This window comes from Pseudarthrobacter sp. CC12, assembly GCF_039907755.1.
Lineage (GTDB): Bacteria > Actinomycetota > Actinomycetes > Actinomycetales > Micrococcaceae > Arthrobacter > Arthrobacter niigatensis.
In genome coordinates this window covers 110,577-166,297 of sequence record NZ_JARDJH010000003.1, presented here as the reverse complement: position 1 = coordinate 166,297, position 55,721 = coordinate 110,577, and the positions used below count along the sequence as shown (strand labels likewise).

Annotated in this window: 57 protein-coding genes and 2 tRNA genes (2 of these 59 cut by a window edge); 25 read left to right on the top strand and 34 right to left on the bottom strand. The window is 66.9% G+C overall.

Features of this window, described 5'->3' with window-relative positions; all coding sequences use genetic code 11:
- From PV772_RS03840 to asd, 3 genes are all read left to right on the top strand, one after another.
- A protein-coding gene (locus PV772_RS03840) for a hypothetical protein (RefSeq protein WP_347885411.1) crosses the window boundary here: on the top strand, positions 1-226 show its end. Its footprint begins 419 nt before the window's first position; the window shows 226 of its 645 coding nt (coding positions 420-645); its start codon lies beyond the left edge, outside the window; its stop codon occupies positions 224-226.
- A 2-nt stretch (positions 227-228) separates the two neighbouring features.
- Positions 229-645 (top strand): hypothetical protein, encoded by a 417-nt coding sequence (locus PV772_RS03835; RefSeq protein WP_141159732.1) that lies wholly within the window; start codon positions 229-231, stop codon positions 643-645.
- A 104-nt stretch (positions 646-749) separates the two neighbouring features.
- A complete protein-coding gene (asd, locus tag PV772_RS03830) occupies positions 750-1,880 on the top strand; it encodes an aspartate-semialdehyde dehydrogenase (RefSeq protein WP_141159731.1) in 1,131 nt (376 codons plus the stop codon).
- Between the two features lie 243 nt (positions 1,881-2,123).
- Here the strand turns inward: asd and PV772_RS03825 are convergent, their stop codons facing one another.
- Genes PV772_RS03825 through PV772_RS03805 form a run of 5 tightly spaced genes read right to left on the bottom strand, consistent with a single transcriptional unit; the run spans position 2,124 to position 6,539 of the window.
- Entirely contained in the window at positions 2,124-3,227 is a 1,104-nt protein-coding gene (locus PV772_RS03825; protein ID WP_347885410.1) for a winged helix DNA-binding domain-containing protein, read from the bottom strand.
- Positions 3,228-3,262: 35 nt separating this feature from the next.
- The gene (locus tag PV772_RS03820) at positions 3,263-4,330 is read right to left on the bottom strand and encodes a UDP-N-acetylmuramate dehydrogenase (protein WP_141182145.1); all 1,068 of its coding nucleotides are present in this window, start codon (positions 4,328-4,330) and stop codon (positions 3,263-3,265) included.
- Positions 4,331-4,352: 22 nt separating this feature from the next.
- Entirely contained in the window at positions 4,353-5,627 is a 1,275-nt protein-coding gene (locus tag PV772_RS03815) for an MFS transporter (protein WP_347885409.1), read from the bottom strand.
- A gap of 10 nt (positions 5,628-5,637) precedes the next feature.
- Complete coding sequence (locus PV772_RS03810; protein WP_141182147.1) at positions 5,638-6,075, bottom strand: MaoC family dehydratase; 438 nt, start codon at positions 6,073-6,075, stop codon at positions 5,638-5,640.
- Between the two features lie 2 nt (positions 6,076-6,077).
- Positions 6,078-6,539 carry a MaoC family dehydratase N-terminal domain-containing protein gene (locus PV772_RS03805; protein ID WP_141159726.1) on the bottom strand — a complete coding sequence of 154 codons (462 nt, stop codon included), beginning with the start codon at positions 6,537-6,539 and terminating at the stop codon, positions 6,078-6,080.
- 130 nt (positions 6,540-6,669) lie between these two features.
- Between PV772_RS03805 and PV772_RS03800 the strand changes: the two genes are divergently transcribed.
- Both PV772_RS03800 and PV772_RS03795 read left to right on the top strand, forming a co-directional pair.
- Entirely contained in the window at positions 6,670-7,050 is a 381-nt protein-coding gene (locus tag PV772_RS03800) for a metalloregulator ArsR/SmtB family transcription factor (protein ID WP_141159725.1), read from the top strand.
- Entirely contained in the window at positions 7,047-8,723 is a 1,677-nt protein-coding gene (locus tag PV772_RS03795) for a SulP family inorganic anion transporter (protein WP_347885408.1), read from the top strand. The genes PV772_RS03800 and PV772_RS03795 overlap by 4 nt, the downstream gene beginning before the upstream one ends.
- Here PV772_RS03795 and PV772_RS03790 read toward each other — a convergent pair.
- The 4 genes from PV772_RS03790 to PV772_RS03775 all read right to left on the bottom strand — a co-directional run bounded on the left by PV772_RS03790 (position 8,713) and on the right by PV772_RS03775 (position 12,763).
- A complete protein-coding gene (locus PV772_RS03790) occupies positions 8,713-8,937 on the bottom strand; it encodes a DUF3188 domain-containing protein (RefSeq protein ID WP_141159723.1) in 225 nt (74 codons plus the stop codon). The two genes, PV772_RS03795 and PV772_RS03790, sit on opposite strands and share 11 nt — an antisense overlap.
- Positions 8,938-9,086: 149 nt before the next feature.
- On the bottom strand, positions 9,087-9,950 hold the full coding sequence (locus PV772_RS03785; RefSeq protein ID WP_141159722.1) for a CoA ester lyase: 864 nt from the start codon (positions 9,948-9,950) through the stop codon (positions 9,087-9,089).
- 156 nt (positions 9,951-10,106) lie between these two features.
- Positions 10,107-11,048, bottom strand: a complete 942-nt coding sequence (locus PV772_RS03780) for an aldo/keto reductase (RefSeq protein ID WP_347885467.1) — start codon at positions 11,046-11,048, stop codon at positions 10,107-10,109.
- Complete coding sequence (locus PV772_RS03775) at positions 11,048-12,763, bottom strand: glycoside hydrolase family 13 protein (RefSeq protein ID WP_347885407.1); 1,716 nt, start codon at positions 12,761-12,763, stop codon at positions 11,048-11,050. The genes PV772_RS03780 and PV772_RS03775 overlap by 1 nt, the downstream gene beginning before the upstream one ends.
- 96 nt (positions 12,764-12,859) lie before the next feature.
- On the opposite strand from PV772_RS03775, the gene PV772_RS03770 reads away from it, so the two are divergent.
- A complete protein-coding gene (locus PV772_RS03770) occupies positions 12,860-14,071 on the top strand; it encodes an ROK family protein (protein WP_347885406.1) in 1,212 nt (403 codons plus the stop codon).
- Positions 14,072-14,078: 7 nt separating this feature from the next.
- Here PV772_RS03770 and PV772_RS03765 read toward each other — a convergent pair whose 3' ends face one another.
- Entirely contained in the window at positions 14,079-15,650 is a 1,572-nt protein-coding gene (locus PV772_RS03765; protein WP_347885405.1) for a Na+/H+ antiporter, read from the bottom strand.
- Between the two features lie 21 nt (positions 15,651-15,671).
- The gene (locus PV772_RS03760; RefSeq protein ID WP_141159718.1) at positions 15,672-16,328 is read right to left on the bottom strand and encodes an SDR family oxidoreductase; all 657 of its coding nucleotides are present in this window, start codon (positions 16,326-16,328) and stop codon (positions 15,672-15,674) included.
- 104 nt (positions 16,329-16,432) lie between these two features.
- Between PV772_RS03760 and PV772_RS03755 the strand changes: the two genes are divergently transcribed.
- From PV772_RS03755 to PV772_RS03735, 5 genes are read left to right on the top strand one after another with little or no spacing between them, the layout of a single operon-like run.
- On the top strand, positions 16,433-20,143 hold the full coding sequence (locus PV772_RS03755) for a nitrate reductase subunit alpha (protein WP_347885404.1): 3,711 nt from the start codon (positions 16,433-16,435) through the stop codon (positions 20,141-20,143).
- Complete coding sequence (gene narH, locus PV772_RS03750; protein WP_347885403.1) at positions 20,143-21,852, top strand: nitrate reductase subunit beta; 1,710 nt, start codon at positions 20,143-20,145, stop codon at positions 21,850-21,852. The genes PV772_RS03755 and narH overlap by 1 nt, the downstream gene beginning before the upstream one ends.
- Complete coding sequence (gene narJ, locus PV772_RS03745; protein ID WP_246839640.1) at positions 21,849-22,499, top strand: nitrate reductase molybdenum cofactor assembly chaperone; 651 nt, start codon at positions 21,849-21,851, stop codon at positions 22,497-22,499. The genes narH and narJ overlap by 4 nt, the downstream gene beginning before the upstream one ends.
- 2 nt (positions 22,500-22,501) lie before the next feature.
- The gene (narI, locus tag PV772_RS03740; protein WP_307361370.1) at positions 22,502-23,299 is read left to right on the top strand and encodes a respiratory nitrate reductase subunit gamma; all 798 of its coding nucleotides are present in this window, start codon (positions 22,502-22,504) and stop codon (positions 23,297-23,299) included.
- A gap of 38 nt (positions 23,300-23,337) precedes the next feature.
- Entirely contained in the window at positions 23,338-24,558 is a 1,221-nt protein-coding gene (locus tag PV772_RS03735) for an MFS transporter (protein WP_307361372.1), read from the top strand.
- Here PV772_RS03735 and PV772_RS03730 read toward each other — a convergent pair.
- Positions 24,543-25,097 carry a dihydrofolate reductase family protein gene (locus tag PV772_RS03730; protein WP_347885402.1) on the bottom strand — a complete coding sequence of 185 codons (555 nt, stop codon included), beginning with the start codon at positions 25,095-25,097 and terminating at the stop codon, positions 24,543-24,545. The genes PV772_RS03735 and PV772_RS03730 overlap by 16 nt on opposite strands.
- A gap of 67 nt (positions 25,098-25,164) precedes the next feature.
- Positions 25,165-25,824: a TetR/AcrR family transcriptional regulator gene (locus PV772_RS03725; protein WP_141182155.1), complete on the bottom strand. Its 660-nt coding sequence runs from the start codon at positions 25,822-25,824 to the stop codon at positions 25,165-25,167.
- 92 nt (positions 25,825-25,916) lie between these two features.
- Here PV772_RS03725 and PV772_RS03720 point away from each other — a divergent pair, with 92 nt between their 5' ends.
- Together PV772_RS03720 and PV772_RS03715 are read left to right on the top strand one after the other, a co-directional pair.
- Positions 25,917-26,369: a nuclear transport factor 2 family protein gene (locus tag PV772_RS03720; RefSeq protein ID WP_141159711.1), complete on the top strand. Its 453-nt coding sequence runs from the start codon at positions 25,917-25,919 to the stop codon at positions 26,367-26,369.
- On the top strand, positions 26,366-27,265 hold the full coding sequence (locus PV772_RS03715; RefSeq protein WP_347885401.1) for an NAD(P)H-binding protein: 900 nt from the start codon (positions 26,366-26,368) through the stop codon (positions 27,263-27,265). The genes PV772_RS03720 and PV772_RS03715 overlap by 4 nt, the downstream gene beginning before the upstream one ends.
- Positions 27,266-27,273: 8 nt before the next feature.
- Here the strand turns inward: PV772_RS03715 and yidC are convergent, their stop codons facing one another.
- The 6 genes from yidC to PV772_RS03685 all read right to left on the bottom strand — a co-directional run bounded on the left by yidC (position 27,274) and on the right by PV772_RS03685 (position 32,721).
- Positions 27,274-28,062: a membrane protein insertase YidC gene (yidC, locus tag PV772_RS03710; protein ID WP_347885400.1), complete on the bottom strand. Its 789-nt coding sequence runs from the start codon at positions 28,060-28,062 to the stop codon at positions 27,274-27,276.
- A 180-nt stretch (positions 28,063-28,242) separates the two neighbouring features.
- Positions 28,243-28,791 (bottom strand): ABC transporter substrate-binding protein, encoded by a 549-nt coding sequence (locus tag PV772_RS03705; RefSeq protein WP_347885399.1) that lies wholly within the window; start codon positions 28,789-28,791, stop codon positions 28,243-28,245.
- Positions 28,792-29,081: 290 nt separating this feature from the next.
- Positions 29,082-29,155, bottom strand: a tRNA-Met gene (locus tag PV772_RS03700).
- 61 nt (positions 29,156-29,216) lie between these two features.
- A tRNA-Thr gene (locus PV772_RS03695) sits at positions 29,217-29,288 on the bottom strand.
- A 301-nt stretch (positions 29,289-29,589) separates the two neighbouring features.
- Positions 29,590-31,659 carry a DEAD/DEAH box helicase gene (locus PV772_RS03690; RefSeq protein WP_347885398.1) on the bottom strand — a complete coding sequence of 690 codons (2,070 nt, stop codon included), beginning with the start codon at positions 31,657-31,659 and terminating at the stop codon, positions 29,590-29,592.
- 408 nt (positions 31,660-32,067) lie between these two features.
- Entirely contained in the window at positions 32,068-32,721 is a 654-nt protein-coding gene (locus PV772_RS03685) for an MOSC domain-containing protein (RefSeq protein ID WP_141182156.1), read from the bottom strand.
- A 179-nt stretch (positions 32,722-32,900) separates the two neighbouring features.
- On the opposite strand from PV772_RS03685, the gene PV772_RS03680 reads away from it, so the two are divergent.
- From PV772_RS03680 to PV772_RS03665, 4 genes are read left to right on the top strand one after another with little or no spacing between them, the layout of a single operon-like run.
- Entirely contained in the window at positions 32,901-33,506 is a 606-nt protein-coding gene (locus PV772_RS03680) for a Tat pathway signal protein (protein ID WP_307361389.1), read from the top strand.
- A 1-nt stretch (position 33,507) separates the two neighbouring features.
- Entirely contained in the window at positions 33,508-34,719 is a 1,212-nt protein-coding gene (locus PV772_RS03675; protein ID WP_141159705.1) for a glutathionylspermidine synthase family protein, read from the top strand.
- On the top strand, positions 34,716-36,209 hold the full coding sequence (locus PV772_RS03670) for an APC family permease (protein WP_347885397.1): 1,494 nt from the start codon (positions 34,716-34,718) through the stop codon (positions 36,207-36,209). Before PV772_RS03675 ends, PV772_RS03670 begins: the two co-directional genes overlap by 4 nt.
- Positions 36,206-37,381: an acyl-CoA dehydrogenase family protein gene (locus PV772_RS03665; protein WP_347885396.1), complete on the top strand. Its 1,176-nt coding sequence runs from the start codon at positions 36,206-36,208 to the stop codon at positions 37,379-37,381. Before PV772_RS03670 ends, PV772_RS03665 begins: the two co-directional genes overlap by 4 nt.
- A gap of 23 nt (positions 37,382-37,404) precedes the next feature.
- On the opposite strand, the gene PV772_RS03660 is transcribed toward PV772_RS03665, so the two are convergent.
- The 5 genes from PV772_RS03660 to PV772_RS03640 all read right to left on the bottom strand — a co-directional run bounded on the left by PV772_RS03660 (position 37,405) and on the right by PV772_RS03640 (position 42,733).
- The gene (locus PV772_RS03660) at positions 37,405-38,175 is read right to left on the bottom strand and encodes an SDR family oxidoreductase (RefSeq protein ID WP_347885395.1); all 771 of its coding nucleotides are present in this window, start codon (positions 38,173-38,175) and stop codon (positions 37,405-37,407) included.
- A gap of 25 nt (positions 38,176-38,200) precedes the next feature.
- Complete coding sequence (locus PV772_RS03655) at positions 38,201-39,547, bottom strand: MFS transporter (RefSeq protein ID WP_347885394.1); 1,347 nt, start codon at positions 39,545-39,547, stop codon at positions 38,201-38,203.
- A complete protein-coding gene (locus tag PV772_RS03650) occupies positions 39,544-40,050 on the bottom strand; it encodes a helix-turn-helix domain-containing protein (RefSeq protein WP_347885393.1) in 507 nt (168 codons plus the stop codon). Before PV772_RS03650 ends, PV772_RS03655 begins: the two co-directional genes overlap by 4 nt.
- A gap of 109 nt (positions 40,051-40,159) precedes the next feature.
- Positions 40,160-41,323: a cystathionine gamma-synthase gene (locus PV772_RS03645; RefSeq protein ID WP_347885392.1), complete on the bottom strand. Its 1,164-nt coding sequence runs from the start codon at positions 41,321-41,323 to the stop codon at positions 40,160-40,162.
- A 24-nt stretch (positions 41,324-41,347) separates the two neighbouring features.
- The gene (locus tag PV772_RS03640) at positions 41,348-42,733 is read right to left on the bottom strand and encodes a cystathionine beta-synthase (protein ID WP_141159698.1); all 1,386 of its coding nucleotides are present in this window, start codon (positions 42,731-42,733) and stop codon (positions 41,348-41,350) included.
- 62 nt (positions 42,734-42,795) lie between these two features.
- Here PV772_RS03640 and PV772_RS03635 point away from each other — a divergent pair, with 62 nt between their 5' ends.
- The gene (locus PV772_RS03635) at positions 42,796-43,980 is read left to right on the top strand and encodes an SLC13 family permease (RefSeq protein ID WP_347885466.1); all 1,185 of its coding nucleotides are present in this window, start codon (positions 42,796-42,798) and stop codon (positions 43,978-43,980) included.
- A 13-nt stretch (positions 43,981-43,993) separates the two neighbouring features.
- On the opposite strand, the gene PV772_RS03630 is transcribed toward PV772_RS03635, so the two are convergent.
- Both PV772_RS03630 and PV772_RS03625 read right to left on the bottom strand, forming a co-directional pair.
- Positions 43,994-44,371, bottom strand: coding sequence for a DUF1304 family protein (locus tag PV772_RS03630; protein WP_141159697.1), 378 nt, complete (start codon positions 44,369-44,371; stop codon positions 43,994-43,996).
- Positions 44,372-44,404: 33 nt separating this feature from the next.
- The gene (locus PV772_RS03625; RefSeq protein WP_347885391.1) at positions 44,405-44,803 is read right to left on the bottom strand and encodes a VOC family protein; all 399 of its coding nucleotides are present in this window, start codon (positions 44,801-44,803) and stop codon (positions 44,405-44,407) included.
- Between the two features lie 154 nt (positions 44,804-44,957).
- Here PV772_RS03625 and PV772_RS03620 point away from each other — a divergent pair, with 154 nt between their 5' ends.
- Entirely contained in the window at positions 44,958-45,944 is a 987-nt protein-coding gene (locus PV772_RS03620; RefSeq protein WP_347885390.1) for a 3-methyladenine DNA glycosylase, read from the top strand.
- A 143-nt stretch (positions 45,945-46,087) separates the two neighbouring features.
- Positions 46,088-46,672, top strand: a complete 585-nt coding sequence (locus PV772_RS03615; RefSeq protein WP_347885389.1) for a hypothetical protein — start codon at positions 46,088-46,090, stop codon at positions 46,670-46,672.
- Here PV772_RS03615 and PV772_RS03610 read toward each other — a convergent pair.
- Positions 46,669-48,345, bottom strand: coding sequence for an AMP-binding protein (locus tag PV772_RS03610; RefSeq protein ID WP_347885388.1), 1,677 nt, complete (start codon positions 48,343-48,345; stop codon positions 46,669-46,671). The genes PV772_RS03615 and PV772_RS03610 overlap by 4 nt on opposite strands.
- Before the next feature lie 93 nt (positions 48,346-48,438).
- Here PV772_RS03610 and PV772_RS03605 point away from each other — a divergent pair, with 93 nt between their 5' ends.
- The gene (locus PV772_RS03605) at positions 48,439-48,717 is read left to right on the top strand and encodes an antibiotic biosynthesis monooxygenase (RefSeq protein WP_141182166.1); all 279 of its coding nucleotides are present in this window, start codon (positions 48,439-48,441) and stop codon (positions 48,715-48,717) included.
- Between the two features lie 64 nt (positions 48,718-48,781).
- On the opposite strand, the gene PV772_RS03600 is transcribed toward PV772_RS03605, so the two are convergent.
- Positions 48,782-49,216 carry a thioredoxin family protein gene (locus PV772_RS03600; protein WP_141159691.1) on the bottom strand — a complete coding sequence of 145 codons (435 nt, stop codon included), beginning with the start codon at positions 49,214-49,216 and terminating at the stop codon, positions 48,782-48,784.
- 93 nt (positions 49,217-49,309) lie between these two features.
- Entirely contained in the window at positions 49,310-49,864 is a 555-nt protein-coding gene (locus PV772_RS03595; RefSeq protein WP_347885387.1) for an acyl-CoA thioesterase, read from the bottom strand.
- A gap of 387 nt (positions 49,865-50,251) precedes the next feature.
- Here PV772_RS03595 and PV772_RS03590 point away from each other — a divergent pair, with 387 nt between their 5' ends.
- Positions 50,252-51,253, top strand: a complete 1,002-nt coding sequence (locus PV772_RS03590; RefSeq protein WP_347885386.1) for a LysM domain-containing protein — start codon at positions 50,252-50,254, stop codon at positions 51,251-51,253.
- A gap of 74 nt (positions 51,254-51,327) precedes the next feature.
- Here the strand turns inward: PV772_RS03590 and PV772_RS03585 are convergent, their stop codons facing one another.
- The 4 genes from PV772_RS03585 to PV772_RS03570 form a co-directional block, all read right to left on the bottom strand.
- A complete protein-coding gene (locus PV772_RS03585; protein ID WP_141159688.1) occupies positions 51,328-51,753 on the bottom strand; it encodes a CBS domain-containing protein in 426 nt (141 codons plus the stop codon).
- Positions 51,754-52,177: 424 nt separating this feature from the next.
- A complete protein-coding gene (locus tag PV772_RS03580) occupies positions 52,178-52,645 on the bottom strand; it encodes a hypothetical protein (RefSeq protein WP_347885385.1) in 468 nt (155 codons plus the stop codon).
- 42 nt (positions 52,646-52,687) lie between these two features.
- Entirely contained in the window at positions 52,688-53,071 is a 384-nt protein-coding gene (locus PV772_RS03575; protein ID WP_347885384.1) for a type II toxin-antitoxin system antitoxin SocA domain-containing protein, read from the bottom strand.
- 229 nt (positions 53,072-53,300) lie between these two features.
- Positions 53,301-53,516 (bottom strand): helix-turn-helix domain-containing protein, encoded by a 216-nt coding sequence (locus PV772_RS03570; RefSeq protein WP_347885383.1) that lies wholly within the window; start codon positions 53,514-53,516, stop codon positions 53,301-53,303.
- Between the two features lie 134 nt (positions 53,517-53,650).
- Here PV772_RS03570 and PV772_RS03565 point away from each other — a divergent pair, with 134 nt between their 5' ends.
- The 3 genes from PV772_RS03565 (at position 53,651) to PV772_RS03555 (ending at position 55,058) form a co-directional block, all read left to right on the top strand.
- Entirely contained in the window at positions 53,651-53,950 is a 300-nt protein-coding gene (locus PV772_RS03565) for a hypothetical protein (RefSeq protein ID WP_347885382.1), read from the top strand.
- A gap of 100 nt (positions 53,951-54,050) precedes the next feature.
- On the top strand, positions 54,051-54,578 hold the full coding sequence (locus tag PV772_RS03560; protein ID WP_347885381.1) for a hypothetical protein: 528 nt from the start codon (positions 54,051-54,053) through the stop codon (positions 54,576-54,578).
- Between the two features lie 57 nt (positions 54,579-54,635).
- Positions 54,636-55,058: a hypothetical protein gene (locus PV772_RS03555; protein ID WP_347885380.1), complete on the top strand. Its 423-nt coding sequence runs from the start codon at positions 54,636-54,638 to the stop codon at positions 55,056-55,058.
- Positions 55,059-55,247: 189 nt separating this feature from the next.
- Here the strand turns inward: PV772_RS03555 and PV772_RS03550 are convergent, their stop codons facing one another.
- Positions 55,248-55,721, bottom strand: the 3' portion of a protein-coding gene (locus tag PV772_RS03550) for a hypothetical protein (protein ID WP_347885379.1). 2,205 nt of this gene lie beyond the right edge of the window; only the last 474 of its 2,679 coding nucleotides appear in the window; its start codon lies beyond the right edge, outside the window; it ends in the stop codon at positions 55,248-55,250.

The following is a 55,721-nucleotide window of genomic DNA, read 5'->3' as shown; positions in this document are numbered from 1 at the left end:
AGCCAACCTCATGGTTATCAAGCAGCACCTGGACAGCAACCCGGGGGGCGGCGCCACTCTGCGCCGCCGCGAGGATCCCACCGGACAGACCCTGTACGTGAAGAATGGCGGCGACGGATCATGGACCACTGGTACCTCCACACCCGGGCAGGCAGACATCGCTGAAACCAAAGGCGTGGACGACGCCGGCCTCCTTCACCAAATCCGCGCCATCCGTCAGGACTGACTGTGACCTTCGACCGTGACCGCGAGCGGCGCAACGACGCCGTTCACGCCGAACATAAGGCCGCGCTTGCACGGGGTGAAAAGCGGGTGCTGCGCACCACCAGCACCGGCGAACTGCACAGTTACCCCGCCGACGAAATTGGGTTTTCCCCAGGCCGTGGCCACGTACAGGTCCAAACCTGGTGGGGTATGGGGATCCTGACCGGCGTCATGGTGCTCTTGACCCTCCTTTCCCTGGTCATACTGCTCAGGCCCCTGCCGGACGGCGGCCAGCCGTTCTGGGGCGCCCTGGTCCTCACTGCATTCGGCATTTTTGGAGCCTGGTATACCTTCGGCATGGCGAGGAACGAGTACCGGGCCAAGAAACTGCGGAAGGAACGGCATGCACCGGAACCTGGAGCAGGACCCCTCAGTGAATGAACCGCATGGCGGCCACGAGGCGCCCGCCACCTCGGCGGGGAGGGCCCGGCGGGGCGTGACGTAACCGACTGCGTCCTTCCGGATGCGAAGTCTAAACTGGACCAATGACTACAGCAGCTACCCCTTCCGTCGGCCTGGTCGGATGGCGCGGCATGGTCGGTTCCGTCCTGATGCAGCGCATGCAGGACGAGGGCGACTTCGCCAACATCAACCCGGTGTTCTTCTCCACCTCCAACGCGGGAGGTGCCGCGCCGTCCTTCGCTGACGGCGCCGGCAAGCTCGAGAACGCGTTCGACCTCGACACCCTGGCGAAGCTGCCCATTATCGTCACCGCCCAGGGCGGGGACTACACCAAGCAGGTCCACGGCGAACTGCGCAGCCGCGGTTGGGACGGCCTCTGGATCGACGCCGCCTCCACCCTGCGCATGAACGACGACTCGATCATCGTGCTGGACCCGATCAACCGGGATGTCATCGACAAGGGCCTGGTCAACGGCACCAAAGACTTCATCGGCGGCAACTGCACCGTTTCCTGCATGCTCATGGGCCTGGGCGGGCTGTTCAAGAACGGCCTGGTCGAGTGGGGAACCTCCATGACCTACCAGGCTGCCTCCGGCGGCGGCGCCCGGCACATGCGCGAGCTGCTCAGCCAGTTCGGCACGCTTAACGCCGAGGTCAGCACAGAACTGGACGACCCGGCGTCGGCCATCCTGGACATCGACCGCAAGGTCCTGGCCCACCAGCGCACCGACATCGACGCCACACAGTTCGGCGTTCCCCTGGCCGGCTCCCTGATCCCGTGGATCGACGCCGACCTGGGCAACGGGCAGTCCAAGGAAGAGTGGAAGGCCGGGGTGGAAACCAACAAGATCCTGGGCACCTCCGAGGAAAACCATGTGATCATGGACGGCCTCTGCGTCAGGATCGGCGCCATGCGCTCCCACTCCCAGGCCCTGACCCTGAAGCTCCGCGAGGACCTGTCCGTCGCCGAGATCGAGAAGCTGCTGGACGAGGACAACCAGTGGGCCAAGGTGGTTCCCAACACCAAGGAAGCCTCCATGGCGGACCTGACTCCGGTTGCCGCTTCCGGCACCCTGGACATCCCGGTGGGCCGCATCCGCAAGATGGAAATGGGCCCGCAGTACATCAGCGCCTTCACCGTGGGCGACCAGCTCCTCTGGGGCGCCGCCGAGCCGCTACGCCGCATGCTCAACATCGCCACCGGCACCTTGTAACTTGCCCCACGAGCGGCCCCTGCCCGCATAAACGGTGCTCCCCAGCGCCGTTCACGCGGGCAGGGGCCGTTTGTGTGTTCCGGGCTGTCCGAGGAACGCCGCCGGCCGGGCACGGAGCTGCCCGGGCCGGTCCAAGTGATTCCAGTGCAGCCGGAAGACCCCACCGCCATGTGGATTGTCGGCAGCCTGAGCGGCCCGTGCCCGCACAAGCGGTGCTGCCCGGCGTATGCGGGGCAGCACCGGTCAGGTGGCAAGGAACGCCGTGTAACGCCGGGCGGCTTTGGCCAGGGCTGCCTGCGCGGCGGGACCCAGCGGCCGGGCTTCATCGAAGAGTTCGGGCACGACGACGGCACCCGGCCCCGATCCCTGCAGCGCCCAGGTGCCAACCACCCTTCCCGCGGCAACCACCGTCTTCTTGAAGACACCGTTGCCGCCGGGCACGATCAGGTCGAAATGCTCCGGCGCCAGGACGACGCTGCGGTCGGTGTAGCCCAGGACAAACTCATCGAAACCGGGCAGCAGGTGGACGGACCGGGCCCCGGGCACACTGGAGCCCACCAAGGCCGCCACCTCCGGGGACAGCCAGTAGCTGGTCCCCTCGAACTCCAGCTCCACCAGCTCGCGCCGGACGTGCTCGAACGCGGTGCGCACCTCGGTCAACGGCAGCTGGGTCCACCAGGCGAAGTCACGGAGGGTGGCCGGCCCGTGGCTGCGGAAGTAGCGGAGCAGGAACTCAGCCAGGGCGGATTCGCGTTCCAGGCTCCGCGGCGCCGGGATCCATTCGTCGAACGCAGCGATCAGCTGTTGGTTTCCGGCCAGGGGCCCCAGTACCAGCCAGCCGTGCCGGCAGAGCGAACCCAGGAGATGGATCCCGCGTTGGCCCTGTGTCGGCTGGCCTCCGTCGTCGAACACCTTGAACAGTGCCGCGCGGCTGATGGGGCCGTCCGCCAGGATGCGGTCCAGCGCCAGGTCACGGGCCTTCTCCACGTCCGCCCACGCAATCTCCAACTGCCGGTGGCGGCCGGCGATGCTCCTGGTGAGCCGTTCGGCCGTGAGGTCCAGCATCCAGCGCAGATCCTCCGGAGCCACGAGGTGCAACGTCCCGCGCATAGGCCAGGACCGGACAATGGCTCCGGAATCGATGGCGGCACGTACCTGGGAGAGCCCCGCCCCTGGCACCCGGACCCCGACCGCCCACAATGCCGCGGGCAGGTCCTGTGCCTGCACGGCGGTCATCCAGCGGACCAGTTCCGGCACAGAGGTAGCCTCCATCCCGGCGAGCCGCTGGGACGCCAGGCGGAGCCTGCCAACCATCCTGCCGTCACGCAGGGCACCAGATGCAGCCATGCGCCCATCCTAGGCCGGGTGCGGCCCTGGGGGGACTAGAGTTCGAGGCCGATCAGCAGCGGCTCCGGGTGCAGCGAAATGCCGAAGTGGCGTTCGACGCCGGCCCGCACCTCCCGCGCGACAGCCACCATATCGGCGGCGCTGGCGGAGCCACGGTTGGTGATGGCCAGGGTGTGCTTGGTGGACAGAGACGCGCGGCCTCCGGCCACGCCGCCGTCTTCCAGGCCGAAGCCCTTCCCGAAGCCTGCCTGGTCGATGAGCCATGCCGCGGAGAGCTTCACCATTCCGTCCTGCCCGGCAGGGTATCGCGGAGCGTTTTCCGGCAGTTTGTCCGCTACGTCAGCCGCCACAATGGGGTTGGTGAAGAACGACCCGGTGGAGTAAGTGTCCCGGTCCGCGGCGTCCCACACCATTCCCTTGGAGGCACGCAGGCGCAGGACTTTGCGGCGGACATCGTTGGCGTAGGCGCGCTGGCCCACTTCCACACCCAGGGCCCGGGCCAGCTCGGCATACCGGATGGGCGCGCTCATCCGGCCCAGCGGCAACTGGAATTCGACGGTGAGGACCACGTACCGGGGCGAGCCGTTGACGGTGGCCTGCTTCAGGATGGAGTCCCGGTAGCCGAACTTCAACTCCGAGTTGGTGAAGGTCTGCACGGCGTTCCGCTCGCGGTCCCAGGTACGCACGGCGGCGATGGTCTGGGAAACGTCGGCACCATAGGCACCCACGTTCTGGACCGGCGTGGCACCGGTCGAGCCGGGGATGCCGGACAACGCCTCGATACCGGACCAGGCGTGCAGCACCGCGTGCTCCACCAGCTTGTCCCAGTTGTGCCCTGCCTGCACCACCACTGCCACTCCCCCGCAGGAGTCCTCTGCGTTGACCGTGAACCCCTCGGAGGCGATCCTGATGACGGTCCCGGGGAACCCGTCGTCGGACACCAGGAGGTTGGACCCGCCGCTGACGATGAGGACCTGTTCGCCGGCGGCATCCGCCGAGCTGACCGCGTTGATGATTTCAGCCTCGGTGCGGGCCTCGACGTACTTGCCGGCAGGGCCTCCGACGGCGGAGGTGGTCAGGGCGGAAAGGAGGGTGGAAGTCACCCGTCAACAATACAAGGGAAAGCTAGTCAGCCTTCCGGGCCACCGGGGACAGCACAAAGCTCACCCCAAGCATCACCATCACGGCCAGCAGCGAATGCAGGATGCCCACATGCTCAGCCAGCAGCCCCAGCAGCGGAGGGCCGCACAAGAACGCGGCATAGCCGATGGTGGACACCACGGACACCCGGGCGGCAGCCCTTGCGGGGTCGTCGGCAGCGGCTGACATGCCCACCGGGAAGCCCAGCGAGGCGCCCAGGCCCCACAGCGCGAGTCCTCCATACGCAAGCCAAGGCACCGGGGCGAAGACGAAGACGCCCAGTCCCAGCACAGCCATGGCAGCGCACCACCGCATCACGGGGACCCTGCCAAACTTGTCCAGCAGCACCGTCCCGGCAAAGCGCCCGATGGTCATGAACATGACAAAGAGGCCGTAACCGGCGGCCCCGGCAGCGTCGCTTTGCCCGTGGCCGTCGGCGAGTGCCAGCGCCACCCAGTCCCCTGCCGCGCCTTCGGCCAGGGCCAGGCCGAGGACCAGGACGCCCAGGAGCAGGGTCCGCCGGTCCCGCCACGCCTGGGCGATCTTCCGCTTATTGTCCAGCGGCGCGTCCGCCGTGGCCTCGGCGGTGATCACGGGGATGGGACCGGTGGTGGGGTCCCCGAAGGTGTCCGGCGAATAACTGCGCTCCCCTGCCACCGGGGTGATGTCTGCCCGGAACCAGGACGCCGCGGTCGCAACTGAAACTGCCACCACGGCCCCGGCCGCCGCGAGGTGCCAAAACACGGGCAGGGACACCGCGGCGGCGACGGCACCCAGGCCGGCGCCTGCTACAGTCCCCAAGCTGAAGGCCCCGTGGAGCCGCGGCATGATGTGCCTCCCCACCGCGCGCTCCACCGCGGCACCTTCAACGTTGGATGCCGTGTTCCAGCTGCCGGTGCCCAGCCCGATGATGGCCAGGCCAATGGCGGTCGCCACGTGGCTTGCCAGCACGGTTGTGCCAAAACCCGCGGTCAGCAGGCCTGCACCCACCATGATGCTGCCGGTCCGGATGGTCCTCTTGGAGCCCAGCCGCAGCACGATCAGCCCGGAGGCGGAGACGGAGGCAAAGGACCCCAGGGTCATGCACAGCAGAATGACGCCGACGTTGCCCGGGGTGAGGTCCAGTGCGTCCCTGATGGCCGGCAGCCGGGACACCCAGGAGGCAAAGGCAAGGCCGCTGGCGCCATAGGCCACCACGACGGCGTTACGCCACGACGAGACCTGGGCGCCAGTCGCTGTGGTTCCTGCGGACGTGGTCAAAAGTTGCAGCTCAAGACAACTTGACGAGGGCCTGGGCCTTCATCAGGACCTTCTGCCCCGCGGAGACCACCGTGAGGTCAACGCGCGCGGTGCCGGCGTCGGCGTCGAGCTTGCCGATGGCGCCGCTGACCTCGATGGTGGCCCCGGGCTGGTCGGTTCCGGTGGTGTCGGTGACCAGGACCGGCTTGGTGAAGCGGGTCTGGAAATCAACGACGGCGGCGGGGTCACCCGCCCAGTCGGTCACCAGCTGGACGGCCGAGCCCATGGTGAACATCCCGTGGGCGATGACCCCGGGCAGTTCCACGCCGGTGGCGAAAGCCTCGTTCCAGTGGATGGGGTTGAAGTCGCCGGAGGCGCCTGCGTACTTGACCAGGTCGGTGCGCGTGACCTCGATGGTGCGGCTGCCGATTTCCTGGCCGGCGCTGAGTTCGTTGAAGCTGGGGCTCATGGTTACTGTCCCTCTCCGCGGACCAGGATGGATGACATGGTAGTGGTGACGGGTTCGCGCGAGTCGCTGGAACCGAGGGCAAAGATCTCGGAGCGGGTGGTGATCATGGCACCGCCGCCCATGGCCCGGACACCGTCCACGTGCAGTTCGGCAACCAGCCGGTCACCGGCAACGATGGGCCGGTGGTGGGTGAAGCGCTGGTCGGCGTGGACCACGCGGGAGAAGTCGATGCCTGCCTCCGGGTCCTCGATGAGCTGGGCGTCGGCGCGCTGGGCGATGATGATGGCGAAGGTGGGTGGCGCCACCAGATCGGGGTGGCCCAGGGCCTTGGCTGCGTCCACGTCAAAATGGGCAGGGTGGGTCGCCTTCACGGCGCGGGCGAACTCGCGGATCTTCTCGCGGCCGACGTCGTACACCTCTGCGGCAGGGTAGCTGCGGCCCTGCAGGTCCGGATTGATAGTCATGGATTCCAGCCTATCGTTGCCACGCCCTTCAAAAAGGCCCTACCGCACTGGTATGATGAATTCATCATTTCATCAATTCGCTGTCCGGGGCCTGATCCGGCGGCCATCGCGCACAGGAGCGCCACCCCGGATGCTGTCTTCCGCCCAAGCACCTCTCTATGAGATCAAAGCGAACCTCTTCAAAGGCCTGGCCCACCCGGCGAGGATTCGGATCCTTGAGCTGCTGGCCGCAGCACCGCAGGAGTCTGCGCCCGTGAGCTATCTCCTCGCAGAGACCGGGCTGGAGGCCTCCCACCTCTCCCAGCACCTGGCCACCCTGCGGAAACACAAAGTGGTGACCTCCGTACGCAGCGCCAACGCGGTCACGTACCAACTCGCCCACCCGGGCGTATCGCAGCTGCTGGCCATCGCCCGGACGTTCCTCCTGGACAGCCTGGCCGATTCCAACGAACAGCTCCGGTTGGCACGGCAGCTGCCGGCGGACCACCTGGCCGGCGGCCAAGCCTCGTGAGCGCGACCCCGGCCGCTGCCGCGAGGAGCATCACCCGGTTCCTCCCGTCGAGGAAGGACTACGCCGGAGTTGCCGGCACGTGGCGCACCGACCTGCTGGCAGGGATCACCGTAGGCATTGTGGCGTTGCCGCTGGCCCTCGCCTTCGGCGTCAGCTCCGGGGTGGGCGCCGAGGCGGGCCTCATTACGGCGATCGTGGCCGGACTGGTGGCCGCCGTCATGGGCGGGTCCCCGGTACAGGTATCCGGGCCCACGGGTGCCATGGTGGTGGTACTCGCCCCCGTGGTGGCGGTCCACGGCATCGGCAGCGTCGCACTCTTGTCCCTGATGGCAGGGCTGCTGGTCTGCGCCCTGGGATTCAGCGGCCTGGGCCGGGCCGTGGCCTTCATTCCGTGGCCGGTGGTCGAGGGCTTTACGCTGGGCATTGCCGCCATCATCTTCCTCCAGCAGGTTCCGCTGGCCACCGGCACGTCCGGAACTCCGGGGCACAATACCCTTTTGGCCGCGGTAGAGGCGGCAGCGGGCGCAGCCTCCCCGACGGTCCTGTTCACGCTCGCGCTGGTGGCCGGAGTCGCCGTCGTGATGGTCCTGGTGCAGAAGCTGTTCCGCACCATCCCGGCCAGCCTGCTCGCAGTCCTCCTGGCAACCGCCGCCGCCGAATTCCTGCAGCTGGACGTCCCGCGGATCGGTCCGCTGCCGCATTCCCTGCCGGCGCCGGCCCTCCCGGCCCTGGACCCGGCCGCCCTGGGCAGCCTGGCCATGCCCGCCGTCGCCGTCGCCGTCCTGGCCGCCATTGAATCCCTGCTCTCGGCACGGGTGGCCGCCGGGATGGCAGGGCCGGACGGCAGGCCTACCGGCGCCTACAGCCCCGACCGCGAGCTGATGGGACAAGGCCTGGCGTCCATCGCGGCCGGCCTGTTCGGCGGAATGCCAGCCACCGGCGCGATTGCACGGACGGCGGTGAACGTGCGGTCCGGAGCCAGGACCCGGCTGGCCGCTACCGTGCACGCGGTGGTGCTGCTGGGCATCACGTACCTGGCGTCAGGAATGGTCAGCCGCATCCCGCTGGCGGCACTGGGCGGGGTCCTGATGGTCACAGCCGTGCGAATGGTCTCGCGGCGCACCGTCACCGCCATCCTCCGGTCCACCCGGGCAGATGCCGCCGTTTTCGTACTCACGGCCGTCATCACCGTGGCCTTCGACCTCATCGTTGCCATCCAGATTGGACTGGCCGCGGCGGCCCTCTTCGCCCTGCGGACCTTTGCCTCAATGAGCGGTGTCCAGCGTGAGGAGATTCCGGGCCCACCGGCGGAAGGGGACGGCCACATCGCGCTCTTCCGGCTTGATGGGGCGATGTTCTTTGGCGCCGCCGAACGCATCCTCCAGGAGATCAGCCAGGTCAAGGATGTGCAGGTGGCCATCATCAGGCTGTCCCAGTTGCGGATGCTGGACGCCACCGGCGCCCACGCCCTGGTGGAGGTCATTTCCGCACTGGAGCTGCGCGGCATCACCGTCCTGCTCAAGGGTGTCCGGCCGGACCACCTTGACCTGGTGACAAACGTGGGCGTGATCCGTTCCCTGCGGCACCACAAGCACCTGTTCGAGGAGCTGCCGGATGCCGTGGAACACGCCCGCAGCCACGTCCTGCGGAACGCGGCGGCAGCTAGCGCCTGAGGTTCTTGCGGATCGCCTGGCCGCGGACCACGATGCCCACGACGTGGAGGACCAGGCCCAGCCCGATGAGGGGCAGGGATGCCATGGCCAGGGCCTGGTTGCCGTTGATGTTGCCCACAAGGTTAAGGATGATCCCGACGGCGATCAGTCCCATCGCGCTGAAAACCAGGACTTTGTAGCGGGTGGGCGCGGTGGCCCAAAATTCGTTCAGCACCGTCCAAGTCTACCGAGTCCCCGGGACGCCCCCGGCGGACCGGGGCTCCGCCGTCGGCCGCCGGGCTTGCCACAGGCGGACCATCCCAAAAGACCCCGTGGACCAGATAGCGGGTATCGGTCACGGGGTCTCCTGAAGTAGTGGTGGCGCTACAGCGCGGGCTGCACCCCAAAGGCTACCGCGAGCTTCATGATCTTCTCGGCGCGGCCCAGGCGGGGCAGGTCGGAACCGTCACGGATGACGCGGCCGTTGGCTTCGAAGTCGTTCATGAAGTCGGTGGCCCAGGCGACGTCCGACGGCGTGGGGCTGATGACCTCGTTGATCACGGGGGTTTGGTCGATGGCCAGGCACAGCTTGCCGGTCATGCCCATCATCACCGTGATGCCGGTCTGCTCGCGCAGGATGGGATGGTTGGTGCCCACGGTGGGACCGTCGATGGGGCCGGGCAGGTTGCCCACGCGGCTGGCGACGACGAGCTTGGCCCGCGGGTACGCCATGGCCTCGGGGGTGGCGGCCATGCCCGTGTCGCGGCGGAAGTCACCCGAGCCGAACGCCAGGCGGAACGCGCCCTGGGCCTTGGCGATGTGGTTGGCTTCCTCGATGCCGAGCGCCGATTCCACCAGCGGGATGACGGGGGTCTTGCCGTCCATGCGGTGGTAGCTCTCGGTGACCTGGTCCGCGGATTCGGTCTTAGCGAGCATGACGCCGAGCAGCCCCGGGGTACCGCGCAGGCCGGCGAGGTCGTCGGCCCAGAACGGGCTGGTGGCGTCGTTGATCCGGACCCAGGCCTTGCCGCCTCCGGTCAGCCAGTCGATGACGTTGTTCCGGGCCTGGTCCTTCTGCGACGGGTCTACGGCATCTTCAATATCCAGGATGATCGAATCAGCCCGCGACACGGCCGACTGGTCGAAGAGCTCGGGCTTCATGGCATTGACCAGCAGCCAGGAGCGTGCGATCTCGGCGGGGATATTCCGTTCCGGCCTAACGGTTTCGGCGGCGATGGTAGACGTCATGCTTTCTACAGTATCCGGCCTGCAAGCGGCACGGCGAAGAAAACAGCCCGCTTGTGAGGATCAATACGAACTAAACGCGTTGTGACCGGATACGGAAGCGGCGGGCGCCCTGATGACCATGCATCACGGCGCCCGCCGCCACCGGCTGCGGAACGGTCAGGGGATGTTGCTGCCCCGTGCGGTGACCCAGAGCCGGTACCAGTCTGCGCGGGTGAGGGCATGGGCCACGCGGGCGGCGTCCGCGGAGGCCCGGATCCGGTCCGGATTAACCGTGCCGATGACCGGCGCGATGCCGGCCGGATGCTTCATCAGCCAGCCCAGGAGGATGGCCTCGCCGGATGTGCCGTAGGTCCCCGCCAATTCTGCGACGAGTTCCGCGGTGGCGGCCTCGGCCGACGTGGGGCTTTCCGGTTCAGCGCCGGTGTAGATGCCGCGCGCCAGCGATCCGTACGCCTGCAGGGTGACGTTGTTGCGGGTGCAGTATTCCAGCGTGCCGTGCGGAAAGCTGTAGTCCAGGTGTTCCGGATGGTTGACCAGGACCTGGCTTTCCAACCACGCCCGCTTCAGCAGGCTCATCTCCAGCTGGTTGGCCACCACGGGAGTTTCCAGCCGGTCCTGCAGCACCTCGATCTGCGCAGCGGACATGTTGGACACACCCAGCTGCCGGACCTTGCCCTCGGACATGAGCTGGCCGACGGCGGCCGCCACCTCCCCCGGGTCTGCCAGCGGGTCCGGGCGGTGCAGCAGGAGGACGTCCACGTAGTCGCTCCGGAGCCGTTGAAGGCTGCCGTTGACCCGCTCCAGGATCGCCTCCCGGCTCAGGTCGTAGTGGGTTTGCAGGCCCCGCTCGTTCAGCCGGATGCCGCACTTGGTCTGCAGCCGGATCCGCTCGCGGAGGCCCGGAGTGGCGGCCAGGACCTCACCGAACACGGCCTCTGACTTGCCGTTCCGGTAGATGTCAGCATGGTCGAACAGGGTGATGCCCGCGTCCACGGCGGCCTGGACGGCAGCGTCGGCCTGCTCCACATGGTCAACTCCATGTGGCTCGTCAGACCAGCTGCCGCCCAGCCCCATGCATCCGTAAATGATTTCCTGCATCAGGCCCGCAGCCATGCGGTGGTGTTGCCCGGCAGCTTGCCGTCCTCGAGCGGGCCGCTGCTGACCAGGACCGTGCCGGCGGGAAGGTCGACGGCGGTGCTTCCGAAGTTGGTCACGGACTGCCACCCGTTGGGGCGCTTGAAGTGCAGGACGTCCGGGTTGGCGTTTTCCACCCACTCGAGGTCCTCGTCGGTCAGCAGTTTGCGGCGCAGCTTCAGTGCCTTGCGGTAGAGCTCCAGCGTGGAGCCCTCCGTCCCGTCCTGCGCCTCAAGGGCATACTTGCTGAACCAGTCCGGCTGCGGCAGGTGGGACCCGCCGTCGCCGAAGCCGAAGGACGTGCCCTCCACCTTCCACGGCAGCGGGACACGGCACCCGTCACGGCCGATTTCCACGCCCTTGTTGCGGAAGAAGGACGGGTCCTGGCGCTCCGATTCGGGAATCTCGGCCACTTCCTGCAGGCCCAGTTCCTCACCCTGGTACAGGTACGCGGATCCGGGGACAGCCAGCATCAGCAAGGTGGCGGCGCGGGCACGGCGTTCACCCAGTTCGACGTCCAGCTGGTCCTTGGGGCCGCCGGCGAGCAGCCAGTCCTTGCCGTCCTGGCCCTTGGCACCGGCTTTTTCCTTGGCAACCTGGGGCAGGCCGTAGCGGGTGGCGTGCCGGACGACGTCGTGGTTGGAGAACACCCAGGTGGAGGAGGCACCGGTGGCAGCGGCCTCGGCGAGGTTGCGGGTGATGATTTCCTTGTATTCGGCGGCGTCGAAGTCGGCCTGCAGGAGGTCGAAGTTGAACGCCTGGCCCAGGCCCTGGGGGCTGGCGTAGCGGGCCCGGCGGGTGGCGTGCACCCATGCTTCGGCGACGGCGGTGCGCGGCGGGTTGTACTCGTTGAACACTTCGCGCCATTCGGCGTAGATCTCGTGCACTTCGTCCCGGTCCCAGAACGGGTGCGAGCCGTCGTCGAATCCGTCCACGCCGGTGTTGGCGGCACTGAGTTCCAGTTTGGACAGGAGCGGCTCGGTGAGGTCCTTGGTGAGGGCGTGAGCCACGTCGACGCGGAAGCCGTCCACGCCACGGTCGGACCAGAAGCGCAGGGTCTTGAGGAAGTCGTCACGGATTTCGCGGTTGGACCAGTTCAGGTCCGGCTGCTCCTTGGCAAAGATGTGCATGTACCACTGGCCCGGGGTGCCGTCCGGTTCGGTGATGCGCTCCCAGGCCGGTCCGCCGAACACGGAGTCCCAGTCCGACGGCGGAAACTCGCCGTTGGGGCCCTTGCCGTCACGGAAGATGTAGCGGTCGCGGGCCGGGGAACCCTTGGGCGCAGCGAGGGCCTCCTGGAACCACTTGTGGCGGTTGGAGGAGTGGTTGGGGACGATATCCGCTATCAGCTTGATGCCGGCTTCGTGCAGCGCCTTGGCCATTTCATCGAAGTCGGCCAGGGTGCCCAGCTTGGGGTCCACGTCGCGGTAGTCATCAACATCGTAGCCGCCGTCGGCGAGCGCCGAGGGGTAGAACGGGCTGAGCCATACGGCATCGATCCCCAGCGTCTTCAGGTAGGGGACCTTGGCGGTGATGCCCTTCAGGTCGCCGATGCCGTCGCCGTTCGAATCGGCGAAGCTGCGGGGGTAGATCTGGTAGACGGAGGCCTGGCGCCACCAGTTGGGATCGGCCAGACGGTCAGAGTCGGACAGGGTTGCCAGAGTGGCAGTGGTGGACAAGGACTGACCCTTTTCTTCAGTGCGGCTATATTTATATTGAATCTAAATTTACTTCCTCAAGTATTATCGGATGCTTTGGACAGGAAGGTCAACAGCATGCCTGAACCGGTTCCGGCCACCCCCCAGCTGCTGCGCCGCGTCAGTGCCGGCGCGGTCCTGGAGTTCATGCGCGCCTCGGAGGCCGTGACGGTCACCGACGTCATGGCCGCCACCGGGCTGACACGGGCAACCACCATCGCCGTCTGCGAAGACCTGGTCCGGCGGGGCTGGATCCTGGAGCTGGAGAACCAGCGTGAATTCGGCGGATACCTGAAGGGCCGCCCCGCCCGGCGTTTCGAACTCAACGAGCGGGCCGGCGTGGTTCTGGGCATGGACATCGGGTATTCCAAGGTCACCGTGGTGGTGTCCGACCTGCGCGGCACCACCCTGGGACGGTCCAGCCGCCCCTTCCAGGCCGGGGAGGTGGGTTCGCAGGAACGGATCGCCTTCATTGACGGCGTTGCCATGGCTGCCCTGCGCTCGGCCGGAACGGAACCGGAGCGGGTGCTGGCCGCCTGTGCCGGGGTTGCCGCGCCTGTGGACCGGCACGGCGAGGTGGTGGCCACGCAGGAGTTCTGGGGACTGTTCGACCTGGGGCTGCGGCCCGCGCTCAAGGCAGCCCGCGGGTGGACCGTCCTGCTGGAGAACGACGCGAACCTCGCCGCCCTCGGCGACCGGTGGCAGGGAGCGGCTGCCGGCGTCGACGACGTCGTGGTGATCCTCGCCAGTGAGCGGCTGGGTTCGGGCATCGTGGAGGGTGGACGGCTGGTCCACGGCACCAGTGGGAGTGCCGGCGAACTCGCCTACCTGAACCTGGTGGAAGGCGTGGGCGACACCTACGGCATCGCCCACCTGGCGCGAACCTGGGCCGCGGAAGCACTGGACACCGCCACCCCCACCGCCCTCCGGGCATTCCAGCCCGGACGGGTGGAGGCCGAACAGGTCTTCGCCGCCGCCGGCCAGGGCGATGCCGTGGCGCTGGACATCCTCGACCGGCTCGCGGACAGGATGGCACGGGTGGTGGGCACCGTGGCCACCATGCTCAATCCGGAACTGGTGGTGCTTGGCGGCGGCGTTGCGGATTCCGCCCACGTGCTCCTGGCCCCGATCAGTGAGCGCCTTGCCGGGTACACAGCCACCCCCGCACGGGTGGCGGCATCGCCGCTGGGCGATGCCATTGTCACCGTGGGCGCGGTGCGCTGCGCCCTGGACTACGTGGAGAAGAACTCACTGGACCTGGTGCTCGCAGGGCGCGCCGCTCCGGCCTGAGGGGTTCCTACTCCGGCATGACCATGGTGCGCAGGTCCAGCTGCCTGAGCACCCGGTCGGCCACCTCGGGGTCCATGTCCGGCTCGTTGCGGGCTGCCACCACTTCCTGCCGGGCGGCGTCGAGCGCGATGGTCTGAACCGCGATGGCAAGCTCCCGTCCGCGCCGGCGCTTTTCCGCCAATGGTTCGTTCCGCAGGCTGCCGTCCGTCAGTTCTGCGCGCAGGCGCTGCATCCGTTCCTTGACCAGCTTCACCTTTTCCGGCGGCAGGTCCGTCATCAGGTCATGCTGCTTCAGGGCCGCAACGGCGGCCGCCTGGGCGCGGGCGGCAAGCAGCCGGACAGCGTCGCGTTCCGCTGTTCCATCCTCGGAGGCCTTCAGGACACGCATCAGCCAGGGCAGGGTCAGGCCCGGAAGGACCAGCGTGGCAAGCAGCACCGCGCAGGCAATGACCAGGAGGTAGTCCCGGCCCGGGAACGGCGTGCCGTCCGCCAGGGTCAGCGGCAGTGCCAGGGCCAGCGCCAGGGTGGCCAGGCCCCGCATGCCGCACCAGGTGAGGATCAGGACCTCTTTCAGGGACGTTGGCTGGAGGAGGTTCTTCCGTTTCCGGGCGCCCAGCGCCAGGACGCCCATCCACAGGAACCGGACCGCGAAAACCAGCACGCAGACCAGCGCGGACACCCCGATCATGCCGAAGATCCCGCTTCCTTCATCACGGATGACACGGCGGATCTCCAGGCCCACCAGGCCGAACGCGAGACCGGTCACCAGCAGCTCCACCACATCCCAGAAGGCATTGCGGGTGACGCGCTCCGCCGCGTCCTGGGGGCGGGCGTGGCGCTGCATTTCGAGGGCAGTGACCACCACGGCGATAACCCCGGAGGCGTGCACCTCCTCGGCCAGGATGTAGGCGGCGAAGGGGACCACCAGCGTCACCGCGCTGCGGGCCACCATGGAAGTGACCAGCCGGGTGACCAACGCGATCAGCCAGCCCATGGCCACGCCCACCAGGACGGCGAGCGCGGCGCCCAGCAGGAACTGGAGGACGACGTCGGGCCCTACCTTGGTGCCTCCCACGGCGGCGGCCACGGCCGCCTGGAAGATCACGATGGCGGCAGCGTCGTTGAAGAGCCCCTCGCTTTGGAGGACGGAGATGAGGCGGCGGGGCATGTGCACGCGGCCCGCCACCGAGTCCACCGCCACTGGATCCGGGGGCGCCACCATGGCGCCGAGCGCGATGGCGGCGGGTACTCCGATGCCGGGAACCATCAGCCACGCTGCGCCGGCCACCACGGCGGTACTGATCACCACCAGCGCCACGGCCAGCATGATCAGGGTCCGCCACCGGACGCGGAACACCGCCCAGGAACTCCGCTGGGCGGTGGCGAACAGCAGCGGCGGCAGGAAGATGGGCAGGATCAGCCCGGGTTCGATTTCCAGGTCGGGGAAGCCCGGAATGAACGTCAGCGCAGCCGCCAGGAGCAGCATCAGGACCGGGTATGGCAACCGGAGCCTGTCCCCCAGGCCCACGGCCACCACGGTGGCCAGCAGCAGTCCGACAATGAGTGCGAGCTGGTCCATAAGCCCCGTCCCCGCAGCCGGCTACGCGCGCGGTTCCAGTGCAGCCGCGACGGGCAGGGTGCCATCACGGAATTCGATGGTCCGGCCGGCGGTTTGGGGCAGGTCCAGGACGGCGGCCGCCACGATGGCCGTGTTGGCGCGGGAAGTATCCCGGCCCCCAACGGGTGAGGGGTCGACGTCGATCAGTCCCGTTCCGGGCTTGTCCGTCAGGGCGCCCGGGCCAAGGATGGTCCAGTCCAGGCTGGTGCCGCGCAGGTACTCGTCCGCGGCCGCCTTGGCCTCGGCATACGCGAAGAAACTGTTGTCCTCGGGCACGCCGTGGTCCTTGCCGGCACCAAAGTAGGAAACCATGACGTACCGGTCCACGCCGGCCTGGGCCGCTGCGTCCATCGAACGGATGGCAGCATCCCGGTCCACCGCGTAGGTGCGCTCCGGGTTGCCGCCGCCGGCGCCGGCGGACCAGACCACGGCGTCGTGCCCGGCCAAGGCGCCGGCGATGGCCGCCGTCGTCGAATTCTCCACGTCGAGGACCAGCGGCGTGGCGCCGGTGCCGGTGACGTCGGCTGCGTGGTCCGGGTTGCGGATGAACGAGGTGACGGAGTGGCCCTCGCCGGTGAGGAGTGCGGACAGGAGGAGGGCCACTTTTCCGTGGCCGCCGATGATGGCGATGCGTGTCATGCACCCATTCTGCCCGCATCGTGGATAACTGCAGAAGCCATTTGCCCCTGAACAGGGCCTTTGGGCCCTGTTCAGGCTTTCCGGCCCCCACCTAGCTTGGGGGCATGGCTACCGGACCCCATGCGGGGTTAGATGGACCCGCATCAGAAGCAATGTTGAAGCTGGGCCGTTTCTTCACGAGGTGGGACCAGACGGACGACGGCAGGGCGGTGTTCAGGGAGGGCGGCCGCAAGGGTGACATCTTCTACCGGGACCGCTGGAGCCACGACAAGGTGGTCCGCTCCACCCACGGGGTGAACTGCACCGGCTCCTGTTCCTGGAAGGTGTACGTCAAGGACGGCATCATCACCTGGGAATCCCAGCAGACAGATTACCCGTCGGTGGGCCCCGACAGTCCCGAATACGAACCAAGAGGCTGCCCCCGCGGGGCGGCCTTTTCCTGGTATACCTACTCCCCCACCCGGGTGCGGTTTCCGTACGCCCGGGGCGTCCTGGTGGAGATGTACCGGGAGGCCAAGGCGCGCCTGGGCGACCCGGTCCTCGCTTTCGCGGAGATCGCAGCGGACCCGGAGAAACGCCGCCGCTACCAGCAGGCCCGCGGCAAGGGCGGACTGGTGCGGGTGTCGTGGCAGGAAGCCATCGAGATCGCCGCCGCAGGGCACGTCAACACCATCAAGACGTATGGCCCTGACCGGTGCGCCGGTTTTTCGCCCATCCCGGCCATGTCCATGGTGTCCCACGCGGTGGGGACACGCTTCATCCAGCTCATCGGCGGGGTGATGACCTCCTTCTACGACTGGTACGCCGATCTGCCCGTCGCCAGCCCGCAGGTGTTCGGTGACCAGACCGACGTTCCCGAATCCGGGGACTGGTGGGACGCCCGGTACCTCGTGATGTGGGGCTCCAACGTTCCGGTGACCCGGACGCCTGACGCGCACTGGATGACAGAGGTCCGATACCGCGGCACCAAGGTGGTCACCGTCAGCCCCGACTATGCGGACAACACGAAGTTCGCCGACGAATGGCTGCCCGCGCAGGCAGGAACGGACGCCGCCCTGGCCATGGCCATGGGGCACGTGCTGCTCAAGGAATTCTTCGTGGACAGGGACGTGCCGTTCTTCACCGACTACGTGAAGCAGTACACGGACCTGCCCTTCCTGGTCAGGCTGGAACGGAACGACGGCGGCGCCCTGACGCCGTCGAAATTCCTCACCGCCCTTGACGTCCCCGGCGAGTCCGGGGCTGAGGATGCGGCGTTCCGCACCGTCCTGTTCGACCGGGCCGCCGGCCGCCCCGCCGTCCCCAACGGGTCGATGGGGTTCCGCTATTCCGGCAGCGGGGAAGGCAAGTGGAACCTGGACCTCGAGGGCATCGAACCTGCGTTGTCCCTCCGTGAAGTATCCGGGGAAAACGCCGAAATCCTGCTCCCCTGCTTCGAGGACGCCGGTGGCGAAGGCAGCATCCTGCGCAGGGGCGTCCCGGTAATGGAGGTGGGCGGCCATCTGGTAACCACCGTGTTCGACCTGATGCTGGCCCAATACGGCGTGGGCCGGGACGGCCTGCCCGGCGAGTGGGCGGCCGGCTACGACGACGCCGCCACCCCGTACACGCCGGCCTGGCAGGAGGAGATCACCAGCGTCCCCGCACAGGCCTGCATCCGGGTGGCACGCGAGTTCGCCCGCAACGCCGAGCAGTCCAGGGGCCGCTCCATGATCATCATGGGGGCAGGCATCTGCCAATGGTTCCACGGCGACACCACCTACCGGGCGGTGCTGGCACTGGTGATGCTCACCGGCTGCATGGGCCGCAACGGCGGCGGCTGGGCGCATTACGTGGGCCAGGAAAAGACCCGGCCCATCACCGGCTGGGTGTCACTGGCCAACGCCCTGGACTGGTCACGGCCGCCGCGGACCATGACGGGCACCAGCTACTGGTACATGCACACGGACCAGTGGCGGCAGGACGGATATTCCGCCGACGCCCTCAAGTCACCCCTGTCCACCGGCAAGCTGGACGGCATGCACACGGCGGACGCCATCGCCCAGTCCGCCCGGTTGGGCTGGATGCCGTTCTACCCGCAGTTCGACCGCAATCCCCTGGACGTGGCGGACGAGGCGGAGGCCGCCGTCGCCGCCGGGACAGCCGCGGACACACCCGCCTACATCGCCGAATCGTTGAAGAACCGCTCCCTCAACCCTGCCATCGAAGATGTGGATGCCCCGGCCAACTGGCCGCGGACCCTGGTGCTGTGGCGGTCCAACCTGTTCGGCTCCTCGGCCAAGGGCAACGAGTATTTCCTCCGCAACCTGCTGGGAACCCACAACAACGTCCTGGGCGGGGACAGCGCGGAGGAACTCAAACCCCGGGACGTGGCCTGGCACAGGCAAGCGCCGGAGGGAAAGCTGGACCTCCTGGTCTCCGCCGACTTCCGGATGACGTCCACCACGCTGCTGTCCGACGTCGTGTTCCCGGCCGCCACCTGGTACGAAAAGCATGACCTTTCCTCCACGGACATGCACCCCTTCGTGCACGCCTTCAGCCCCGCGATCGATCCCCCTTGGGAAACCAAAACGGACTTCGACACCTTCCACCTGCTGGCCCGGGAATTCTCCCGGCAGGCCAAGACCCACCTGGGCATCCGCCGCGACCTCGTGAGCATCCCGCTGCAGCACGACACCCCGGGCCAGCTCGCCCAGCCCGGCGGCCGGGTCCGTGACTGGCGGGACCCGGACATCCCTGCCGAGCCTGGGCAAAACATGCCCGTCTTCTCCGTGGTGGAGCGGGACTACACGGCCATCGCGGACAAGCTCGCCGCCGTCGGACCGCTGGCCGGCAAGCTGGGCTTCACCGTCAAGAACGTCACGTACAAAATGGCCGGACCGCTGGCCCGGCTCAGCCACGCCAACGGAGTGATGCTCGGCGGGGCTGCGGACGGCCAGCCGGCCATGGACACCGATGCGAAGATGGCAGAGGCAATCCTGGCATTCTCCGGCACCACCAACGGCGCCCTGTCCGTCCAGGGCTTCAAGGACCTCGAGGTCCGCACCGGACAGAAACTGGCGGACCTCGCGGAGGGTTCCGAGGAAAAGTTCATCACCTTCGCCCAGACCCAGGCTGGACCGGTCCCGGTGATCACGTCCCCCGAGTGGTCGGGCTCGGAGACCGGAGGCCGGCGGTACGCCCCGTTTACCATCAACATCGAACGGCTCAAACCCTTCCACACCCTCACCGGCAGGATGCATTTCTTCCTGGACCACGACTGGATGATCGACATCGGTGAAGCCCTTCCCATCTACCGGCCTCCGCTGGACATGCACCGGCTGTTCGGCGAACCCCGGCTCGGCTCCGACGGGGCCATGGAGGTGACGGTCCGGTACCTGACGCCGCATTCCAAGTGGTCCATCCACTCCGAATACCAGGACAACCTGCTGATGCTCTCCCTGTCCCGCGGCGGCCCAACGGTCTGGATGAGCCCCGCCGACGCCGACGCCATCAAGGTCCGGGACAACGACTGGGTGGAGTGCACCAACGTCAACGGCGTGCTGGTGGCCCGCGCGATCGTCAGCCACCGAATGCCGGCCGGCGTGGTCTATGTCCACCACGCCCAGGAGCGCACCATCGACGTCCCGAAATCGGAAGCGACCGGGCGCCGCGGCGGAATCCACAATTCGGTGACCCGGCTGCTGGTGAAACCCTCGCACCTGGCCGGCGGCTACGCGCAGCTGGCCTACGCGTTCAACTATCTTGGCCCCACCGGGAACCAGCGCGACATGGTGGCCACGGTGCGCCGCCGCTCGCAGGAGGTGCAGTACTGATGAGGGTGATGGCCCAGATGGGCATGGTGATGAACCTGGACAAATGCATCGGCTGCCACACGTGCTCGGTGACGTGCAAGCAGGCGTGGACCAACCGTGCCGGCATGGAATACGTGTGGTTCAACAATGTGGAGACCCGGCCCGGGCAGGGCTATCCGCGCCGGTATGAGGACCAGGAGCGCTGGTACGGCGGCTGGACCCTGAACCGGCGCGGCAAGCTGACGCTGAAAGCCGGCGGCAGGGTGAAGAAGCTCATCGGCATCTTCGCCAGCCCCGTCCAGCCCGAGCTGAAGGACTACTACGAGCCGTGGACCTACGACTACAAGACCCTGGTGGACGCTCCGCTGGGCGACGACTTCCCCGTGGCCCGGCCGAAGTCCCTGATCACCGGCAAAGACACCAAGATCACCTGGTCCGCCAACTGGGATGATGATCTGGGCGGCGCCACCGAGCACGGGAACCTGGACCCGATCGTGGCGAAGATCCGGCGTGAGTCCGAGGACAAGATCAAGTTCGCCTACGAGCAGACCTTCATGTTCTATCTCCCCCGGATCTGCGAGCACTGCCTCAACCCCTCCTGCATGGCGTCCTGCCCCTCGGGTGCTATCTACAAGCGGGTGGAGGACGGGATTGTGCTGGTGGACCAGGACCGGTGCCGCGGCTGGCGCCAGTGCGTCACGGGCTGCCCATACAAGAAGATCTATTTCAACCACAAGACCGGCAAGGCCGAGAAATGCACGTTCTGCTACCCCCGGGTGGAGGTCGGCCTGCCCACCGTGTGCTCCGAGACGTGCGTGGGCCGGCTGCGCTACCTGGGACTGTTTTTGTACGACGCCGATGCTGTCACCGCGGCAGCGTCGGTCACCGATCCGAGGGACCTCTACGACGCCCAGATGGACGTGTTGCTGGACCCCCACGATCCCCGCGTCCAGGCGGGGGCCCGCGCACAGGGCATCCCCGAGGACTGGCTGGACGCCGCCCGCCGGTCCCCCGTCTACGCCCTGGCCAAGGTGTACAAGGTGGCCTTGCCCCTGCATCCGGAGTACCGCACCATGCCCATGGTCTGGTACGTCCCGCCACTCTCCCCCGTGGTGGACCTCCTCCGCGACCAGGGGCACGACGGCGAGGATCCCGGCAACCTGTTCGGCGCCATCGACGCCCTGCGGATCCCGGTGGAGTACCTCGCCGAGCTCTTCACTGCCGGGGATACGGAGCGGGTTACGGCCGTGCTGCGGAAGCTCGCGGCCATGCGGTCCTTCATGCGCGGCATCAGCATGGGTGGGGACCCGGACGAGGCCATCCCGGAGTCCGTGGGCATGGACGGGCAAAGCATGTATGACATGTACCGGCTGATGGCCATCGCCAAGTACAGCGAACGCTATGTCATTCCCACGGCGCACCTTGAGCAGGCGCACGACCTGGAGGAGTTGGGCTGCTCGCTGGATTTCGACGGCGGACCGGGCATGCAGGACTCGGCCCCGTTTGGCGAGGCGAGCGGGCGGCCCGTCCCGGTGGCAGTGGACACGTTCAACGCCTTGCGGGACCGGCAGAGCTCGGACACCATCGCCGAGGGGACGGGCCTGCGCGGGCGGGTGAACCTGCTGAACTGGGACGGCCGGGGCGCCCCGTCCGGACTCTTCCCGGACAAGCCCGCCCCGGACAGGGGCCCGGCGCCGGACACCCTGGCCGGCGCCGAGGACGGGTCATGAAGCGGGCAAACATGGACCGGTCGACCGGGAACCGCCGCGACCAGGTGGTATACCTTGCCGCAGCCTGGTGCCTGTCCTATCCGGATGGGGAACTGGTGGAGCGGGTCCCCCTGGTCCGGGCGGCGCTGTCCGAATTCCCCGGCGCACTGCCCGGGTTCGCGCCCGTGCTGGACCTCCTGGAAGCGACCCCGCCCATGGACCTGCAGGCCCAGTACGTCCGCGAATTCGATCTCGGCAGGCGGCACGCCCTGCACCTGAGCTACTGGACGGACGGGGACACCCGGCGCCGCGGCGAAGTACTGGGCTACTTCAAGGAGGCCTACCGGCACAGCGGTGTCCTGGTGGACCTGGACGGGGAGCTCCCGGACTACCTGCCGATGGTGCTCGAGTTCGCCGCCAGGGTGGATGGAGCCGCCGGCCGCGACCTGCTGCAGCGCTACCGGGCCAGCCTTGAGATGCTCCGGCTCGGGCTGCTGCGGGACAACCTGCCTCACGCCCGGATCCTGGCGGCCATCTGTGCCACGCTGCCGGGAAAGTCACCCCAGGACGAGCAGGAAGTGATGCGCATGGCCGGATACGGTCCGCCGACCGAAAGCGTGGGACTGGATCCCTACGACCCGCGGCTGCTCCCCGTCAGGAGGTCCTGACCATGCCGGCACTCGGGGCGGCGCTGGAGGCGGAGCCAGGAGCCGTCGTCGTGCTTAGCACCTGGGACACCGTCCTGTGGGGCGTGCTGCCGTACGTCATGGCGGTGGTGCTGGTGGGCGGCCTGGTGTGGCGCTACCGGTACGACCAGTTCGGCTGGACCACCAGGTCCTCCCAGCTGTACGAATCCAGGCTCCTGCGGATCGCTTCCCCCCTGTTCCACTTCGGGCTTCTGGCCGTCATCGCCGGCCACTTCTTCGGGCTGGTCATTCCCATGGCCTGGACGGCAGCCGTGGGCATGAGCCAGGAGTTCTACCACTTCAATGCCTTGGCTGTGGGCGGCATTGCCGGGGTGGGAACCCTGGGCGGAATCGCGCTGCTGATCTACCGGCGGCGCACCACGGGGCCGGTGTTCATGGCCACCACCAAGAATGACAAGACCATGTACGTGGTGCTGACCGCCGCCATCGTCTTCGGCCTCTGGACCACGCTGGCCAGCGTCTTCGAGGGCGAACACGGGCACAACTACCGGGAAACCGTGGCGCCCTGGTTCCGGTCGCTGTTCATCTTCCAGCCTGACATCGCGGCGATGGCGGCCGCCCCGTTCTCGTTCCACCTTCACACGCTGGTGGGAATGGCGCTGTTCGTCATCTGGCCGTTCACGAGGCTGGTGCACGCTTTTACCGCGCCCCTGCACTATCTGTTCCGCCCGTACATCGTCTACCGGTCACGGGACAGGGAGACCAAGGGCCGCGGCTGGTCCGCCGTGGGCACGCCGGACAGGGACACCCGCAACCGCTGACCGGCGGTGCGTTTGGATGATGTGGTGAGGAGCTAGCAGTGGCCGGAACAACCTCTAAGCCAGCCACCGGCAGGGCGCTGAACCTGGCGTTGGCGACCGCGGCCTCCGTGGCGGGTTTCTGGGCGTGGAACTCGGTTGCCACGCTCGGTGCCTTCTACACGCAGAATTTGGAGCTGAAGCCTGCCACCACGGGCGTCCTGGTGGCCATGCCGGTGTTCGTCGGTTCGCTGGGACGGATCGTCGTGGGCACCCTGACGGATAAGTATGGCGGACGGGCCATGTTCACCTTTGTCCTGCTGGCCGCCATCCCTCCCATCCTCCTGGTGTCCGTGGGCGGCCTCATCAGTTCCTTCGCCCTGGTGCTGGGCGCCGGGCTGCTGCTCGGCGTGGCCGGGACCGTGTTCGCCGTCGGGATACCGTTCGTCAGCGCCTGGTATGAGCCGGCCCGCAGGGGTTTCGCCACCGGTGTGTTCGGGGCGGGGATGGGCGGCACAGCCCTGGCGGCCTTCCTGAATCCCCGGCTGGTTGCCGGGATCGGCTACTTTCCCACGCACCTGCTGATCGCCGGCGTCCTGGCGGTGATGGCAGGGCTGGTCTGGTTCCTCATGAAGGAAGCGCCAGGGTGGGCCCCCAACCATGCGCCGGTGCTGCCCAAGCTCATGGACGCGGCCAGGACGGCGGTCACCTGGAAGATGTGCTTCCTGTACGCGGTGGTCTTCGGCGGTTTCGTTTCGTTCGCCACCTACCTGCCCACCTACCTCAGGGACGTGTACAGCTTTGATCCCGCCGGCGCCGGTGCCCGGACGGCCGGCTTTGCCCTGGCCGCGGTCCTGGCCCGGCCCGTCGGCGGGGTGCTGGCGGACAAGCTCGGCCCCAGGCCCGTGGTGCTCGTGGCGCTGGCCGCCGTCGCCGTCCTGGGCTGGGTGGTCAACCTCAGGCCCGACGGCGAGGTGCCCGCGGGTGCCACCTTCGTTGCCATGGCTGCGGCGCTGGGGTTGGGGACGGGCGGAGTGTTTGCCTGGGTTGGGGTCCTGTCACCGGCCGGAAAGGTGGGAAGCATCAGCGGCATTGTCAGTGCCGCGGGTGGCCTGGGCGGGTACTTTCCACCGCTGGTGATGGGCGCGACCTACGACGCCGCGACGCGCAGCTATTCGATCGGGCTGCTCCTGCTGGTCGGCACGGCCCTGGTGGCCCTGGTGTTTACCCTGTTCGCGGTCCAGCGCAGGGCCGGGACGGCAGCGGTTCAGCGGGCGCGGTAGCGCAGGTACACCACCCCGTTGCCGAACCGGCGCTGGTCCACCAACTCCAGCTGCGCCTTGAGTCCGTCAGGCAGGAAGCGCAGGCCGCCGCCGACGGCCACCGGATTGATGAACAGCCGGCACTCATCCACCAGCCCGGCTTTGAGGGCGTGCGCCGCGAGGGTGGGGCCGCCGATGCTGATGTCCTGGTCGCTGCCCGATTTCAGGTCCCGCACGGTTTCCGGGAGGAATTGCCGCTCCAGGCGGGTTTTCGGGGTGCTGGGGGTGTCCAGCGTGGTTGAGTAGACCACCTTGTCCGCCCCCTGCCAGATGCGGGCGTAGTCCTGGATGACGGGCGGCTCATCCCGTGTGTCCATGGTTTCCCAGACGGACATCACCTCATACATCCGGCGGCCCAGCAGGTAGGTGCCCACATCCCGCTCCAGGTCGTTGACGAAGGCGTGGATTTCCTCGTCCGGCATGGACCAGTTGAAGTTGCCTTCCGTGTCTGCGGTGTAGCCGTCGAGGGACATGATTGCGGAGTAGATCAGCTTCGCCATGGGCCCATTCTGCCGGGGGAATGACGCGGGGAACAGGGGCCCGCCCAGGTTGGCCGGCCGGTAGGGATTACAGCAGGTTCGCCGCCAGGGTCCGGGCGATGAAGGTGCCGTAGCGTTCGGCGGACCATTCCCGCTTGATCACCAACGTTTCGTAGAGTTCGGCGGCAGTGGAGGTGAACATGACGTCGGCAGCCTCGGCTTCGGTGAGGCCGGGCCTGAGAAGCCCCCTGCCCACCAACTGCCGGGCATTGTGCAGCATCCGGCGGTAACGGGCCTCGTCCACGTCCCGCAGCAGTGCCGCCATGGAGGCGTCCCCGCTGGCCGCCGCGTCCCTGATCAGAAGGTAGACCGGGGCTCCAATGGGACTGATCTCCGTGGTGAACCGGCCGAACCGCTCCATCAGGCGTACGGGATCCGACTCGGTTTTCTGGGCGAGATCGGACCTCTGCTCGGCCGGCGGTCCGCCGGCGCCGAGGAGGCTCTCCTCGTAGATGGCGCGGACCAGCCCCGCTTTGCTGCCAAAGTTCTTGTAGACCGACTCGGCGGAGACGCCGGCAGCGCGGGCAATCTGCGCAATCGTCGTCGCCCCGAAACCCTGGGTGAGGAAGAGCTCCCTGGCATGCGTCCGGACGCTGTGCAGCGACTCCGCAGCGAGCTGCCGGCGCCGCCGTGCGTCATAACTTCGCCTTGCGGGGCGTTTCCCGGAGGCATTGACTGGGCTCTGCATGCGGTCTTAAACTCCAATCAATACAGCTAACTGTATTGAAATCAATCTAACAGGTCACAGCCTCGCCCGGCGAGGCACCAAGGAGCATTTCCATGGACACGCCAGACGGCGTGGACCGCCTCCCAGACGGCCCTGTGCGCCGAATGTTTTCCGCAACACAGCGGCGCGACCTCGATGCCATGCTGGCCGAGTTCGCAGACGATTACGTCAATATCACCCCCAACCACCCGGCCCGCAGCTTCACCGGAAGCGCACAGGTGCGGAAGAACTGGTCCGCACTGTTCGCAGGGATTCCCGACATGACCGTGACAGTGCTGGACTCGGCAACCGGCACCGGCGGCAAGGTCTGGGTCGAATGGGGATCGCGCGGCACCCGCCTGGACGGCAGCGCCGTCGAGCAGGCCGGCGTGGCAATCTTCAGCGTCCGCAGCGACCGGATTGCGGCGGTCAGGTTCTACCTGGAGCCTGTCGAAAAGGACACGGCGGACGTGGATGCCGCGGTCCAGGCCGTCACCGGAGCAGGCACGGAAGGAGCACGGCCATGATCCTCCTGGTCGGGGCAACGGGTGACCTGGGCGGCCGGGTGGCAAAACGGCTGCGCGCTTCCGGACAAGAGGTCCGCTGCCTGGTCCGGCGCCAAACGGACGATTCGCCACTCCGGGCGATCGGCGCGGAAGTTGTGCGCGGAGACCTCACCGAACCTGCCACGCTGCCGCCCGCGTGCGAGGGCGCCGACACAGTGATTGCCACGGCAACGGCGATAAGCCGCCGGTTCGCGGGGACCAGTTCCGCTACCATCCGGGACGTCGACGAAGTGGGAATGGGCCACCTTGTCGACGCAGCGGAAGCCGCCGGCGTGCAGCGCTTTGTCTACCTGTCCTTCCCGATCGGCAGCGCCAGCCTCCGGACCCCGCTGGAACAGGCCAAGCTCACCATTGAGCGCCGCCTGGCGAACTCACCCATGCGGACCGTAGTGGTACGTTCCGACGGACTGCAGGAAGTCCAGCTCAGCCCCGCCGCACGGTTCGACCTCGCGGCGGGAAAGGCAGCCGTCATCGGAAAGGGCGACAACCGCCGTCGGCTGGTGGCCACCGGGGACATTGCCGCTCTCCTCGCCGCCGTGGCACTGGAGCCCGATCCGCCGGCGCAGATCGACGTGGGCGGACCCGAGCCGCTGACCAAGAAGGAGATCATCGGCATCGCGGGGGAACTGGCGCACCATCCCCTGAAGGTGCAGCGCATGCCCCGTCCTGTGGCGCGGATGGCCACGCTTATGTTGAAACGCAGGAACGACGCCATGGCTTCTGCACTGGGCGTCGGGTTGGCCTCGGATATTGAGGAGGCCACCTGGGATGATAAACCCCTGCGCCAGCGCGGGATCAACCCGAAGTCGGTCACCGAATTCCTGAAGGAGCAGTCGCAGGCGCTGGCCGGCCACTGACGCGCCAATCACGGCCGGCGTGACACCAGGAACTGCTGGGCCAGCGTCCAGAGGTTGGAGACCGTCCAGTAGACCAGGACGCCGATAGGGAAGAAGATCCCGCCCACCCCGAAAATCAGCGGGAGCAGGTACAGGAGAATCCGCTGCTGGCGCATCAACGGGCTGTCCGTGTCCTGCCCCGCCAAGGTCCGTGACGCCACGAGTTTCTGCGTGAGGAACTGGCAGGTGATCATCACCAGGATCATGGCGACGGCGAGGACGGCCACGGCGGCGGGGTCACCGCCCCCATGCAGGAGGGACGCCGAGAGGGGCGCCCCGAAAATGCCGGCGGACGCGAACTGGACCACCTGCCCGTGGTCCAGGGCCCCGATGCCTTCGCCCCGCGGCGAGGCGCCGGAGAGTCCGGACAGAACCTGGAAGAGGGCCAGGAAGAACGGCGCTTGGATCAGCAGCGGCAGGCAGGCGGAGAACGGGTTCGTGCCGTGCTTCTTGTACAGGCCCATCTGTTCCTGCGCCATGGCCTGCCGCGACACCGGGTCCGTCCGGCCCTTGAACCGCTCCTGGAGCTCCTGCAGTTCCGGCTGCAGGAGCCGCATCCGGCGCTGGGCCCGGACCTGCGCCAGGAACACGGGAATCAACACCGCCCGGATCACCAGCACCAGCCCGATGATGGACAGCGTCCAGGTCCAGCCGTCCCCCGGCGGCATCCCCGCCGCACCCAGCCAGTCGTGGAACCCCGCCATGACGACTGAAACCAGCCATCGGAACGGCTCCATGACCGCCGCAAAAACGTCCACCAAACCCCCATCCGCAGTTGCTGCCAAGCTACTGCGGATGCGGGAAACAGGAAAGCCCGGGTTGTTGCTCCGCCCCCCTTCAAGGGCTCGGGATAAGGAGAAGCGGGCGGCCCGAAGGGAGCCGCCCGCTTCACTCCAGAATTTTTAGGGCTGCGGTCCCGCGCCTGGGGTTGGTAGTAGTTACAGGCCGAGCAGGCGGTTCAACAAGGCTGCCAGGCCGTTGAGTCCGGTGCCACCGTCCAGCAGGCCGGCGACCGAGCAGAGCAGGTTGCCAAGCAGGTTGCCCGCGCCGGACTGGGCAGTGATATGCAGAACCACCTGGTTCAGGTCCACGACCAGCCCCAGGACGTTCAGGTGCAGCGGCCCAAGAACAAGGTTGAGAATGTCGCATGTCCCCGTGGGCGTCGTTGTTGCAGACAGCACAGTCGTCGTGAGGGTCTGGCTAATCGGCGTGATGTCGCCAGCGACGGAGGTGAAGGTGCCTGACAGGAGGCCCGTGACGGCGAGCTGCCCGTTCTGGGTGCTAAAACCGGTCGGAGTGAATGTGCCAGCAAAAGTGCCAACACCCGCGATGGTCTGGTTGATGGTAGCAGTCCCGACCAGCTGCGAGGCTTGGGTCGATGCTGCAGGTGCGGTGGGCGCGGCGGCCGAAGATGGTGCCGCGACGCCGAAGAGCATGGCTCCGGACAGGGCGATGGTTGTTGCTGAAGCTAAAATTCGTGTTCGCATCTCAGGTGTTCCTTTCAGCGCCGGTGTCCGACGCATGAACCCCCGGAGCCGGCCCCCATGCCAGAACCCCGGCGGAACTTTGTGATTGCTGGGTTGGTGCCCTCTTGGGCTTGATGTGGTGTGACCTATGACACTTTTTCCACTCAACCAAACCTAATAATAAGCATACTGAGCAGTCAACCCCTGTCGCGGGAATGGAAGGCCTTAAAGTCGAGGCGCCGTTACCGGTGGCTGGACCTGCAGCAACAGGAAAGCCCCCGGAATCTCGGGGATTCCGGGGGCTTAGCCTGTAGCGGTGGGGAGGCTCGATCTCCCGACCTCACGATTATGAGTCGTGCGCTCTAACCAACTGAGCTACACCGCCACGAATGAGAAAAACCTGCGTCAAGCCGGTCAAAACCGCCTTGACGCAGGCCCTCATTCAGAGCCCCCCACCGGAATCGATCCGGTGACCTCGTTCTTACCAAGAACGCGCTCTACCACTGAGCTAGGGGGGCAACGAGTAAATACTCTACCCGAAGATTTCCGCACCAACAAATCGGCATCCATGCCCTCCGTGCGCCTGGAATGGCACCCGCTGCCGGGGCCTCCAAAGCGGCACTTTCCGCGGAATTCCGGGGCTGGCGGGGCAGTGAGCGCACAGCTGCCGACGCCGGGATGGACCTTTGAGAGGCCCCTTCCCTCCATGCCGGGACCGGAATGTGTCCAGCCCCACATCCTGGCTTCGGGTTAAATGCCGATGGGCCGGCTCGAAAGCCGGCCCATCGTCGTCGTCATTTGCTCAACGCGCGGAAGTGTTTACCACTTGCCCTTGCGGTTGAAGTCACGGTGTCCGCTGTCGCCGCCGCTGCGGGGCTTGCGGGAACCGTCGCCGTGGCCGCCGAAGCGGGAGTCCCCGGCCTGGCCGCGGTCGCTGAAGGAACGCTCGCTGTAGGAACGGCCGCCACGGTCAGCCGAGGACCGCTCGCCGTCGTTTTTGCGGAACTCCTTCTTGAAGCCGCCGTTGCCCTTGAAATTGCCGCCGCGGTTGCCCTGGTAGGCGCCGCGGTCGCCGGAGGGCTTGCGGCCGTTGTCCAGCTCGAGGTGGATCAGCTCGCCGCCGATCCGGGTGCGGGACAGCGCGCGCAGCTGTTCCTGGCTCAGGTCCGCGGGCAGCTCCACCAGGGAGTGGTCCGAGCGGATGTCGATGCCGCCGATCTGTGCGGAGGAGATGCCACCCTCGTTGGCGATGGCGCCCACGATCGAGCCGGGCATGACGCGCTGGCGGCGGCCCACTGCGATGCGGTAGGTGGCGTTGCCCTCGGTCAGCGCACGGGTCGGCCCACGTGAGCCGAAGCCGTCCTTGGAGCGTTCGCGCTTCTGGAATTCGGGAGCGGCGGGCAGTTCCTTGACCAGCAGCGGCTGGCCGCCCTGCGCCATGACGGCAAGGGCCGCAGCGATCTCCGCTGCCGGGACGTTGTGCTCTTCCTCGTAGGAGGCGATGAGGTCGCGGAACGCCGCGACGTCCTCGGAGGCGAGGGTCTCGGTGATGCGCTCGGCGAACTTGCCCAGGCGCAGCGTATTCACGGTCTCGGCCGTGGGCAGGTGCATCTGTTCCACCGGCTGGCGGGTGGCCTTTTCGATGGAACGCAGCAGGTACTTCTCCCGTGGCGTCATGAACAGGATCGCCTCGCCGGAACGGCCGGCACGGCCCGTGCGGCCGATGCGGTGCACATAGGACTCGGTGTCATGCGGGATGTCGTAGTTGATGACGTGGCTGATCCGCTCGACGTCAAGGCCACGGGCGGCGACGTCGGTGGCCACCAGGATGTCGATCCGGCCTTCCTTCAGCGCGTCAACGGTGCGCTCGCGCTGCTGCTGCGGGATGTCGCCGTTGATGGCGGCAGCCTGGAATCCGCGGGACTTCAGCTTGTCAGCCAGGTCCTCGGTGGCCATCTTGGTCCGCACGAAAGCGATGACGCCGTCGAAGTCTTCCACCTCAAGGATGCGGGTCAGCGCGTCCAGCTTCTGCGGGCCCATGACCTGGAGGTACCGCTGCCGGGTGTTGGCTCCGGTGGTGGTCTTGGACTTGACCTGGACCTCAGCCGGATTGTTGAGGTACTGCTTGGACATCCGGCGGATCTGGCCCGGCATGGTGGCCGAGAACAGCGCCACCTGGCGGTCCTCCGGGGTCTGCTGGAAGATCTGCTCCACGTCTTCGGCGAAGCCCATCCGCAGCATCTCGTCAGCCTCGTCCAGCACCAGGTACTGGAGTTCGGACAGGTCCAGGGAACCCTTGGAGATGTGGTCGATCACGCGGCCGGGGGTACCCACAACCACCTGGGCGCCGCGGCGAAGGCCCGCCAGCTGGGGCCCGTAGGCGGAGCCGCCGTAGACCGGCAGGACAGTAAAGTCGTCAATGTGCTTGGCGTAGGAGGTGAAGGCCTCGGCAACCTGCAGCGCCAGCTCGCGGGTGGGGGCCAGGACCAGGGCCTGGGTCTTGCGGGAGGGGCCGTTGAGGTCGTGGAGCTCGGCCAGGCGGGACAGTGCCGGTACTGCGAATGCTGCAGTCTTACCGGTGCCGGTCTGGGCCAGGCCCACCACGTCGCGGCCTTCAAGCAGCAGCGGGATGGTGGCGGCCTGGATGGGGGACGGCTTCTCGTACCCGACGTCCTGCAGGGCGGCCAGGACTCGGCCGTCGATGCCGAGGTCGGCGAACTTGACGGTGTTTTCGTCTTCGTCCGCGGCAGGGGCGGCCGTGGCAGGCGCCTCAGCAGCGGGAGCCTCAGCAGCAGGGGCTTCAGCGGCGGGAGCGGTTACGGGAGCCTCGGCGGCAGCCACGGGGGCGTCCTCGATAACAGCGGTGGTTTCGTTCTGGTTTTCGGGCATAGGGATTTATTCCTCATCCATAGGGGGCCAGGCGGCACTACCCGAGGTGAGCGGAGCCGCAGTACACGTGCCGATGGTGCCGGGCAAACGTTGACCGGCCGGTCACAGAAGTCCGGCGCTTTCGCAATCCCATGGCAGGACTTCGCGCTGCATCTCTTGGCTGCTATCCCAGCAGTCTGTACAGCGTTTTCTTTAGCCGGCTCTCCCTATGAAAATGCCCGCATCGCTTGCGCGGGCCCCAACACTTGCCAGTCCTGCCTCAAGAATTGGGCAGGAAAAAGGGATTTCCGGAGTGGGGGATGTTTCAAGTGTAGGGCACGGACGCCGCGGACCGGAAATCGAACGGCCGACGACGGCGGGTGAGCTTGCGCACACAGCCCGCCGCACTGCCGCGACGGCGGGCGGGTGTCACCGTCCCAGCCGCCGCAACAGCACCTCGAACTTGGTGTGGTATTCGTCCTGGAGCCGGATCTCGCCGTCGGCCTCTGCCCCGCGAAGGACCGCAATGAGGTCCGCGTCCGGCTCACTGAACCACTTGCCAATGGTGACCCCATGGCGCGGGACGAACGTGCGCTCGATGGTGTCGCCGGCCTGGATGCTGCCGGTGCGGAGGACACGCAGGTATGTTCCCACCCGTCCTTCGTCGGTGAAGCGCTTCACCCACTGGGGTTCCTTCATCCGCCGCTGGAAAGTGGCGCAGGGCGTGCGTGGAGACGTCACCTCAAGTTCGACGCCGGCGCCCACCGTCCAGCGCTCCCCGATGACCGCGTGGGTGGCCTCGATGCCGGAGATCCGCAGGTTCTCGCCGAAGAAGCCCGCGGGCAGCTCCCGCCCCAGGGCGTCGGCCCAGTAGTCGGCGTCGGCCTGTGAGTAGGCGTATACGGCCTGGTCCTCCCCGCCGTGGTGGGCCCTGTTGGCCTGGATATCGCCGCGCAGCCCCAGCTTGTGTACCTTGACCGGACCATTCACCGGGCGCTTGTCGATGGCCGTGACGCCCACGCTGCCCCCATCCCGCAGGAGCTGGTGGACGCGGCAGACGGCAAGGACAGAACCGGATTCCATGGGATCAGTCTAGGGTTTTCCAGCACAGGGCCCCACGCGCCGGCAATGGGCAGGTCTCCCCCGCTGCCGCAGGTAATTCCGCTCGCAGGCGGTTCCTGCAGGGACTACGCTGATTCGAGACTTGCATTTGGGGGTGCAGTGCTGCGCCCAAACCGTGCGACCAATTGAGGGGGGACGCCGTGGACTCGGACCAGAAAGGCCCAAAAGAGGAACCGGAAAACGGGCCGGCGGGCAACGGCAGCAGTGACACCGGCAGCACCGCCAAGCCACCGCCCTGGCAGGTACCCAAGCCGGACCTGCGTCCCGAACTCCTCAACGAACCCGTCACCCCCGTGGATCCGTTCGCGCGCGAGCGGGAAAAGCAGCTCAACCAGGCGGCAGCGCGCAAGAAGCGCTCCCAGCGGCGCACCGTGGTGGTGGGCCTGGGCGTGACCGCTCTGCTGGCCGGCACCATCACGGCGGTGGTTGCCAGCAACGAAGACGACCCCGACTACGCCCAGGTCTGCTTCAACGAAGAAACCGGCGAGCGCGTGGCGGACAACAGCTGTGACAGTTCCGCGGGCCGCGGTGGCGGCCTTTACGCCTGGTACTTCTACTCCCGCGGGGCCAGCGTTCCGGCAATCGGCCAGAACAGGTCCACCTCACCCGGCTACTCCCGTACCATCCCCAGCGGCGCCAAGGCGTCCACGGGCTACAGCAGCAAGGGCGGCACGGTCAGCCGCGGCGGGTTCGGTTCAAGCGCGAAGAGCGGCACAAGCGGCGGTGGAAAGGTCTCGGGGGGCTGATGTGAAGAGGCTGGCAAGCGAGCCCCGGCAGGGCTGGAAGCAGAAGATCGAAGAGCAGGGCCTGGTCTTTTCCTCCACCACCATGGATGACGGGCGCCGGATTGAATACTGGAACGAGTCGGCCTACTACGAGTTCACCATGGACGAGGTGGAAACCCTGGAGCTCGCCGCCGAGGAAATGCACCGGATGTGCCTGGAGGCCGCCAAGTTCCTTGCCACCGGGGCCATGGGCAGCATAGGCATCGGCCCGCAGGCCCTGGAACTAGCCGCCGAATCCCTGCAGGCCGGCGACGTGGACGTCTACGGCCGGTTCGACTTCATCTACGACGGCCAGGGCGGCCCGGCCAAGATGCTCGAATACAACGCCGACACGCCCACCGGACTCATCGAGGCCGCCGTCGCCCAATGGTTCTGGCTGCAGGACGTCCACCCGGAAAAGGATCAATGGAACGGCATCCATGAAGCCCTGATCCGGCAGTGGAAGAAATTCCAGTACCGCACCGGGATGAGCACCCTGCACGTTGCCCATTCCGAGGTGGAGGAGTCCGGCGAGGACTGGATGACCGCCGCCTACATGCGCGACGTTGCCAGCCAGGCCGGGTGGACCACCATCGGCATCAATATGTCCGATATTGGATGGGACCCCAACCTGAACCGGTTCGTGGACCTGGACAACTTCATGATCAGCACCATCTTCAAGCTGTACCCCTGGGAGCTGATGATGAAGGAGGAGTTCGGCCCCCGGCTGCTGGAGCGCGCCCACAACCCGCGGTGGGTAGAACCGGCCTGGAAGATGTTGCTCTCCAACAAGGCCCTGCTCGCGGCTCTGTGGCACCTCTACCCCAACCACCCCAACCTGCTGCCGGCCTACCTCACTGACCCGGGGCCGCTGAAGGAGTGGGTGGCCAAGCCCCTTCACGGCCGGGAAGGCGATAACATCCGCATCCACGCTGAGGGCCTCACGCTGGAGCAGCCTGGCGGGTACGGCCGGGAGGGCTGGTGCTACCAGCAGTACCACCCGCTCCCTGACTTCGACGGCAACCGCCCCGTCCTGGGCCTGTGGGTGGTGGACGGTGAATCCGTCGGCTGCGGCATCCGGGAATCGGACGGGCCGGTGACGGACTATTTCTGCCGCTTTGTCCCCAACACCATTGACGCGCCGGCTCCGCTTTCCGCGGTGGCCGGCTCCACCAAGGCAGGAATCATCCTATGAGTACGGACATGACGACGGCGGGAAGCCACGGCGGCGGGGGTGGCACCCCCGTCCCGGGCAAGGGGCTGCGGGCAGGGATCCTGGACCTGGGCGACTCCGTGATGCTGGGGCTGGCCTCCACCGCCCCGGTGTACTCGCTGGCCGCCACCCTGGGCCTGATCGTTGCCGTCAACGGCAACTACACACCGCTGATCCTCCTGCTGGGCTTCATCCCGGTCCTCTTCATCGCCTACGCCTTCAGGGAGCTGAACAGTGCCATCCCGGACTGCGGCACCACGTTCACCTGGTCCCGTCAGGCCTTCGGCCCCTGGGCCGGCTGGCTGGGCGGCTGGGGCGTGGCGCTGGCCGGGATCGTGGTCCTGGCCAACCTGGCGCAGGTGGCAGGCCAGTACCTGTGGCTGTTGGTGGGTGACGGATCCCTGGCACAAAACAAACTGCTGGTCACTGGGACCGGCCTGCTCTTCATCGTGCTGATGACCCTGGTGAACTACCGCGGGATCCGGCTGGGTGAGCACGTCCAGCGGGTCCTGACCTACGTCCAGTACATTGCGCTGGGCATCTTTGCCCTGGCAATTGTCATGCGGATCGTGGGCGGGGCGCCGGAGGGCCAGGCCTTCGACTTCGAATGGTTCAACCCGGTGGGCGCTTTTGCCGAGCCCGGCGCCGTGGTGCACGGCGCCCTCCTTGCCCTGTTCATCTATTGGGGCTGGGACACCTGCCTGGCGGTCAACGAGGAAACCGAGGACCCGTCCACCACGCCGGGCCGTGGCGCGGTCATCTCCGCTTTCGTGCTGGTGGCCATCTACGTTTCGGTGGCGCTGCTGGTGATGATGTACGCCACCGTGGGGTCCGAGGGCATCGGTCTGGGCAACGAGGCCAACCAGGACGACGTGTTCCTGGCCATGAAGGATGTGGTGCTGGGGCCGTGGGGCTGGCTGATCGTCGTTGCCGTGCTGGCTTCGGTGCTGTCCTCCACGCAGACCACCATCCTGCCCACCGCCCGCGGCACCCTGTCCATGGGTGTGCACGGCGCGCTGCCGGCCAAATTCGCCGAGGTGCACCCGCGCAACCAGACCCCGGGTTTTTCCACCAAGGTGATGGGCGGGGCGGCGGCTGCCTACTACGTGGCCATGAGCTTCCTGAGCGAGAACCTGCTGGCAGACTCCATCAGCGCCATCAGCCTGTTCATCGCGTTCTACTACGCCCTCACCGGGTACGCCTGCTTCTGGTACTTCCGCGGAACGCTCCGGGACTCGGCCCGGAACCTCTGGTTCTGCGGCATCCTTCCCCTGGCCGGGGCGCTGCTGCTGACCGCCGCGTTCTTCATCTCGGCAGTCCAGATGTGGGACCCGGCCTACGGCGACACCCGGATCTTCGGCGTCGGCGGCGCTTTCGTCAGCGGCGTGGTCCTGCTGGCCCTCGGCGTCGTCCTGGCCGCCGCCTGCCGGTTCCTGCCCGCCACCCGCGCTTACTTTGAGGAGAAGCTATGACCGCCGCATCATCGGACATCCTGGACCTCGATTCCCTTCTGTCGGCGGAGGAACTGGAGCTCCGGCAGAAGGTCCGTGACTTCACCCGGCAGCGGATCAAGCCGGATATAGCCCGCTGGTATGAGGAAGCCGTCTTTCCCCTGGAGCTGGCGACGGAACTGGGCGAACTCGGCGTCCTGGGCATGCACCTGGAGGGCTATGGCTGCCCGGGCCGGTCCGCCGTCGAGTACGGCCTCGCTGCGATGGAACTGGAGGCCGGCGACTCCGGCATCCGCACCTTCGTGTCCGTCCAGGGTTCGCTGGCCATGACCGCCATCCACACCTGGGGCTCCGAGGAGCAGAAGCAGGAGTGGCTGCCCCGGATGGCCGCCGGCGAGGTGATCGGCTGCTTCGCCCTGACAGAGCCAACGGCCGGCTCGGACCCCGCCTCCATGGCCACCTACGCCACAAAGGATGGCAGCGGGGACGACGCCGGCTGGGTGCTCAACGGCACCAAGCGCTGGATCGGGCTGGCCTCCGTGGCCGGCGTGATGGTGGTGTGGGCCATGACGGACGACGGCGTGCACGGCTTCCTGGTGCCGGCCGGAACCCCTGGCGTCACAGCCACGCCCATCCAACAGAAACTGTCCATGCGCGCCTCCATCCAGTGCGATGTGGTGTTCGACGGCGTCCGGCTGGGTCCGGAGGCCCTGCTGCCGGGTGCACGGGGGCTGCGCGGCCCGTTCACCTGCCTGAACGAGGCCCGGTACGGGATCGCCTGGGGCGCCATGGGCGCCGCACGCGATTCCTACGAGGCGGCGCTGGAATATTCGCTGGGGCGGCTGCAGTTCGGCAAGCCGCTGGCAGGCTACCAGCTCACGCAGCAGAAGCTGGTGGACATGCTGGTGGAGATCCAGAAGGGCACCCTGCTGGCGCTCCACCTGGGCCGGCTCAAAGACGCGGGGACCATCCGGCCCGAGCAAATCTCGCTGGGCAAGCTGAGCAACGTCCGCGAGGCCATCAGGATCGCCCGCGACGCCCGCTCCATCCTGGGCGGCAACGGCATCACCACGGACTACTCGCCGCTGCGGCACGCCGCGAACCTGGAATCGGTCCGGACCTATGAGGGTACCGACGAGGTGCACACCCTGGTCCTGGGCCGGCACATCACGGGCCTGGGCGCCTTCCACTGATCGCCTGCCCCCAACTGGGGTGGTCAAGCGGAGAAACCGCCGTCGGCCTTGACCAGCTGCCCGGACACCCAGCGGCCCGCGGGTGAAAGCACGAAAGCCACGGTTCCGGCAACATCCGCGGGGGTGCCCAAACGGCCGCCCGGCTGTTGCGCCGTGAGCTCTTTCCGAACTTCCGGGGTCATCCAGCCGGTATCCACCGGGCCGGGGTTGATGACGTTCGCGGAAATCCCCTGCGGACCCAGCTCGCGGGCGGCAGCAATCACGATCCTGTCCAGCGCCCCCTTCGAGGCTCCGTAGGGAAGGTTGAATGCTGTGTGGTCGCTGGTCAGCGCAACGATCGCGCCGCCGTCGTCCGTTGCCTGCCGCGCGAACGCGGCAATGAGCTGCCAGCTGGCGCGGGTGTTGACCGCGAAATGCCGGTCGAAGGACTCCACGGTGGTGTCCAGCACGCCGGAGTCAACCGACTCCGCGTGGCTGAGCACCAGGCCCTGCAGCGGTCCGGACAGCTGAACGGCCTCGGCCATGAGCCGGTCCGGGACGCCGGGATCCTGGAGGTCGGCGGACAGGACGTGGACCTTGGCGCCAATGGCTTCCAGCTCCGCGGTCAGCCGGACCACGTCTTCGGGTTCGCTCCCCCAGGGCATTCGGGCGTCGTACTCGGCCCAGTAGGACAGGACCAGGTCCCAGCCGTCCGCCGCAAGCCGGCGGGCTATTCCCGCGCCGATGCCGGCCAGCCGGCCCACACCAGTGACCAGGGCAACGGGGCGGGCAGGGGCCGGTGCGAGGGGTTCCATCCGACCAGCCTAGCGGCGCCGCGATTCAGGCCGCGGCGGGCGCCGCTTCCCGCGGGCTGTGGTGCCGGCGGATGGTCGCGCTGATGACCGCCGCGATGGTGCACATCGCGGCCGCGCCGAACCAGGCGTAGGTGTAGTGCCCGGTCGCGTCACGGAGGGCTCCGGCGGCAATGGCGGCGGCCGCCGCGCCAAGCTGGTGCGCTGCAAAGACCCATCCGAAGACCACGCTGCCGTCAGCTCCGAACGTTTCGCGGCAGATGGCTGCGGTGGGTGGGACGGTGGCCACCCAGTCCAGCCCGTAGATCACCACGAACACGATCATGCTGGGCTGGACCTCGGCATTCAGCAGCAGCGGAAGCACCAGCAGGCCGATCCCGCGGAACTGGTAGTAGACAGCCAGCAGGACGCGGGGGTTGAACCGGTCGGTCAGCCAGCCCGAGGCGATGGTCCCGATGATGTCGAAGATCCCGACGACGGCCAGCAGTCCCGCGGCAGTGGTTTCGGGCATGCCGTGGTCGTGCGCGGAGGGGATGAAGTGCGTGCCAATCAGGCCGTTGGTGGTTGCGCCGCAGATGGCGAACCCCGCCGCGAGGGCCCAGAAGGTCCTGACCTTGCTGGCGCGCCGGAGCACCTGCAGCGCACGGACGGCAGCGTTGGTGCGGGGGCCGCTGTCCGGCACTGGTGCGGCCTCTTTCACCTCGACGTCCACCGGCGCAGCTCCATACGGCAGCACCCCGACGTCGGCCGGCGAGTTTTTGAGGAACTTCAGCACCAGCGGGACTACGGCCAGGGCGCCGGCGGCGATCAGCAGCGAGGCCTGGCGCCAGCCGGGGTCCTGGGCGAGCATGGCGATGAAGGGCAGGAAGACCAGCTGTCCGGCGGCGCTGCCGGCAGTGAGGATGCCAATCACCAGCCCGCGGCTTTTGGTGAACCACGTGTTGGCGATGGTGGCGGCGAAGACCAGGGCCATGGAGCCCGTACCGAGCCCGATCAGCAGGCCCCAGGTCAGCAGGATCTGCCAGGACTGGTTTACCAGGACGGTCAGGGCGCTGCCCATGCCGATCAGGACCAGGGCGGTGGCCGTCACCGCCCGGATGCCGAAGCGTTCCATCAGGGCGGCCGCGAACGGGGCGGTCAGGCCGAAGAGGACCAGGTTGATGCTGACCGCAGAGGACAGGACCGTGGTGGACCAGCCAAACTCCTGCTGGAGCGGGACCATGAGGACGCCGGGTGCAGCCCGGAAGCCTGCCGCGCCCACCAGCGCCATGAACGCGACGGCGGCGACGATCCAGGCGGGATGCAGGCGGCGGCGCGGACCCCGCGGGGTGTGCAGCGAGGCCGTGTCCGCTGTTTCCCCGGGCAGGGCGCTCATGCGGCCGTTCCGTTCCCTGCTGCGGTGGACAGCCGGATGGGCTGTTCGGACCGGGAGCGGCTGTGCCAGCTGGTGTTCGCCGCGGTGAGCCGTTCTCCGCATTCGGTGCAGGTATCCGCCGAGCTGGTGGCTTTGCCGCAGCCTGAATGGATGACATACAGGTGCGCCTGGTCGGAGGGTGCGGGCAGGTGCTTTTCCGCCCAGAGCGTGACCGCGTTCAGGACCGGCAGCGCGTCTTCGCCCTTGGGGGTGAGGACGTACTCCTGGCGGGTGCGGCCGCCGTCGTCGTAAGCCTTCTTCTCGAGCAGGCCCGATGCCACCAGGCCTGCCAGCCGTTTGGTGAGCACCGAGTCCGCCACCTCCAGCCGGCCCTTCATGGCGTCGAAGCGCCCGTTGCCGAAGAAGACCTCGCGGAGGACCAGGATGGACCAGGGGTCACCCAGGATGTCCAGCCCGCGGGCCATGCTGCAGTTGCGTCGGGACCAGTCGGATCGAAGAGGCATACCTGGAACGCTAGCTGACTTTCTTCAAGAAAGCCATACCTGTCGCGAGATGCCGCTCAACGGCAGTCCCGCACGTGAACGTCGCCGTTAATGGCATCTCGCGGGTGGATTACGGGATGTTCGAGAAGGCCTGGTCCAGGTCCGCGATCAGGTCTTCCTTGTCCTCAATGCCGCAGGACAGGCGCAGCAGGTTCACGGGAACGGCCAGTTCCGTGCCCTTGACTGAGGCGTGGGTCATTTCGGACGGGTAGTTCATGAGCGACTCGATGCCGCCGAGGGACTCCGCCAGGGTGAAGACGGAGGTGGACTCGGCCACCTTGCGGGCAGCTGCCTCACCGCCCTTGAACTGGACGGAGACCATGCCGCCGAACTTGCGCATCTGCTTTTTGGCGAGCTCGTGGCCCGGGTGGTCCGGCAGGCCCGGGTACAGGACAGCCTCCACCTCGGGGCGCTCCAGCAGCCACTCGGCCACGGCCTGCCCGTTCTCGCTGTGCCGGTCCATCCGCACGCCCAGGGTCTTCAGGCCGCGGGTGGTGAGGAACGCATCCATGGGGCCGGACACCGCACCGACGGCGAACTGCACGAAGCCGATCTTCTCCGCCAGCTCCGCGTCCTTGACCACGACGGCCCCACCCACGACGTCGGAGTGGCCGCCGATGTACTTGGTGGTGGAGTGGACCACCACGTCGGCACCGAGGGCGAGCGGGTTCTGGAGGTAGGGGGACGCGAAGGTGTTGTCGACCACCAGGAGGGCCCCGGCGTCGTGCGCGATGTCGGCGAGCGCCACAATGTCGGTGATCTTCATCAGCGGGTTGGACGGCGTTTCCACCCACACGAACCGGGTCTTGTGCGCGGCCACCGCATGGCGGACCCGGTCAAGGTTGGCCATGTCCACCGGAGTGTTGCCGATCCCCCAGTCCCCCAGCACCCGGCTGATGAGCCGGTAGGTGCCGCCGTAGGCGTCGTTGCCCAGCACAATGTGGTCGCCGGGGCGGGTGAGCGCGCGGATGAGGGAGTCCTCCGCGGCGAGCCCGGAACTGAAGCTGTAGGCGTGGGTGCCCAGTTCCAGCGCCGCGAGCTGTTCCTGCAGCGCGTCCCGCGTGGGGTTGCCGCCGCGCCCGTATTCGTAGCCGCTGCGCAGGCCGCCGATGCCGTCCTGGGCGTAGGTGGAACTGAAGTGCAGCGGCGGAACCACCGCGCCGGTGCGGGGCTCGAAGGCCTGGCCGGCGTGGACGGCGCGGGTGTTGAAACCTTGGTTTCCAGAGGCAGTCATGATGCTCCTTTTGGGTAGCGCAGATCAGTTGCTGAGGTAGGCCAGCAGGTCGTGCCGGGTGAGGATGCCCACGGGGGCGCCCACGAACGTGACCATCAGGGTGTCCGCGTCCGAGAGCAGTTCCCGGGCCGCGGAGATGGTTTCCAGTGAGCCGATCACAGGTAGCTTGGGTCCCATGTGTTCGGAGATCTTGTCCGTCAGCTTCGCTTCGCCGCGGAACAGCTTGGCGGTCAGGGTGCGCTCATCCACGGCGCCCAGGACCTCACCCATGACCACGGGCGGTTCCTGCGAGAGGACCGGGATGTGGCTGACGCCGAACTCGTTCATGATGTTGATGACGTCGCGCACCGACTCGTTGGGGTGGATGTGCACCAGGTCCGGCAGTTCGCCGTTCTTGGATTTGATGACCTCCCCCACGGAGGTTTCCTCGCCGCCGGAGAGGAAACCGTAGGAGCGCATCCACTGGTCGTTGAAGATCTTGGCAAGGTAGCCGCGTCCGGAGTCGGGCAGGATGACCACGACGACGGCGCTCTCCGGCAGGTCCTTGGCCGCCTGCAGTGCGGCTACCACGGCCATGCCGGAGGAACCGCCCACCAGCAGGCCCTCTTCCCGCGCCAGGCGCCGGGTCATGGCAAACGAGTCAGCATCGGAGACCGCGATGACGTCGTCAGGGATGGTCTTGTCGTAGTTCGCCGGCCACATGTCCTCCCCGACGCCCTCCACGAAGTACGGACGCCCGGTGCCGCCTGAGTAGACCGAACCTTCCGGGTCCGCGCCGATGATCCGGACCACCCCGCCGTCGGACTCCGGTCTGTCAGCCGAAACCTCCTTGAGGTACCGGCCGGTCCCGGTGATGGTGCCGCCGGTACCGGCGCCGATGACGCAGTGCGTGACCTTGCCCTCGGTGTCCCGCCAGATCTCCGGGCCAGTGGTCTTGTAGTGGCTGCCGGGCGCGGCAGGGTTGGAGAACTGGTCCGGCTTGAAGGCGCCCGGGGTCTCGCGGGTGATCCGGTCCGAGACGCCGTAGTAGCTTTGCGGGCTGTCCGGTGGAACGGAGGTGGGCGTGACCACCACTTCGGCGCCGTAGGCCTGCAGCACGGCACGCTTGTCCTCGCCTACCTTGTCCGGGACCACGAAGACGCACTTGTAGCCCTTTTGCTGCGCCACCAGGGCCAGGCCAACGCCGGTGTTGCCGGACGTCGGCTCCACGATCGTGCCGCCCGGCTTCAGCTTGCCCTCGCGTTCGGCGTCCTCGATCATCTGCGCCGCGATGCGGTCCTTGATGGACCCGCCGGGATTCAGGTACTCCAGTTTGACCAGGACGGTGGCTTTAATCCCGTCGGTCACGTGGTTCAGTTTGATGAGCGGCGTATTGCCGATGAGGTCCAGGATGGACTGGGCGTACTTCATAGATACAAAGCTACCGCTTCCTGCAGGCCGTTCCCCGCTCGGGATGCGAGGATAGCCCGGTGATGCAGTTCGCATGGCTGAAAGCCACCCGCAGCTACCTGCTGCCCGGCGCAACCCTGGCGGCAGGCCTGGCCACCCTCGCCGTCGGTGCCCTCCCCCTCACGGCCTTCGGCGAACTGGCCGGACGCACCATTCCCATCCTGGCCTTCGTGCTGGCCATGTCCCTGGTGACCGAACTGGTGGATGAGGCAGGACTTTTCCGGGTGGTGACGGACCGCTTGGCCGCCCTGGGCAGGGGCCGGGTCTTCCTCCTGTGGCTGCTGGTGGTGGCAGTGGCCACGGTGGCCACCGTGTTCCTGTCCCTGGACACCACCGCGGTGCTGGTGACACCCGTGGTGGTCCTCCTGGCCGTCCACGCCCGGATCCCTCCACTGCCGTTCGCGCTGACCAGCATCTGGCTGGCCAATACCGCTTCCCTGCTGCTGCCGGTGTCCAACCTGACCAACCTCCTGGCGCAGGACCGGCTGGGCCTGAGCCCGTGGCGCTTCGCGGGGCTGGTGTGGGCTCCGGCACTGGTTGGCCTGCTGGTCCCGCTTGCCCTGCTGTGGCTGGCGTTCCGGCGGGACCTGCGCGGAACCTACGGTCCCCAGCCTGCCCGTCCTGTCCGCGACCGGACCCTGCTGAAAGCCGCGGGGATCACGCTGGTGGTCCTGCTGCCCGCGCTGGTGTCCGGGCTGCCGGTCCAGTACCCGGCACTGGCCGCCGCCGCCGTCCTGGTGGCGGTCTTCCTGCGGCGCCGGCCCTCGGCCCTGCGGTGGTCCATGGTGCCTTGGCGGCCGCTGATGCTGACGGTTGGGCTGTTCATGCTGATGGAGGCCCTGCACGCCCATGGGCTGACGCCGCTGCTGGCGGGTGTGGCCGGGACCGGGGACAGCCTGCCCGCGCTGCTTCAGCTGGCCGGCCTGGGCGCCGGGGCGGCGAACGCGGCCAACAACCTTCCCGCCTACCTGGCCCTGGAACCGGTGGCGGGGTCGCCCGCCAGGCTCGCTGCACTGCTGATCGGGGTCAACCTGGGACCGCTGGTGACGCCGTGGGCGTCGCTGGCCACGCTGCTGTGGCATGAGCGGCTCCGGGTATTGAACGTGCCCATCAGGTGGGGCGGGTTCGCAGCGGCGGGACTGGTGGCGGTGGTGCTGACCGTGCCGCTCGCGGTGCTGGCACTGTGGGCCGTGTCCGGGATGCCCTGAGCAACGGCACGGCTTATCCCACGAACATCAGCCAGAGGATTACGGCAGGGAGGAACGCCTGGCCGATGCCGCTGATCCACAGCCGGGGTTCACTGATGATCAGCACGACGCCGAGGATGGCGTGGGCAATGGACATCATGGCCACGATGGTCCGGCCCACCGTGACCTGGCCGGCATTGGCGAGGACCACCCCGGATATCCCGAACAAACCCCAGACGATGTTGTAGAACCCCACGTTGATGGTCCAAAGGCGCACAGCGGAAGTATCTTCCGGCCTGATCAGGAAGATGGGATGGAGGCGCTGGTCCGTGTACCGGAAAGCTTCCAGCAGGCCCACAGTGATAAGGGTGATCCCGGTGATGACTGCAAGCACCTGGATGACCGTACTCATGGGCGCGTCCTGCTGCCCCGGCGCGGGCGCATGCTATGCGCCGCCGCCCTCGTTTCCGGGGAGGTTCTCCCAGAGACCCAACACGTTGCCCTCGGGATCCTTGAAGTAGGCCGTGAAGCCCATGCCGGGAACTTCGTTCTTGGGTATCAGGACCGAACCGCCGGATTCCTCGACGGACTTCAGTGTTGAGTCGATATCCGGCACATCGATGGTGATGACCGGGCTGGTGATCTGTCCTTCGCGGGCCATCATCCCGCCGTTGATGGCCCCTGGCGTTGTTGACTGGCCGGCGTCGTCCATGTCCGTGGTGATGACCATGCTGTAATCCATGCCCGGCACCGGTTCGATCCGCCAGCCCAAGGCCTCCTGGTAGAACTTCCTTGCCCGCATCTGGTCGTCCGCGGGAATCTCGAAATGCACTACTCCGCCCATGGTTGCCCTCCGTGTCCTTCTGGTTCTCTGTCGATTCGGTGCCTGGTGCGCCCGACGCCCGGGTGCCACCCGGGGTGATCTTAATCCGGGGCCAGGAAGCGCAGAAGGGCCGATGGTCCCGCCACTGTCGGCGGTCCGTGGGACGATGGAAGACATGACGATCGCAGAGGCACCTCCCCGGCTGGCAGCCGCGGCGGACGTGTCCCTGCGGTGGTATCCGGATGGTCCCTACAGTCTTTCCCGGACCCTGGGGCCGCTCCTGCGCGGAAACAGCGATCCCTCCTTCTGCGTCCAGGGTGACGTCATCTGGAATGCGTTTACGACGCCGGACGGCCCGGCGACCATCCGGCTCGCCTCCGCGGGCGGCGGCGCCGCAGGCACCCCGCTGGTGGACATCCAGGCGTGGGGGCCGGGCGCCGACGCAGCCGTGAAGGCGGCACCCCGGCTGCTGGGTGCCGACGACGACTGGCAGGGTTTCGACGAACCGGCCTTCCATTCGACACTGCCACGCATGGTGCAGGAGGCCCGCCGCCGCGCCCTGGCGGTCCGGCTGCCGGCAAGCGGGCGGATGGTGGACCAGCTGGTGCCGATCATCCTCGAACAAAAGGTGACGGTCATCGAGGCGCGGCGCGGCTACCGCTACCTGGTGCACCGCTACGGGACTCCGGCGCCGCGGGCCGGGATGTCCACGCCGGCCGGGCTGGTGGTGGCGCCGACGGCGGCGCAGTGGCTGCAGGTTCCCAGCTGGGAGTGGCACAAGGCAGGGGTGGGTCCCCAGCGTTCGGCCACTGTCATGCGTGCGCTGCGCTCCGCCGTCGCGCTTGAACGCCTGGCCGCGCTGCCTGCCCTGGTGGCGGGGGAAAAGATGCAGGTCATTCCGGGCATCGGAGCCTGGACCGCCGCCGAGGTGGTCCAGCGCACCCACGGCTGCCCGGACTCCATTTCGGTGGGTGACTACCATCTCGCGGCGTATGTGGGGGCGGCACTGACCGGACGCAGGACCGATGACGCCGGGATGCTCAAGCTGCTGGAGCCTTGGCGGGGACACCGGCAGCGCGTGGTCCGGATGATCCAGAGCACCGGCTTCCGCAAGCCCACCTTTGGCCCGCGGATGACCATTCAGGACCACCGGGGGCACTGAACAACGCGGCGCTTCCGGCCGGTTGAAACCGCTTGATCTCCGCGCCAGAGGGTACGGAGCCGGTATGGGGCGCCCCGCCGGGTGCCATCCCCGTCCGGTTGGACGGCACCAGGCTGGCAGGCACCGTCGACCGAAAGGATCCCATGAGCTCCGAACCAGGCAGCACCTATCCCAACTCCGAGGCTGTGCCCGGAACGTCCCAGGATCCCGCCGTCCTGGATCCGGACGCCCAGGATCCGGGCGCCGAGGAGAAGCTCAGGCTGCAGCTGGCCATCTTCGACGTGTCGCGGGACGCCGAAGGCAGGAGCCTGGAAGAGATCCGGGACATGCTGCTTTCAGCCTTTGCCGCCCGCGGCGTGGCCCCGCCTCCCGGCACCTGGGTGGAGTCCGTGGCGTCGTCGGCGTTTTACGGTGAGCCCTACATCATCGACTACCCCACGGCCATTGCCGCGGACAACCTGGAACCGGCTCCGAACCCGGAGGTCCGCGAGCGGCTCGCCGCCCGGCGGGAACTGCGCGAGGTGCAGCTCCCACCCGGAATCTTTCCCTCCCAGGAGGAATGGAATATCCCGGCCAACGAGGTCACCGGCGCGGCCAGCACCCGCATGCTCTCCCCGGCGGGGTGGGAGGGCAGGGCGGTCCTGGCCGTGGCGGCGCTGGCAGCGGTGGCCGTTGCGGCAGTCGCGGCTATCCGGGCCGGCACCGGCCGCCGCCGCAGGGATGCCTAGAGCCCCAGCCGGGCCACCGCTTCCTCGCGCATCTGGACTTTGCGGATCTTCCCGGAGACCGTCATGGGGAAGCTCTCCCGGACCTCCACATACCGGGGTATCTTGTAGTGCGCCAGACGCCCCCGGCAAAACTCTGCCAGGGAGGCGGCGTCAAGGGGCCGGGCACCCGGTTTGAGGATGATGCAGGCCATCAGCTCCTCACCGTACCGGGTGTCCGGGACCCCGATGACCTGGACGTCCTGGATGTCCGGGTGGGTGTAGAGGAATTCCTCGATCTCGCGGGGGTAGATGTTCTCGCCGCCCCGGATCACCATGTCCTTGATCCGGCCTTCCACCACCACATAGCCGTCGTCGTCCATGCGGGCCAGGTCCCCGGTGTGCATCCAGCCCTCCGCGTCGATGGCTTCGGCGGTCTTGTCCGGCTGGTCCCAGTATCCAGCCATGACGGCGTAGCCGCGGGTGCAGAGTTCGCCGATCTGCCCGCGTTCCAGGTCTTCCCCGGTGGCAGGATCCACGATCCTGCTCTCCAGTTGCGGCATGGTGCGGCCCACGGTCTCGGTGCGCTGCTGCAGCGTGTCGCCCTTGCGCGTCATGGTGGACACCGGCGAGGTCTCCGTCATGCCGTAGCAGATGGCCACGTCCACCATGTTCATCTCCGCGATAACCCGGTTCATTACCTCGATGGGACACAGTGAGCCAGCCATGACCCCGGTGCGGAGCGTGGAGAGATCGTACGAACCGAAATCGGGCAGCGCGAGCTCGGCGATGAACATGGTGGGCACGCCGTACAGGGAGGTCCCCTCGAAGTCCTGGACGGCCTCGAGCGCGGCGGCGGGCGAGAAGCCACGGCCCGGAATGATGGTCGCGGCACCGTGGCTGAGCGCATTCAGGTTGCCGATCACCATCCCGAAGCAGTGGTAGAAGGGCACCGGGATGACCACGCGGTCACGCTCCGTGTAGCCCAGCAGTTCACCGATCGCGAAGCCGTTGTTCAGGATGTTGTGGTGGGTCAGCGTGGCGCCCTTGGGGAAGCCTGTGGTGCCGGAGGTGTACTGCAGGTTGATGGGATCGTGCGGGCTGAGTTCGGCCATGCGGGCCAACAGGCGCGAGTGCCCGACGGCGTCGGCACGCTTGAGCAGCTCGCCGTAGGTCAGCTCCGCATCGCCTTCCGGGCTGCCGGCGTTCAGCGCATCCAGGCCGTGGTCCGGAAGGAAGACGAGCTCCTGCAGGTCCGGGCAGGTGAGGAGGGCCTGGCGGCCCATGGCCACGTAATCGCTGTTGGTGTCCGACGGCGCCGTGACCAGCGTGCGCATGCCGTTCTGCTTGACCACGAATTCGAGTTCATGGCTGCGGTAGGCCGGGTTGACGTTGACCAGGATGGCGCCGATCTTGGCGGTGGCGTACTGCAGCAGCGTCCATTCGGCGCAGTTGGGGCTCCAGATGCCCACCCTCTCCCCCTTGGCGACGCCCAGGGCGAGGAGCGCGCGGGCCAGCCGGTCGACGTCGTCGTTCATCTTGGTATAGCTCCAGCGGCGGGCATCGCCGCCCGGCACCGGCGCGGCCTCGATCAGGGCGTCGTGGAGGGGAAACTGCGCGGCGACGCGCTCAAAGTTCGCGCCAATGGTTTCCTCCAGGAGCGGGACGTCAGTGTCCCCGGCTGTGTAAGCACGCATGATGGCACGCTACCAACAGGATCCCGGCAGGAGAAGCAGGCCGGCACCGCAACACTGCCGGTTCGTTCCCGGGCGCCCGGTATTGTGAAATCCATGAGTGCACCCATTGACCTGATAGCAACGTTCATCCCCAACGACGGCGAGTTCCACCGCGTCAAGCTGGCCCTGGAAATCGCCATCGACGAGGTGGTGAAGGAGCCAGGCTGCATCCAGTACGAACTGACCGAAGCCACCGAGGAGAAGCTTGTCCTGACCGAGCAGTGGGCCTCCCAGGAGGACCTGGACAGGCACTCCAAGGGCATCGCGGTGCAGGACCTGAACGAATCGCTGAGCGCCCTGCTGGCCGAACCGGTCAAGGTGGAACGCGTCTAGCGCAACCGGTTAAACGCAGAATGCGGGACCTCCGGAGGTCCCGCATTCTGCGTTTAACCGGGTCTTAGAAGTCGGGGATCTGGGTGCCGTCCTGCGGTCCGCCCTGGCCGGCAGGCTTGCCCGCCGCGGCTGCCGCTTCCTCGCGCTGCTTGGCCACATGGGCGTGGACTTCTTCCATGTCCAGCGCCTTCACGGCGTCAACCACCTGTTCCAGCTGCTGGGCGTTCAGCGCGCCCGGCTGGGAGAACACCAGCACCTTTTCGCGGAAGGCCATCAGTGTGGGGATGGAGGTAATGCCTGCCTCCGCCGCGAGCTGCTGCTCCGCTTCGGTGTCCACCTTGGTGAAGAGGACGTCCGGGTGCTTCTCGGAAACGGTGGAGTACGTGGGCCCGAACTGCTTGCAGGGACCGCACCACTCTGCCCAGAAATCGACCAGGACAATGTCGTTTCCTTCGATCGTCGATGCGAACTGTTCACCTGTGATGTCAAGGGTAGCCATGTGTCTACGCTACGCGCCCGGGACTGCCCGTGTCGCGGATGTTCGCTCCCCGCGTCATCGGGAATACCGGGCGGACGACGCCGGCCGGCCGGGTCAGGCGGTGGCATCCCACAGGTGCGGGGCGGGGGTGCGGCTGCCGGGGAGGGCGCTGGAGGCGCGCCATTCGTGGATCCATTCGGGGAGGACCAGGTCCTCGGGCGGGGTGCCGAACTCCGCGAGGATGTCGTCCTGGCTGACCGGACCGCCCTTGGTGACCAGCCGGGTGGCGATGTAGGCACGGGCGTAAATCTCGCCGTCGGCCACCATCCTCTGCTCGAAGAAGATCGCCTTGGTGTCCAGCCCGATGATGCGGGTCTCGATGGCGTACTCCTGCCACAGCTGCAGCGACTTGCGGAAGGAGATGGTTTCCGCGGACACCACAGGGCTCCAGCCGCGGCGGCGCATCCGCTTCCAGACGCCGCTGCGCACCATGAGGTCGAACCGGCCCAGGTCCATCAGGGACAGGTACATGCCGTTGTTGACGTGCATGGCGATGTCGATGTCCGTCGGCAGGACGCGCAGGGGCAGGGACGCCGGGTCCCACACCGCTAACAGCGGACGGCGGCCGGAGCGGAAGAGCAGGAGGAGGGTTCTCAGGAGCAGGTGCATGCCCCTATGTTACCCGCCGGTAACATTTTCCGGCAGGGCCCCCGCCAGCAAGTATCCAGGCTCCCGGCGTCGAGTAGCAGCCCCGGTCCGGGCGAGTAGCGGGCCTTGAAAGTCGGGTAATCCCTACTGGTGCCCGGCCGTTGGCATGCTTCCTAGACTCGGGATTCCTAGGACCAAACATGCACTGGCAGGTCCGCCGGGTGGCTTCCGGCCGTTCCTGCCTTCACGCGGAGCTCCGCATCTTCTGGGTGTGCGGATGACTCCATACTGCGCCGCCATTGGCTCCGGCAGCCGCCGGAGCCGGCGGTGCACTGGCATCTCGATCCGTCCAATGTCCTGGCGCGCACCGCATCGCCACGGCTTGGACCGAAACCTGATGGGCAACCCATGAAACAGCCAACAATCCCCTCCCCCGACAACGCGAGCAGAAGCTTCGCCACCGACGAACCGCGGACCGACCTCACCACCGGCCGCCCGGCCATAAGCAACAAGCTATGGGCCGGCATGGCCACCGCGGCGGTGGTGGCCGCAGTGGGCGTCGGCGCACTTGCAGCACCACCGGTGTCCCTTGACGGGAGCACGACGGCGGCGGCCCAGGTGGCGGAGGCCGCCCCACCACCGCCCAGCGCCGAACCAAGTGACGCGGCCGGGCCCGGTGCCGCAGCAGTGCCCGCAGCCGCGGCACAGCCGGAAGCACCCGCGGCAGAGGCGCCCCCTGCCCCGCCAGTGGAACCTGTTGCCGCTCCGGTCCCGGCGCCTGAGCCGGCCCCCGCACCCGAACCTGCGGGTGACCCCAACCTGTACACGGTGGTCCCGGGAGACACCGTGGGCGCGATCGCGGCCGCCCATGGCGTGGACATGAATTCCATGCTGGCCGCCAACGGATTGGGTGCCTTCAGCATTATCTTCCCGGGCCAGACGCTTCTGTTGACGGGGCCCCCTGTCGCCGTCGTCGAGCCCGCACCTGCTCCGGCTCCCGCGGCCGCTCCAGCCGCCGCAGCAGCACCGGCGGCTGCACCGGCACCCGCCCCGGCTCCCGTCGTCGTGCCGGCTGCTCCTGCCGTCCGGACCATCTATGTAGCGGGTTCGGGTGGCCAGTCCATGGTGGACGCGTGCATCGGGCCGATCCACTACACCCCCAATGATGGCTTCTCGCTGTTCATCACCGAACATGATTTCTGCGGCGGGTGGGCCCGGTTCTCGGGCATCGGCGTGGGTGAGGCGGTAAGCATCCCGGGTTATGGAACGTACACGGTGACCGGGCGAGGCACGGTCCCGAATCCCGGAACCACCAACGACGTCATCGCGGTCTTCGGCGGCTTCCCCAGGGCCATCCTGCAGACCTGCATTCCGGGAACCAGCACGATGCTCCTGATCGCGCTGAACTGAAACTCCGGAATTCATGAACTTGTCCGCGGATCCGAACCTTGAAGGCCCGGATTCGCGGACAAGGGCATGATGCGCTACACCGTGTGGCGTTCTGAGATGTGCTCCACCAGTTCACCCACGCGCTGTTCGGAGTAGTTGCGGGCAATATCGCCCTGGCTGATGATGCCCACCAGTTTGTGGTCCGAGATCACCGGGAGCCTGCGGATCCGGTGCTCCTCCATCATGCCGATGGCTTCATCGATGTTGGCATCGGCATCAACGCAGTACGGCTTGCCGGAGGCCAGGTCGCGGGCCATCATCTGTCCGGGGTCGCGGCCGGCGGCGACGCATTTGAGCACAATGTCGCGGTCGGTGATCATGCCCTTCAACTTGCCGTCGTCACCGCAGATGGGAAGCGCCCCGCAGTCGAGGTCCTTCATCATGCGGGCCGCGTCCACAAGGGACTCGTTTTCCCTGATACATCGCGCATCAGTGGTCATGAATTCACGTACGGCACTCACTGAATCCTCCTTCATCGATGGGAAATATCGACGCAGGGCATCGGGGCACATGCGCCGATGCTGCCAGATTACGCCCGCACCACCATGGTGTCGACGGCGGAGCGACGCCCCTGCCGGAAGGCTCCGCGGTGGATCCAGGGCAACGAAAAAGCCTCCGGAACCTGATGGTTCCGGAGGCTTTTCCTTGGGTGGCAGATGAGGGATTCGAACCCCCGTAGGCGTTGCCAGCTGATTTACAGTGATTTGACCACCGTGACCGCGCAGACCCGCTGATCCCCGGATGCTCTAGATCCCGGGGATCTCCGGGGTGCGGGCGGCAGCGCCGTCACCGCCTGAACCCACCCATATCGTGGAGTGTGTGCTCACGCCGTGATCACACGTCATGCCTCGCCGCCCCGGACTCTCCGGCTTCTTAAGGAACCAATCACTTCTTAGTCGAGGGCCACACTTGATGCAGAGGGTCCCACCACAGAATGTGAAAGACGTGCTCCCTGAGAAACCCGTAGAGCCTTGGTGCACCACCGCACCGCAGTCGGACGATTTCGGTTTCGTCATCGCGTTCAAGTTCCTGGAGACGCTTCTGAGGAGGAGCCGGCATGCTCGCTACTTCGTACGACTTCCCATGCTCGCTACCCGGGGCGAAGATCTCCCCGATTGTCATGGTTTCGAAACTAGCCATTTTTTCGAAAAGGTTTGCGATGTGCTGCGGATCGATGTTGATCGGAGACCAGTCACCGTCTCTATCAATCTGGTTAAAGCGCCAGACCAGCTTTCGTTCAAGTACCTGGTCATGCTCAACGTCGAGAACGACGGCACGCTTTTGCGTCGCAACGGGAAGAGCTTGGGGGGTTGCATGCTTACCAGCGGCGACCTGCCACCCGCCTTTGGGCACCGGGACATTCTTGTGTGGTTTACCCTTCGCCACGGCAATGCGTCAGCCGGAGAGCCCGTGATAGTACTCGTGCAAAGAGGCCTGGGAGATATGGGCAGCACTTCGCGCCCCTTCCGGGAGGTCCCGCCGGGCATCCCGCCACGGATCTTCACGGTGGGTCATTTCACTTAGTTCATGAGCCGTGTACTGACCATAAGCATCAAGAACTGCATCTATGGTTTCTTTTTCGTCCTCGTTGAGTACGTCAGGGCTACCCCATCGCCAGTTGGACAACTGGAATTGACCACGGTGCTTGTCGTAAAGCGCGTATACAACTGGCCCATTAGCCCACGCTTGGATGTCATCCTCGAATAGCGGCCTCTCGTCCCAAACGAGACTCCACGCCTGTGAGTAGTACGCAAGCTTTTGGAGCTTCATTGCCGACATGGGCCCTTTTTTATCCAAAATGTAGGCCGCTACGTCATGCCACGCTCGCCACCAAAATCACCTGCTTCCCCAAGAAAAGAAAAGAGGAATTCCAGGGTTCATCCACAGAATTCCGTCGCTTATGCACATGTTTTCCACATGCCTTTCTGGAGACAAGTCTACATGCTGTGCGTGTATGAGCGTGCGAGAGGATGCGTGTTCGTGAACTTCCATCTGACTTCGCTTGAAGTCACCTGTTGACCCGTGGTTGCATGGCCCGCCATGCCTCCACATCGGTCCATGGGATGCGGATGTGACTGGAGTGCCGGCCGGCCCCGGTCTTGTAGGAGTTGGGGAAGTCCCCTGAGCGGGCCATGGAGCGGACAGTCTCGGGGTGGAGGCCCAAATACTCGGCAACCTCCTTGACCTTGGCGTCACCGGTCAGGGGCTTTTCTTGGCTTGTCATGGGCCAGAAGTTACAGCAGGGGTACGGCCGGCTTCGGATTTGCCAACTCACGCGGCAAGCCTTCCTAAGAGTTCCGCAGAATCGACCTATTAAGCGTTGTACTGTTCGAGAAACACTTATCTCTTGGGGGGATCATGAACTTCAAACCTTCTGCCGGGCTCTTCGTCGGCGGTGTAACAATGTCCATCTGCGGACCGATCTTGAGCAGTGGATGCTGGTTCTTTGCCAGCATGGCCGTGGTAAGAGGAGATCAGCAAATGGCCATGATCTTCTGGATCGTGGCCGGCGTCGGGGCCCTGCTGGGGCTGGTTGGATCTTTCGTGCTCATCGCTGCCGTCCATCGCGCTTTGGTCAAGATCGATGCGCTCCCATTGGAGGCTGCGCGTCGGTACGGTGAGGCGCCACAGAGGTCCGGCAGTAGCAGCGTGTTTTAGTCACCAAAAGGCATTCGACATACTTCCGCCGCAACGGGCCTGCCGGTTCAAGCGGCTGTATTCTTGGGCCACTTACTCGTCATTTTCCATGGGGGAATAATTGAAAAAGCACTACCCTATCGCCGCAGGTCTCATCGTCGCTGCCCTGTCCCTGTCGGCCTGCGGGGGGACGACTCCGGCCGCTGATGCCAGTCCGACCGCGACCGTCAGCCCGACACCCAGCCCCACGCCCACCGCCACCGTTGCTCAGTTCGCCTCCATCCTGACTGAGCAGGAAAAGAACTGGCGGGACTACAACGACAACATCACAACTTGTGCCTTCGCGAGCATCAGCACGAAACCGCTGGATCAGATGCAGGCTCTGACATGCAAGTTCAGCGCCATGACTGTGACACTTACCGCAAAGACCGCGGCCAAAAACATCCGTGCGCTGCCCACTCCGCCCGCCGAAATCTCTAGCCTCAGGACGCGGACACTCTCTGCCCTAGATGATCTTGCAGCTATCGACGCCACGACTGCATGCAAGGACACAGAGAGCCAAGCCTGTGACGATGCTGAGACGCTGGCTAATGGGGCAATCCGCCCCCTGATTTCCGTATTGGATGCCTGGCGGCCGTACACGAAGTAGCCAGGCCAACATCAGGACCCTATAAACCACTTTCGGCCCCATTCATAGGAGTCACTCATGCGAGACGAAACCTACGTCCCCTTCAAGATCATCGGCGTCAATAAGGCCTTGGTGGGAACACCACTAAATGACGGCTCCCCGGGCTCAGCCCTTTATGCAGTCCCGCTTACACTGTCCCGCCCCTTGTCAGCGGAAGAGCAGGAGGCAATGGTGGCGGTATGGGACAACCCGCCTTCCTACAGCTCTATGCATAGGCCCGGAATAGCGCGCTGCTACAGCACCGAATTCGTCCTCAGCAAAACAACTATCGAGGAAGTCCGCGACCACCATGCCAGAACGCTGCAGGGGGTCGTTGAGAAGGTCAACGCCCTCTCTGAGGAATGGCATCGGGGCAAGGTTGCGCGGGAAACGGAGCGAAACGCACAGGCTGAACTTCACGCCAAGAACGTGAAGTCCGTAGCTGACGAGATCGAATTCTAGCCAAAGGAGGGAATGTCTCCCGCTATCGGGGGGCTGATTCCGTATCAACTCCCCCGCTCGGATCCCTTGCGGTTACTGGGCAGTTTCACGCCGTGATCACACGGTGAGCACACCAAGCGCGGGAATGCCCGCTGTCAGAGCCGGGCGGCGTCCCCTGACAGCGGGCTGGTCTTTTTGCAGTGGCACTAACTACCGACGCATGCCGCCGACCTGCCGTGCCACATTGTCCAGGCCAGCCTCCACGCGCCCGTCCGCCACTTCCGCGACGTACGCTGTGAACTCCCGGCCATCAACTACCAAGGTCAGGGATGAGGGGAACCCACCGGACTGTTGTGGCCACTGCCCGGTCCGGTTGGCCTGCAGCACGTTCCCGAGCCCGAGGGACTGCACGGAGGCGCGGTTGATGACGACCTCACCGGGGGTGAGCATCGCCGGGACCGTGTCCGTCCCGGACGGACGGAACGGGACACCACCGCCGCCGGCCCGGTACAGGACCTCACCGCCGGCAGCGTGCTGGGCCGGGTTCAGCGCGGTCATGGACGGGTCATCCGGTGATCCGCCGCCGCGAACTTGGGTGGTGATCGCGGTGATCTCCACCGTCCGGTGCCGGGTCAGCGCCTGCAGGGCGGCTTCCGCCGCCGACGTGTCCACGTCCAGTTTCGT

Bases quoted from the DNA above. Each gene is read 5' to 3' on its own strand.
- narJ (WP_246839640.1), top strand. From the start codon at position 21,849: ATGAAGCGGGCAAACATGGACCGGTCGACCGGGAACCGCCGCGACCAG.
- PV772_RS03610 (WP_347885388.1), bottom strand. From the start codon at position 48,345: ATGCGTGCTTACACAGCCGGGGACACTGACGTCCCGCTCCTGGAGGAA.
- PV772_RS03650 (WP_347885393.1), bottom strand. From the start codon at position 40,050: ATGCCTCTTCGATCCGACTGGTCCCGACGCAACTGCAGCATGGCCCGC.
- PV772_RS03765 (WP_347885405.1), bottom strand. From the start codon at position 15,650: ATGGACCAGCTCGCACTCATTGTCGGACTGCTGCTGGCCACCGTGGTG.
- PV772_RS03670 (WP_347885397.1), top strand. From the start codon at position 34,716: ATGAGTACGGACATGACGACGGCGGGAAGCCACGGCGGCGGGGGTGGC.
- PV772_RS03780 (WP_347885467.1), bottom strand. From the start codon at position 11,048: ATGCAGGAAATCATTTACGGATGCATGGGGCTGGGCGGCAGCTGGTCT.
- PV772_RS03660 (WP_347885395.1), bottom strand. From the start codon at position 38,175: ATGGAACCCCTCGCACCGGCCCCTGCCCGCCCCGTTGCCCTGGTCACT.
- PV772_RS03730 (WP_347885402.1), bottom strand. From the start codon at position 25,097: ATGGCGAAGCTGATCTACTCCGCAATCATGTCCCTCGACGGCTACACC.
- PV772_RS03665 (WP_347885396.1), top strand. From the start codon at position 36,206: ATGACCGCCGCATCATCGGACATCCTGGACCTCGATTCCCTTCTGTCG.
- PV772_RS03625 (WP_347885391.1), bottom strand. From the start codon at position 44,803: ATGGGCGGAGTAGTGCATTTCGAGATTCCCGCGGACGACCAGATGCGG.
- PV772_RS03690 (WP_347885398.1), bottom strand. From the start codon at position 31,659: ATGCCCGAAAACCAGAACGAAACCACCGCTGTTATCGAGGACGCCCCC.
- PV772_RS03565 (WP_347885382.1), top strand. From the start codon at position 53,651: ATGAACTTCAAACCTTCTGCCGGGCTCTTCGTCGGCGGTGTAACAATG.
- PV772_RS03605 (WP_141182166.1), top strand. From the start codon at position 48,439: ATGAGTGCACCCATTGACCTGATAGCAACGTTCATCCCCAACGACGGC.
- narH (WP_347885403.1), top strand. From the start codon at position 20,143: ATGAGGGTGATGGCCCAGATGGGCATGGTGATGAACCTGGACAAATGC.
- asd (WP_141159731.1), top strand. From the start codon at position 750: ATGACTACAGCAGCTACCCCTTCCGTCGGCCTGGTCGGATGGCGCGGC.
- PV772_RS03725 (WP_141182155.1), bottom strand. From the start codon at position 25,824: ATGCAGAGCCCAGTCAATGCCTCCGGGAAACGCCCCGCAAGGCGAAGT.
- PV772_RS03800 (WP_141159725.1), top strand. From the start codon at position 6,670: ATGCTGTCTTCCGCCCAAGCACCTCTCTATGAGATCAAAGCGAACCTC.
- PV772_RS03760 (WP_141159718.1), bottom strand. From the start codon at position 16,328: ATGACACGCATCGCCATCATCGGCGGCCACGGAAAAGTGGCCCTCCTC.
- PV772_RS03715 (WP_347885401.1), top strand. From the start codon at position 26,366: ATGATCCTCCTGGTCGGGGCAACGGGTGACCTGGGCGGCCGGGTGGCA.
- PV772_RS03570 (WP_347885383.1), bottom strand. From the start codon at position 53,516: ATGACAAGCCAAGAAAAGCCCCTGACCGGTGACGCCAAGGTCAAGGAG.
- PV772_RS03810 (WP_141182147.1), bottom strand. From the start codon at position 6,075: ATGAGCCCCAGCTTCAACGAACTCAGCGCCGGCCAGGAAATCGGCAGC.
- PV772_RS03615 (WP_347885389.1), top strand. From the start codon at position 46,088: ATGAGCTCCGAACCAGGCAGCACCTATCCCAACTCCGAGGCTGTGCCC.
- PV772_RS03600 (WP_141159691.1), bottom strand. From the start codon at position 49,216: ATGGCTACCCTTGACATCACAGGTGAACAGTTCGCATCGACGATCGAA.
- PV772_RS03770 (WP_347885406.1), top strand. From the start codon at position 12,860: ATGCCTGAACCGGTTCCGGCCACCCCCCAGCTGCTGCGCCGCGTCAGT.
- PV772_RS03595 (WP_347885387.1), bottom strand. From the start codon at position 49,864: ATGCACCTGCTCCTGAGAACCCTCCTCCTGCTCTTCCGCTCCGGCCGC.
- PV772_RS03640 (WP_141159698.1), bottom strand. From the start codon at position 42,733: ATGAAGTACGCCCAGTCCATCCTGGACCTCATCGGCAATACGCCGCTC.
- PV772_RS03755 (WP_347885404.1), top strand. From the start codon at position 16,433: ATGGCTACCGGACCCCATGCGGGGTTAGATGGACCCGCATCAGAAGCA.
- PV772_RS03555 (WP_347885380.1), top strand. From the start codon at position 54,636: ATGCGAGACGAAACCTACGTCCCCTTCAAGATCATCGGCGTCAATAAG.
- PV772_RS03655 (WP_347885394.1), bottom strand. From the start codon at position 39,547: ATGAGCGCCCTGCCCGGGGAAACAGCGGACACGGCCTCGCTGCACACC.
- PV772_RS03685 (WP_141182156.1), bottom strand. From the start codon at position 32,721: ATGGAATCCGGTTCTGTCCTTGCCGTCTGCCGCGTCCACCAGCTCCTG.
- PV772_RS03575 (WP_347885384.1), bottom strand. From the start codon at position 53,071: ATGTCGGCAATGAAGCTCCAAAAGCTTGCGTACTACTCACAGGCGTGG.
- PV772_RS03635 (WP_347885466.1), top strand. From the start codon at position 42,796: ATGCAGTTCGCATGGCTGAAAGCCACCCGCAGCTACCTGCTGCCCGGC.
- PV772_RS03785 (WP_141159722.1), bottom strand. From the start codon at position 9,950: ATGACGTCTACCATCGCCGCCGAAACCGTTAGGCCGGAACGGAATATC.
- PV772_RS03705 (WP_347885399.1), bottom strand. From the start codon at position 28,791: ATGCGAACACGAATTTTAGCTTCAGCAACAACCATCGCCCTGTCCGGA.
- PV772_RS03720 (WP_141159711.1), top strand. From the start codon at position 25,917: ATGGACACGCCAGACGGCGTGGACCGCCTCCCAGACGGCCCTGTGCGC.
- PV772_RS03630 (WP_141159697.1), bottom strand. From the start codon at position 44,371: ATGAGTACGGTCATCCAGGTGCTTGCAGTCATCACCGGGATCACCCTT.
- PV772_RS03805 (WP_141159726.1), bottom strand. From the start codon at position 6,539: ATGACTATCAATCCGGACCTGCAGGGCCGCAGCTACCCTGCCGCAGAG.
- PV772_RS03590 (WP_347885386.1), top strand. From the start codon at position 50,252: ATGAAACAGCCAACAATCCCCTCCCCCGACAACGCGAGCAGAAGCTTC.
- PV772_RS03825 (WP_347885410.1), bottom strand. From the start codon at position 3,227: ATGGCTGCATCTGGTGCCCTGCGTGACGGCAGGATGGTTGGCAGGCTC.
- narI (WP_307361370.1), top strand. From the start codon at position 22,502: ATGCCGGCACTCGGGGCGGCGCTGGAGGCGGAGCCAGGAGCCGTCGTC.
- PV772_RS03620 (WP_347885390.1), top strand. From the start codon at position 44,958: ATGACGATCGCAGAGGCACCTCCCCGGCTGGCAGCCGCGGCGGACGTG.
- PV772_RS03645 (WP_347885392.1), bottom strand. From the start codon at position 41,323: ATGACTGCCTCTGGAAACCAAGGTTTCAACACCCGCGCCGTCCACGCC.